This is a genomic window from Microcoleus sp. CZ3-B2 (genome assembly GCF_036705055.1).
Lineage (GTDB): Bacteria > Cyanobacteriota > Cyanobacteriia > Cyanobacteriales > Microcoleaceae > Microcoleus.
Genome location: NZ_JAUBTN010000003.1, coordinates 1 through 57,671 on the forward strand (window position 1 = coordinate 1; position 57,671 = coordinate 57,671).

Sequence of the window (57,671 nt, forward strand, 5' to 3'; positions counted from 1 at the left end):
AATCCCTCCGCTTCGCTCCGCCCAATCCCTCCGCTTCGCTCCGCCCAATCCCTCCGCTTCGCTCCGCCCAATGCCCTATCCCGGATAGTACCTCCTATGAGAGCTTGAAAAGCTATATATGTTAATCATCAACTATCCGAAATTAGCCGTAATTCCCGCAACATTTTTTCTCGCTCGCTCGCAATTTTCATAGCAGTTTCCCAAGTAAAAGTAAAAGACTGAAAAGAATCAGAATCAATCCGATCTTCATCCAAATCCAAAATCACCTGCTTAAAAATATCAAATAACTGCTCTTGCAATAAATCAATTTCATTCACTGTTTGCGCTAGACGAATTTGTTGGATCAAACTTAAAATATCCAGATTAAATTTATCAGCCCGATTTTTTTGTTTCTGCAAAAAGCGCGATCGCAACTGCCAAATCCAAGAAGCCAAAAGAGTGCCGAGCGACAAAAACAAACCGATAGCATCAGAATTAGCAGCAACAAAATCTGGTTTTTCGCGATCGTAATAAGCCTGAGCGCCCTCATGCACGGGCCAAGCCAAACTCCCGTTTTCTCCCGGCTGATTAATCATTGCCGCCAGGGAATCAGCCGCCACCAAATTGCGGCGGTACTCAAACAAAATGCGCGTAATTTCCCGCACGACTTCCGGATCGACATCCTCCCGGGCCAACAGAGTAGCGTGTACTCCTACAGTCCCCAAATCTGCATCGGGAACAGCCGGAGCGGCTTTGTAAGTACCCTTCGGAATAATATCGGCTTCCAAATAAGGCAACTTAATTTTCATGGCAGCTCCTTGGTCGATCTGCACCAACTTACCCTGCGTATTTTTTAGCAAATCGCTAACCAAATCGCTCCCAGGAGGCAGTACCCGAAAAATAGCATCAACCTCCCCCTTACTAAATAATTTAGTAGCCTCCGTCCAATTAGTTGCAGTATAAATAAAATCTGTTTCTGGCAAGCCATAATGTTCGCTCATCAAGAAAAAAGAACTGTAAGAACCACTTTTTTTGTCCATCAGGGCAATATGTTTTCCTTTCAGATCGCCAACAGTCTGAATGCCAGATTTTTCAGAAACAATTAAGTGAAAAACTTCCTTAAATAGTGAAGCAATTACTCTCGCCGAAGGCACAGCCTCTGTATTGTTCTGTACGATCGCTAACTGAGCCTCATTCGCCTCAAGTTTGTTCATGTTTTCTTGGGCACCTTGAGTTTCAATAACTTGAATGTGGATGCGCGGATTTTGTTGACTAACTAACTCAGCAATTGCCTGCCCAAAAGGGTAATAATTACCTGCTTTTATACCAGTCGCTAACGTTAATTCATAGATTTGGTCTTTGTCTCGGTGAAGCTTCCAGCCGAAGGACCCAATCAGGACAAAGCTTAGTAGAGCCAAGGTCAGCACAAATTTATTTTGCATTGATGTTGAGACTCGATCGATAATGGCAAAATTAAAAGTATTGTAGTTTAAAATATAATCCCAATTTCCCATCATCAATTCTAAATTCCCCATGTTACTATCCCTCAGAATAGAAAACTTTGCCCTAATTGACCGCCTGGATCTAGACTTTGGCCCGAGTTTGAACGTATTTACAGGGGAAACCGGCGCAGGAAAATCGATTATCCTAGATGCGATCGATGCAGTTTTGGGCGGGAAAGTCGATCGCCGATCGATTCGCACCGGAGCAACACGGGCAATATTGGAGGCTACCTTTGAATTGGACTCATCCTCCGCAAAATGGCTGGGCGAACAAGAAATCGAACCGATAGACGGAAATTTAGCCGTTTGCAGCCGGGAAATTAACGCATCTAGCGGTGCTCTGCGTAGCCGATCGCGTTTGAACGGAATTCTCGTCAACCGCCAGTTAATGGAGCAACTGCGCGATCGACTCGTCGAAATTACCGCCCAAGGCCAAACCGTCCACCTCGGACAAGAAACCCTCCAGCGAGAATGGCTAGACTTGTACGGCGGCAAAAAACTCACTGAAGCTCGATCGACAATTACCAAAGCCTGGATTGAAGCCAGCACCGCCAAAACAGCCCTCAAGCACAGGCGTCAGTCAGAACAGCAGCGCCTGCAAAGACTCGATTTATTGCAATACCAAGTCCGAGAACTCAGCGAAGCCAACATCGAAGACAGCGAGGAACTCGCACACCTAGAACAAGAATCAATCCGCCTCGGCCACATCGTCGAATTGCAGCAGCAAAGTTACAAAGTTCACCAAGCCCTTTACCAAAACGACGGCGACACCGCCTCAGCCGCCGACTTGTTGAGCAAAGCCGAAGTAATTTTAAGCGACATGGCCGTTTACGATGTGCAGTTGCAACCAATCCTAGAAATGGTCAGCGATGCTTTAGCTCAAGCCACAGAAGCCAGCAGGCAAATTAGCAGCTACGGCGAACAATTAGAAGCCGATCCCGAAAGACTCGAAGAAGTAGAAGACAGAATTCGCGAACTCAAACAAATTTGCCGCAAATACGGGCCGCTCAAAGAAGCGATCGCCTACTACCAAGGCATCCAAAACGAACTAAACGAACTTTTAGAAGGAGGCGAGTCAATGGAAGCCTTAGAACTCGCATATCAGACCGCTTTAGACCAATTAAAAGAGGCTTGCAGCCACCTGACAATCCTGCGGTGCGAAGCAGCTCTCAAACTTGAAACGCACCTTGTCGGGGAACTCAAGCCCTTAGCAATGGAAAAAGTACAATTTCAAGTCGCAATCTCGCCTTGTAGCCCAACCGCCAGCGGTGCAGACCAAATCGCCTTTTGTTTCAGCCCCAATCCGGGGGAACCGCTACAACCGTTAGGGGCGATCGCCTCCGGCGGAGAAATGAGCCGCTTTCTACTCGCCATCAAAGCCTGTTTTTCCCAAATCGAAAGCGCTGGAACCCTAATTTTTGACGAAATCGACGCCGGAGTTTCCGGGAGAGTCGCCGGCGCGATCGCCAAAAAACTCCACCAACTCTCCGACAAACACCAAGTTTTGTGCGTCACCCACCAGCCGCTGATCGCCGCGATGGCCGATTGTCATTTTCGCGTCAACAAAATGACGATCGCAGCAGAACAAAATATCGACGAAGCAGCCAACTCCAACTCCCAACTGGGCGAACGTACTGTAGTCAGAGTTGTGGGCCTCAACAGTCAGCAGCGCCGCGAAGAACTCGCCCAACTCGCCAGCGGTCGATCGGCCACAGAGGCGATCGCCTTCGCCGAATCCCTACTTGTCGAAGCCGCCGGATTGCGCCAAATTCAGTCCGCCAAACCCTGAAAGCACACTTGAGCCGATCGAGGGGTCAAAATGCGGAGTTTTTTTCATACCGGAGGTTACACTAAAAATGGCAACCGCAAATTTTACAAGAAAAAGCTGAAAGCCGCGCGACTTTGTTCCCGGCTCCAAGCTTCTAGCAGCAAAATTGACAGAAATTTTAGGTAAAAACCACAATTGTGTAGAGAAGGGCACACATCACTAGCAACTGCTGGTGTCACAATTGCGGCTATTCCCGCAATGTCCTCCCTCTTTCAGCAATCCCTCGCGCGGAGGGCCTTGATGTTGCAGCAGGCGATCGGATTGGCGATCGGCTGACACAACCTACTTAAACCAGGCACGCACAGTGTCAAAATCACTTAATAAATCATTTAAACAAATTTCGCGTTCTCTCAAACAAAGTAAAGTAATGCCACAGTCTCTTTACCGTCCTACCCGCAGTCCACCAGGAAAGCTCACTCAACTTCTCTTGCTCTGTGCTCGCACTTCTGTAAACTGGGAAATAGTTTTACGCATACTTGAGTATTGCGCCACCCGTGACCAAATCCAGAAACGGATACCCAGCCCCCGCCCCGCCCTCGTGGAGAGTTCGCAATTTTAGACTTTTGTTAAACCTCTGATGATTCATCTGCTGCAAGTAAATCTAAAATCTAAAACTTGTACACTCGCGAAGCCGAAGTACCTAAAACTTGTACGATCGCGAAGTCGAAAAATCTAAAATCTACCCGTGACTCAATCCATAACCAGATACCCTGCCCCCGCAAGGCATTCGTGGAGAGATCGCAATTTTAGAATTTTGTTCGAGTTCTAGTGATTCACCTGCTGCAAGTAAATCTAAAATCTAAAATCTAAAATCTAAAATCGACTTACCCACTAATAAAGTTGCCCGCTATTCTAGCTTAAAGACTAACCCTTACACTTAAGCTTCTCTGTAAAGGTCTATGAATCCTTCTGCATCTTCCACCAATTATTCTTCTGGCGACGTGATAGATGTCGCTGTTATCGGCGGTGACAATCACCATCAGGAATGCTATTCTCCCCCTCCCTCTTCTCCTCCCTCTTCTCCTCCCTCTTCTCCTCCCTCTTCCCCTCCCTCTTCCCCTCCTGCGGCATCTCCCTCTAGCAGTGCATTGATCGCGACCCAGGCAAATTTTTCCGACATTCTCGCCCTCCTAAACAAGCAAAGTTTCACAGTAGTAGTTAAGGAAGTAGAAGACAAACTTAAAATTGTCAATCAAACCTTGGGGATGCTCGACAATATCCTTGAGAGCGAGGGATTTGATGCCATACTCAACGAGATGTTGCAGTCGATTACCCGCAAAACAGGAGAATTGCTCAATGCCGATCGCAGCACGATATTTTTATTAGATGATGAAAAAAATGAACTCTGGGCGATCGTCGCTAAAGACGAAAATGGTAAAAACCTAGAAATCAGAGTTCCCGCCCACGTAGGTATTGCCGGAGAAGTAGCCACAGACAGAAAAGTGGTTAACATTCCTTACGATTTTTATAACGACGAACGATCGGCTAACGCCAAAAAAACTGATGAAAAAACGGGCTACCGCACTTATACAATGCTGGCAATGCCCCTCATCAATGAAGTAACAAATGAGTTAGTAGCAGTCGTTCAACTGATTAATAAACTCAAACCGAACCACGAAAATTACCATACTTTTGACGAACAAATCGACAGGACAGGATTTACAGAAGAAGACGAACAAGTTTTTAAAGAATTTGCTCCCTCAATTCGCCTAATCCTAGAATCTTCTAAATCTTTCTACGCAGCCACTCAGAGACAGCGGGCGGCCACGGCGCTGATGAAAGCCGTAAACGCTCTTTCTAAGAGCAGTCTAGACTTAGAAGATACCCTAAAAAGGGTGATGGATCAGGCTCAAGAACTCATGAATGCCGATCGCAGCACCCTCTGGCTGATCGACGAAGACAAAGACGAACTGTGGACAAAAATCCCGATCGCCGGCAACCTGAAAGAAATTCGCATACCCAGAACCGCCGGTTTTGCAGGCCAAGTCGCCCAATCCAGCCAACCCCTGCTGATTCCCTTTGACGTGTACGACGATCCCCGCGCCGCCACCTCCAAAGAAGTCGATCAAAAATCCGGCTACCGCACTTGCAGTATGCTGTGTATGCCAGTATTTAACTCCGACAAAAAATTGATTGGAGTTACGCAGTTAGTCAACAAAAAACGACAAGGAGAATTCCCTCCCTACAACCCGACAGATTGGCCGCACGCCCCCGAACAGTGGAAAGCGAGTTTCAATCGCAACGACATGGAATTTATGGAGGCGTTTAACATCCAAGCCGGAGTCGCCCTGCAAAACGCCAAACTGTTTGCCGAAGTCAAACAGCAAGAACAAAGACAAAAAGATATGCTAAACGCCCTGACTAACGGCGTGATATCTACAGATAAAAAAGGCAATATAGTAGCGACAAATCCTAGTGCCAAAAAATTACTCGGCGTCAGCGATGCCGCGTTAGCCGAAGGCAAATCTTTGCGCGAGTTAATTAAGTTAGAAAAAGGCGATTTTCCCAAGTGGTTCGATGCATCTTTGAAGCCAGAAGACGATAACGATCGCCAGCAGTATTACCCGGATCAAATTTTGCTCTCCTTTGAAGGAGAAGCGCAGAGTATCAATCTCTCGATTAATTCAATGACCGACGCTACCGACCCCAACAAGGTCAACGGCGCGTTAGTCGTCATGGAAGATATTAGCAGCGCCAAACAAGTCAAAAACTTGATGTACCGTTACATGACTCCAGAAGTAGCCGAAGCGCTGTTAGCTTCAGGGGATACAGGATTGGGCGGCAAGCGCAAAAAGGTTTCGGTGCTGTTCTCAGACATTCGCAGCTATACCACACTTACGGAAAAATTGCAAGCCGAAGAAGTGGTAGTCATGCTCAACAAATATTTTGAAGTGATGGTAGATGTCGTATTCGAGTACGGAGGCACTCTCGACAAATACATCGGCGACGCTCTGATGGCAGTTTTTGGCTCTCCAGCGCCCCTGGAGGATCATGCTTGGTGCGCGATGCAAACCGCCGTGAAAATGCGGGCAAAACTCGACGAGTTCAATGCCGATCGCACGGCACACGGTGAATTGCCCATCAGTATCGGTATGGGCGTGCATTCCGACGAAGTTGTCAGCGGCAACATTGGCAGTAGCAAACGCATGGAATTGACTTCGATCGGAGACGGCGTAAACCTCGCCTCTCGATTAGAAGGTGCAAGCAAGCAGTACGGCACCGACTTGATTATCAGCGACAATACTTACAAAGATTATAAAGATCGGCTCTACGTGCGAGAACTCGACTTTATTACAGTCAAAGGTAAAAGCGAACCCGTCATCGTTTACGAACTTGTCGGCATCCGCGAAGGATGCTCCCCCGTTGGCAAACCCCTGACAGAAAAACAGGAAAAAATTGTAGAACACTACAACAATGCCCGCGAATATTACAAGATACCAGTCACTCAAATACTCTCCGAGAATGAAGTTAAAAACATCTTAGATAATGTGGGGGAAATGCCGGAAGCAGAGATTAAAAAACTGTCCTACAATGTCGAGCAACAGTTGGAACAGGAACTAAAACAACTGTTATATCAAGTCAAAAAACTGTCAGATTACAATCCCAAAAATCTGTCGCAAGCCGACAAACTTATCGTGCTGTTGCAGCCAGAAATTGAACTGCTGAAATTGGAGGGACTCAAAAATCTGTCGGAAGACGAAGCAAGAATGCTGATCCAAGCAAAAATCAAGCCGCTTTCAGTCGAGGAGATTCAATCCTTGCAAGAGGGTGAAGTCAAAAAAGTGTTGGAAGCAGACATCTTAGAACCGTCAAATCCCCAAATTAAGAGGCTCAAACCCGCACAAATCAGGCAACTATTGCAGGCGAAAATTAAAAGTCGAGCCTCTGCAACAGTTGCAGAAATGTTAGATGAGGAATTTCCAAATCTCGGACTCGATCAAGTGAAAAAAGTGTTGAGCGAGTTTAAGAAAGCCTTGGAACCAAAAGCCAAGCAAGCTTTTAGAGACGCGGAACGCGAATTTAACCTCGTTCTGGAAGTTGACCCCAAAAACAAGGCAGCTAAATTGCACGTCGATCGCTGTAAATTATTTCAGCACAGGTTTTCGGACGTACTAAACTGGGACGGGGTGTGGAATCTCACAGAAAAATAGCAGCGGCGCTTGGGCTGGGATAGGGGGCGATCGCGATCGGGAGTACGCCCGCCCTTCCATCCCACCAGTTAACCTGAATATCGTGTTAGAGCAATTTTAAATAAGCTCCAACGGGTATTATTGTTAAATAAGCCGACTTCAACTCGCTTGCCTCGATGCAGCCCGATGCCCGCGTTTGGCGCTACCTGCTGCAACAAACAAAGCTGTTCTACCGTAGGAAGAGCTTAAAAAATAGTTAGGACTTGCGCCAGCATTGCCCAGTTTCTGAGAAAAATTTGGGCCAAAGGCGACAAAATATCCGCTCAGCAACCGGGTTTTTGACTGGGTGCCCGAAAGTCTTAATAGCGTTGGCAGATCCTAAAATCAACTTGCTTTCATCAATAAATCAACGTTCTAGTCTTAGATATAGAAAACTACTAGCATTAGTTATGGATAATTGGAATTCGCAATCGGGAGATATTGAGTCGGTAGAGCAGATTTACCAACTATTGCTAGAGATTGCTCGCAGCTCACTGTCAGATATCCCCAGAATCCCCGAAAACATTACTCTAAAGTCTCTTCCCCTGCTCCAACAATTACAAAGCATTCAGCAAAGGCCCCAGGAACAAGCATTTAAATCTGATTATTTTTCAGTAAACGACCTCGAATGGGTGGCTCAAGTCCGCCAACTGCTCGAAGAACTGATCGGCGAGTCTTTGTCGGAACGACCCAAAATGCCGGAAAACATGGCGGGTAGAGCTTTGAGTCTGGCAGATAAGGCACAAAGTATCAAAGAAACAATTGAAGAAAAGGCAGCCTGCGGCCCCACAGAGGAAGATGAGAGTTCCTTGGAGCCTCCAGACGTGCTGCTGAATCTCTTGCACCAGAGTTTAAAAACTCAGCGCGCCAAAAGCTACAAACCCGATGCTCCCGAATGGCAGCAAGTCTTGAGCCTGCTAGATGTAGTGAAGTCAATTTACAAGCAAATTCAAAGTTAAATTCAAGCTTAACTCAGGCCGGTCTTTATGGTGCGCGATCGCTAGCTATTAAAGGCGGTTGCTCTTTGAGAGAATTTTTTTTGCTGTAGCCCGAACATTTCAGATTATTGCCTTTTTGTCAACTAAACTAGGTTTAATCGGTTCTAGGGCAAGCAGAGCATGAGCGGACAAAACATCGGGGATTTGTCAGGAGAAATATTAGCCGATCGCTATCAGTGCGATCGGCGACTCGGCAAGCAAGCAGGAAGGCAAACCTTACTCGCCCGCGACTTAAAAACCCAACAGCAAGTAGTAGTCAAACTGCTCTCATTCAGCAGCGATTTTAACTGGGAAGACTTAAAACTGTTCCAGCGAGAAGTCGAAACCTTAAAATCCCTATCCCATGTCGCAATTCCCCAATATCTAGACTCCTTTGAAATCGACACCCCCAACCGCAAAGGATTCGCCCTAGTTCAGACTTACATCGAAGCCAAATCCCTACAAGAATATCTTTCAGACGGGCGCACCTTCAGCGAAACTGAAGTCAAACAATTAGCTACAGCATTACTAGACATCCTCGCCTACCTGCACCAGCGACAGCCTCCGGTGATTCACCGGGACATTAAACCCAGCAATATTTTGCTCAAAAATCGATCGGGAAACAGCGTCGGCGAAGTTTACCTAGTCGATTTTGGTGCAGTTCAAACCCTAGCCACACAACAGGGAAAAACAGTCACCGTTGTCGGAACCTACGGCTATATGCCGCCAGAGCAATTTGGCGGGAGAGCAGTTCCCGCTTCCGACTTGTACAGCTTGGGAGCAACATTAATCGCCTTAATTACCAAGCAGCATCCAGCCGATTTGCCGCAAAAAGATTTGCAGCTCGAATTTGAGCAAATTACCCAACTGAGTCCCAGTTTTACCAATTGGCTGAAGTGGATGACAAATCCGAGTTTAGAGCGCCGTCCCGCCTCAGTTCAGATCGCAAAAGAAGTTCTAGAAAAACCACAGCAAATCAATAAATATTCCCTGCCATTGAGACAGGGAAAAACTGTGAGTACCGGCAAATTGTTCTGGAATGCGATTTGGCGCAGCACTTTGACAGGAACTCTAGCTGTAGGATCTTATCTAGCAGCTAGTGTGATATTTATGTCTATTTTTAGTTCGATTAATCAGAATTCATTCGATGAGATAATTATGTTTTTTCCAAGTCTGGTTTTTTTTATCGGCTTGCTTCCGGGATTAGGGAACGGCATCATTGTAGGAATCGTGACGCGCTTGTGGTTTTTCCCCCTAACTAATCCCAAACTTCACCGACAAGTTTTAAATGCAATTAGTATCGTCTGTATTTCGACATACTTCGTCTTGGCGCAGATGAGACGAACTTCGAGTTGGGGGGATACTATTTTATGGGCGCTTGTAACCTGTATAATGCCAATATTGTTAATGCAGGCAAGTAACAAGTATTTTTCCCAGTGGTATAAACAAGAAAGTCAACTGTAATTTAAAATTTATATAAAGTAGGTTGGGTAGACCTTCGACGGAGTTTATCCTGAGCGTAGCCGAAGAGTTCAGAAACCGGGATAGCGAACCCTACGCTTCGCTCCGCCCAACACTCTATTTTAAATAAAAAGTTGGGTTTCGCAACCTCAACCCAACCTACATATTTTGGCTTTAACTAAAGTTAACATTAAGGTGAAAAATATGACGGCAAAAGTATTAGCAGAACGCTACGAAGTGCAGCGGCAACTTGGCAAACAAACAGGCCGCCAAACTTTGCTGGCTCGCGATCTTCAAACTCAAGAATTAGTTGTCATCAAACAGCTATTCCTCGGCAGCGATTTTGAATGGCAAGACCTCAAGCTATTTGAACGGGAAGCGGAAACTTTAAAAGCACTTTCTCACTCAGCAATTCCTCGCTACCTCGACTACCTGGAAATTGACGAACCAGACAACAAAGGATTTGCCCTGGTACAGACTTATGTAGAGGGGAAAAATTTGGAAGACCATTTGCGTTCCGGGCGTACTTTTAGCGAAAGCGAGGTGAAACAATTAGCTAAATCGCTGTTAGAAATTTTGATTTATTTGCACGAGCAAAATCTGCCTGTTATTCACCGCGATCTTAAACCCAGCAATATTTTACTGCACAGCAGATCCGGTCACTCGGTGGGACAAGTTTATTTAATTGATTTCGGTTCGGTGCAGAACCAAGCTGCAAAATTTGGCGGCACAATTACAGTCGTGGGAACTTACGGATATATGGCACCAGAACAATTTGGCGGGCGATCGGTTCCGGCTTCTGACCTCTACGGTTTAGGCGCAACTTTAATTTATTTGGTAACGGGTTTGCATCCTACGGAACTGCCGCAGCAGGATTTGAGAATTCAATTTGCCGATCGCGCAGCGCATCTCAACCCAGATGTAATAGATTGGCTGGAGTGGATGACAGAACCTAGTTTGGACAAACGGTTATCTTCGGCTGAGGAAGCATTGCGATCGCTCAAAAATCCCCGCCCGACCGACAAAATTATGGCATTGCAGCCGCAATGCAGCGATATTAAACTGACACAAACTTCGGAGTTGATAAAAATTATAATTCCACCGCAGGGAGTCGGTTTTGGTTTAATTGCCATCTTTGCGGGTTGGATTCCTGCGAATCTCAAATTATTGCTAGAGTTTGTTGATGGGCGGACATATCCGGTACTTAATCTAATATCAATAATTTGGTTGGTTACGGTACTAGCAATGTTTATATGTGCGCTATTTAGGGAATCGTGTCTGAGAATCGATCGCCAGAAAATCTCCTATACCAGCCATCTGCTAGGGTTGAAATGGAATAATTCCATGCCAATCCCCAGACAGGACATTTGTCAATTGGAAATTGAAGAAATTGGAGACAAAGCTTCTCAGATGATTGTTCGAGCCGGCAACCAAAAATATCGACTGGGAGTGAAGCAGGGACTAAGTAAATCAGAAATCGAGTGGTTAGCAACAGAAGTAAGCCAGTGGTTGGGATTGAAAATTATAAGAACTTTGACAGACGGTAAAAAAAAGATATCGATGTGAAAATATCTCCTTCGCCCAAACAAACCATTCCCCTCTTAAACTGTGGGATGAGCGTCCCGCCCGTCCACTCTATTTTTTGTGGAATGGGCGTCCCGCCCGTCCGCTGTATCTTCTCGCCCTCCGGCCACATTCTCTCAATCTGGTGCAGCATCGCTCCCGATCGCCCGTAAAATGCTATCAAAGGGATTTGGCAAATAGCCCTCATCCCCGATCGTCTGTTAACTTGGAGGATATTATTGTGGACTTATCGCTAATTCCGGCACAGCCAAAACCAGGACTGCTCAACGTCCTGATCGAAATCACAGCCGGTAGCAAAAACAAGTACGAATTTGATAAAGAGATGCAAGCCTTTGCTCTCGATCGAGTGCTCTCTTCCTCAGTCCAGTATCCCTGCGACTACGGCTTCATACCCAACACCTTAGCCGACGATGGCGACCCCCTCGACGGCATGGTAATGATGGACGAGCCTACATTTCCAGGCTGCATTATCGCAGCTCGTCCGATCGGAATGCTAGAAATGATCGACGGCGGCGACAGGGACGAAAAACTGCTTTGCGTTCCCGACAAAGACCCCCGCTACGCTCACTATAAGTCCCTCAAAGACGTAGCCCCCCACCGCTTGGACGAAATAGCCGAATTTTTTAAGACCTACAAAAATTTGGAGAAAAAAGTCACAGAAATTCTGGGTTGGCAAGATGTCGATCAAGTCATGCCCTTAGTCGAAAAGTGCATCGCAGCCTATCGTAAATAAGCAGCATCCGCAGCGCAAGTAAAAAGCATTTTTTTGTTTGAGTGCTCTCTCGGCTCGCCTATTCTACAAGCAAGCGACCGGGGAAAGCACGCATTAAAGCTTTCGCCTTCGGTACTCCGGGCAAATAAACCCCTAGCCCCCACTCCTCCACTGCAAGCAGACTCAAAATTCAGCAAGCCGAACTTAAGGCGACGGCTGCACGTCTAAAAATGTAGTAGAGGAATGGTTGGCTAGAATATCAAACAGTTGCGAATGCCGAGCAGGCAGGGGATTCCCCAAAAACCCCCGCCTGCTAAAATGTTGAAAAAAATACTACTCGTAGAGTAAGATCGATAGCAAATTCTAAGCAAACGGGCGAGCGCATTCTACGTTTGAGAAAATTTTACTCGGTTGGTTTCGGGATCGAGCGTTTTATATCTCAGCAGATAGGTAAAAACTAAACACTAAACACTAAAAATAAAAATCTCAATTGCCAAGTTCCTGCGCTCAAACCTAAAAAAAAATGTCAGATTCTTCCCCCTCTCAAGCAAATTCACAGCCTTCCGATAACAAAGCCACTAGCTCAAACAGTCCTTTGACTGAGTTTTTAGTTCAGTTTTGGGGCGTGCGGGGCAGCATCGCCACCCCCGGCACCAAAACAATTCGCTACGGAGGTAACACCTCTTGCGTAGAAATGCGCTTGGGTAAAAAACGCCTGATTTTTGACGGCGGCACCGGTTTGCGAGTTCTGGGGCTAAACCTGCTGCGACAAATGCCGGTGGAAGCTTATATGTTTTTCAGTCACACTCACTGGGATCACATTCAAGGCTTCCCGTTTTTTACTCCGGCTTTTATTCCGGGGAACTGCTTTCACATTTACGGAGCGATCGCCCCCAACGGCACTACAATCAAACAGCGTCTTGCCGATCAAATGCACCACCCCAATTTTCCAGTTCCCATTCAGGTGATGCAGTCAGAACTCAAATTTAACGATTTGACGCCAGGGGATATTCTCGAACTCGACGATGTGAAAATAGAAACAGCACTGCTCAATCACCCCAATACTGCGATCGGATATCGAGTTACTTGGCAAGGACACACGGCTGTCTACTGCACCGATACAGAGCATTTTCCCGATCGCCTCGACGAGAATGTCGTACACCTAGCCCGCGACGCCGACGTGCTAATTTATGATGCTAACTACACCAACGAAGAGTATTACGACTTCAAAAACCCGAAAGTCGGCTGGGGACACTCGACTTGGCAAGCAGGAGTAGAAATAGCAAAAGCTGCGGGAGTCAAAAAAATCGTGATGTTTCACCACGATCCTAGTCATGACGACAATTTTCTCGATCGTGTCGAAGCAGACGTGCAATCAGTTTTTGCCGATAGCTGCTTGGCCCGCGAAGGCATGACCATACCAGTGATTTAGGCAACAAATCGAGTCCGTGCGGGCTGCGAAAAAAACCGCCTCCAGACCGCAAAAAATAGCAGCCTGAAGGCATAAAACACCATGAACCACAAAATTCACCTCAAGCGTCGCTTTCGTGGCTGGGTGAGGCTTTACTCAACGTTGCTAGTGTTGATAATTGTCTGTTGTACCGGAGGTGGATGGATGGCAGCACAGACTGCCGGCTCCCACACTCCCGCGCTCCTGGCTCAAATTTCTACAGTGGAAGATATCGGCACTGTCGATCGCATTCCCGAAGCCTACCAACTCGGACAGCAACTGTACCTCGAAAACTGCGCCACCTGTCACATAGGTTTACCGCCCCAAGTATTGCCAACAGAAACCTGGCGCAGGTTGTTGCAAGACCCCGAACACTACGGACAAACCATCAAACTGCTAGTAGACCCGCCCCGCCTCCTAGTGTGGAACTACCTGCAAACTTTTTCGCGTCCCCAAGCCAAAGACGAAGAACTCGCCTACCGAGTCGCCAGTTCTCGCTATTTCAAAGCTCTGCACCCCAAAGTCAAAATGTCACAACCAGCAAATCTCAGCAGTTGCGTTACTTGTCACCCCGGTGCATCTCAATACAATTTCCGCAAGCTTACCCCGGAGTGGGAAAACTCCCCGTAGTAAAAATTAAGTTCGATCGTGGGAAAGAGGCGGACAGTCGTCCTCACATACAAACCTGTCAATATTAGTTTGTAGTGAGGACTTTATTCCTCTAAAAAGCCGGAATAAAGTCCGCACTACAAACCTGTCAATATTAGTTTGTAGTGAGGACTGTATTCCTCGGAAAAAGCCGGACTAAAGTCCGCACTACAAAACTATTTCCCTAGCCAGTATTCCGCATCCCCGCAGCAATACCATTAATCGTCAACAGCGCACCCCGCAACAATTCACCCTTGCTGTAACGCGAGTGAATCACCCCCGGAACTCCGCCATTACCGTGCTGCCGCAAGCGTTTCAGCAGCGAAACCTGCAACAAACCCAAAGGCACAATCGTGGCATTTCGCAACTGTACAGATCGCTGCAAAGACGGATCTCCGTCTAACAAATGCTCGTGTCCGGTAATAGTTAAAACTAAATCCCGAATCAAGTAAAATTCCGCCGCAATTTGCTCGTATAAAGCCTTGAAACGCTCCCTGTCCGCCGGCAAACCTAACTCTCGCACGTAGTGATCGGCAATCTGTAAATCCACCTTAGATAAAGTCATTTCGACCTTAGAAATTACCATTCTAAAAAATGGCCACTTCAAGTAGAAATATTGCAAAAGTTTTAAATGTTCTTCCGGTTCTTCCAGCAAAAACTCTTGCAAAGCTGTGCCGACACCGTACCAAGAAGGCACTAAAAATCGGCTTTGAGTCCAGCTAAACACCCACGGAATTGCTCGCAAACCGCTGATGTCTTTCTTTCCGCCGCGACGGGCCGGACGAGAACTAATTTGCAACTGACTGATTTCTTGTATCGGGGTAACGTGATGGAAGAAATCAACTAAATCCGGCTGTTCGTAAATTAAATGACGGTAGTGCGATCGCGATTTGACCGACAATTCCTCCATAATCTGATTCCAAGGGTCGATCCCGTCAAAACCAGCGTGCAGCAAGCTAGCTTGAATTACCGCCGCCGCCACAGTTTCCAAATTGTAAAGCGCCAACTCCGGTAAAGAATATTTAGAAGCCAAAACTTCCCCTTGTTCGGTAATCTTGATTCGCCCGCTAATACTCTTTCCTGGTTGAGCCAAAATCGCCTTGTAAGCAGGCCCGCCGCCACGCCCTACAGAGCCGCCCCGGCCGTGAAAAATCCGCAATTCCACACCGTGTTTTTCGGCCACCGCTTGCAAAGCTTTTTGAGCTTTCTGAATTTCCCAATTGCTGCTGAGGAAACCAGAATCTTTATTGCTGTCGGAATAGCCCAGCATCACCTCTTGCAATTTGATTGGGTGGATTTGGTTTGGTGGATTTTGTTCGCTCTTTTCCGCTACTTCCTGGGCGTATCCTCCCGCTAGCAAAGCCCGATAAAGCGGCAGATCGAATAGCTTCTGCATTACTTCTGGAGCTTTTTTCAAATCTTCGACGGTTTCAAACAGGGGCACTACTTGAATGGTGCTAATTCCTGTCGCGGGATCGTACATTCCCGATTCTTTTGCTAACAGCAAAACTGCCAGCAAATCGCTGACATCGTGGTTCATGCTGATGACGTAAGTTTGACAAATTTCTGGGCCAAACTCCTGCTGCATTTGTCGCAAAACTCGGAAGGTATTAATTGTCTCGCAAGTTTTGGCAGAAAATGGCAGTTCTGTGGGAATTAAAGGGCGACGAGTTTGCAGTTCGGTGGCGAGCCAAATAGTTCGCTCGCATTCCGACATTTGATTGTAAGATTTGGGCAAAATTTGCAAGTATTCCGCAATTTCGCTCAAAGTGTCGGAGTGTACTGTGGACTCTTGGCGGATGTCTAGGTAAGCCAAGTTAAATCCGTAAATTTCTACTTGACAAAGCAGATTTTCTAAGTCCCGACAGCTCAAACCTGTTTCGACTAAATTGCGTTCGATTAACTGCAACTCTGCTAAAAACTCAGCGCCCGATCGATAAATGCCGGTCAAGACTGGTTGTTCCGACAAAGCTTCGCGCTCGCGCTGCGACTCGTCTCCTTTGTACAGCCGCCAATTGCGATCGCGCGTATTTTCCAGTCGCTGCAGCACGTAGGCCAGCTTCAAGCGGTAAGGTTCTTGACGGTAGCGGATCGCCCACTGTTCGTAAACATCGGGAAATTCCGATTTGTCGCGATCGAGAGAGTCGAGCAATTCCGGCAATACGTCGCTCCAGTGCAGCGACAAACTCAATAATTCGTTGAGCCGCTTCACCGCATTGATATACTTGCACATCACTAAATGGCGCTGATAGCAAGCAGTTTGCCAAGTAACTTTCGGGGTAACAGAAGGATTACCATCTCTGTCGGAACCCACCCAAGAACCGAACTTGCAAAAATTGTAACTAGGCGGTTTCAGGTAAGGGTAAGAAGCGTGCAGCGCTTGCTTTAAGCGGTGGTAGAGTTCGGGAATAGCATCAAACAGCACTTCGTCGAAGTAGTGGAGAGTGTACTCCACCTCGTCAAGCACAGTTGGTTTGAATTGGTGCAGCTCGTCAGTACGCCACCAGAGGCGAATTTCTTCCATCAGTTGCTCTTGGAGATTCGCCGCTTCCCAGCAAGACACCGGATAGGGGCTTTCAGAGTTCGCGCCCATTCCCTGAAATTTCTCGTCAACTTGGTCTAGTTTTTGGAGAATCTTCGCCATTCGCCGCTGCTTGGTGCGGATCGTGTTGCGGACAATTTCCGTCGGGTGAGCGGTAAATACTAGGCGGATGTCCAACTGATCGATCAAGCGCTGGATTTGCTGGCTAGGTACGTTCAAGCGCAGCAGCATGGGGAACAATTCGTGAAATGTTCCGGCGTCTTTAGTAATCGCCTCGCTGCTGTCTGCACCGCGAGGAGCCGTTTGGGCTGGGCCTTCCCTGTGCCGCGGGCGATCGGGCGCATCTTTTGCTTGTCCCGGCAGCTTAGCAAACATTCGCCCGCCAGCGTCGTTGCTGCCAGTGTAAGCTAGCTGTTGGTCTCGCTGTTCGTAGTGCTGTTCGACAATGTTGATCAACTGAAAATACAGCGCAAAAGCCCGCGCGGCCCGGATGGCGGCGTTGAGATCGAGCTTTTCGATTAGCTGTACCACATTCGATTCGCGAAAGTTAGTGGCTTGTCCCTCGGAGGAATTGAACGATCGCATTTGTTGGAGCAAATCTACCAATTCCTGCCCGCACTCCTGTCGGATCACCGATTTCCACAAGTCCTCTACTACTTTGAGGCGATTGCGTAGAAACAAATCTGATTTTGAGTAAGCGGCAGAATGGGGAATAGATGTTGCATCAATAGCCTGTTCTGAAGATTGGAGGACTGAACTCATCGGGCTGTTCCTCAATTGCTGCGGGTGTCTAGAAAATTGTATGGTTTAGTTTCGCCTAAAATTCTTTTCTTTGCCGTCAAATTTGAGACAACTTATACAATTTACGATTTACGATTTACGATTTGCGATTGCTGATAACTTTTGACTGTCAGGCTTTGGATCGGCGACAAGATGCCTTTCCTTCTGTTTTGAAACTAATCATCTGGTGCGAAGGTACGCTATGCAGAAGCCACCTATGTATAGAGCCTTTCTGTGCTCTCATAGGAGGTACCCGACGGGCATAGGGCATTGAGCATTGGGCATTGGGCATCTTGTCCGAAGAGCGAAGTCGAAGGGTGGGCAGTGGCCAAACAGGGCATACCTCACCACGCTGGAGAACCGCTATAAAATAGGAGCAAAGACCAATTTCAATATCACAAACTTTACCGATTGTCAAGCTTTCTGGTAAAAAAATTAACTGCGAGCTTCTGTCGGGCTGTCTACTGCTGCGATCGAGGAAATTGGAGCACCGGGAGGCGCGATCCCCGAAATACTTCTTCGCTTTCAATGCCGATGGACCGCACAAACTCAGCAGCAGCACTGGCCGCCAGCAAGCCGCCCAGCATCGGTAAGGCGAGCGAACTCAATAAAATATCTGAGGGAATTGGTAACTTTGGACTGTTGGGTGTTTGATTTTTGGGCAAGTCTTGGTTTTCCGACGGCATAAATTCTCCTGTATTATTTATTAATTATCCCCAGTTTACAGCAGAAGGAAGGAGGCTTGACTCGTCACCGGCCAGGTGAGCAAGAGCCGACTTTTTTCGCAGCCTGCAAGCCAACAAGAGTCTGCACCAAGTCCAGCCGACGAATTAATCTCGCGAAACGGTTTACACTCGGCAAAGAAAATACTTGTATGTAAAACTTGTAAACTGTGCTATCTGTAGAAAACAAAACCAGCCTTGACGAAATTTAAAGTCCCATGTTGAATGCGAACGGGAGTATATTGGCAGACAATCGATCGGCCGCGTCGCAGTGGGCGCAAGAAGCTTTAGGGCTTCCTGAAGTGCAGGTACAAGCTCGTTTGCGCGGAAATCATCTGCATATTCTGTGCGAAGCAGCGCAGTGTCCGTCTCAGGAATTGGTGACGGCGAGATTTACGCGCGCGATCGAACAAACTGATTTAACGCGACTGTTGCCAGAGCAAGCTAAAATTTACCAGTTGTTTCTGTGCGGACGCAAACTCGGTTCCAGACAAAATGATTGGACAGTCCGGCTTGATTGCAGCAGTATCAAAGAGCAACAGCGACAGCAGCAACAGCAACAGCAACAGCAACAGCAACAGCGACAGCAACCAAAAGTTTCCCCAGTGGCGCAAGCAAGTCCCCCCGACGGCGAACCGCCAACAAGTCCTAAAAAGGGCGGATTCTTTGGCAAATTCAAAAATGACAACGGCAAACTAAAACAGAAACCTGAACCGGTAGAAACCCCGGCCCAACCGCCACAGGTGCGGGAAGAACTCGATTTTGACGTAGAAAGTCTCCCCATCGCCTCCCGCATTGAATATCCAGAGGTTTTTGAAACTGCTCCGGTGACGATCGACACTTCGGCCGCAAAAGAAGCTTTCAGTACCCCAAAAGCCCCGCACAAGCCGGAAAAATCATCGACAGTGCAAGGAAACCGAGGCGCGGTGGCTTTAATTCAATCCCCCGAAACAGACTTTGGCGACAGCGATAGCGGTGGCACGTTGACGGTTTCGCCGGAAAGTTTGGCGCGCTTGGGCTATCCAGATGCGATCGCCAGCTATCTCAGCGAAATCCTCGGGCCGATGGGAGTTTCGGTGAAAGTCAGCATTCGCGAAAAAGAACTCAAAACCAGCCGGGAAACGCTGCAATCGAATCCAGAGGAAAATCTCAAGCCCAAGAAACGGCGGCTGCTGGTGCTGTGCGAGTCAGCCTACAGCCCAGACCCCTCCTTGCTAGCAGAACCGATCGCCGGCAGGCTGCGGAAACTCAAACTAGAAGGTTTCGTAGAAGCAGCCATCGGCAGCCAAGTTGCAGGCGAAGCAAAGCCGGACTGGGTGCTGCGGGTGGATTTGACCCCACCGGACACAATTCTCAAAGAATGGGCTCGCTGGGGAGACGTACAGTCGATCGCCAAACTGCTCAACCAACACTTGGCGACATCGAGAGTCGAAGTGCGCGCCACCCTCAAAGAAGCAACCCTGCATTTGTTTTGCAGCAAAACTGCCAAAAAAGGACAAAAACTTAAAAGGCAAGAGTACCCAGACAAGCAGCCAACCACCGAGGCGATCGCCCCAATGCTTGCCTCCTTCGCGCCCCAAGGCATCCGCGCCGCTGCGATTTACGGCGTCGAACCAGTAACCGACAGCAAGACGGAACCAGAGTCGCCGGTGTGGATCGAATGGGTGGACTTGCCTGCGGCCCACCACCCAGACTTAGCTGCTAGCCCCAGAGCATTGGCGGCCGAAGGCGACCAATTAGCCTTGACTTTTTTGCTCAACAGGTTTCTCAATCCCAATCTGAAGCGCAAGCTCGAAACTGGAGGGATTCGGGCTGTGGCCATGCACAAAGCCAACGTGCTGCACGTCATGACTGAAGCTCTGACTTGCCCTTCTCAATCGAAGGTAGGGCCGCCGGTGGTTAAATTTTTGCGGCAGCTACAAATTCCGGGAGTGGCTGCAGTACGAGTCTACGGACGCCGTGCCGGGCAGAAACTGCCTTTGTGGCGCTACGGAATCGACCTCCGGGCGGCAGTTGACGAGCCATCAATGCAGGCTCCGGCGATCGCACCGGCTCCCTCGCAACTGGCGGTTATGGAAAAGGAAGCGGTGCCGGAATTTGCGGTGGCGGAAGATGGGAGTTTTTCCGATTTGGCCGACAATTTGGTGTTTGATGCTCCGGCTGCTGACTCCTGGCGCAGCGGCTTCAAAATCGCGCTCCCAGGATATAAGCTGGGCGAGCATTTGGTTCAAGCTGCAGTGCAACCGCTTGTGGCTTCGGGTTTGTTTGTTCTGGGCGGCGGTTTGTCCACTGTGCCGGTGCGGGATGGTGCGAAAGCCGATCGCGCGGCTCGAAAGGCTTTGACTTGGGCGATCGCCGGTTGTCTGCTGACTTTCAGTACCGATTGGTTACTCGGTCAGTTCCTGCCATCTGCGACGGTTAGTCAAGCTCCTAGCGCCTCGGAAGTTTGCAGCGACCCGAATTGTCAAAATTCATCTCCCAAGCCTTTTAGCGACGCTCAAACCTCGCTCTCTAGCGCCGAATCTCCTAGCTCAGATACCTCTGCTGGAGAGGTAAATTTGCCTCAAATCCCGTTGGAGCCATCGCCCTTACCGAATCAGGAAGAGGCTTTCAACGGTTCTGGGTTTACAAAACCGGGGAATAATAGCGTTCCTGTAGCGGATGTTTCTACACTTCCGGTGTTCCCGACTTTGAGAAGCGAGCAGCTAGACAAACAAATAGCGCGCTATCAAGAGTACATCCGCGAACACCAAAAACCGCCGGATATCTTGATTGTAGGCAGTTCGAGGGCTCTGCGGGGTATCGATCCGGCGGTTTTGGAAACTGCTTTGGCATCTGGGGGTTATCCGGGGCTGAAGGCTTACAATTTTGGGGTGAATGGGGCTACTCTGCAGGTTGTAGATTCGATCGTCCGTCGGATTTTGCCGCCGCAACAATTGCCGAAATTGATTGTGTTGGCGGATGGGGCGAGGGCTCTCAACAGCGGGCGGCCGGATTTGACTTTTAGTGCGATCGCTTCTTCGGAAGGTTACAGACAATTGTCTCGGGGCAGTTTTCTTGTCCGCACCACTCAATTAGAATCTCCAACATCAAAAGAAACCGCCAGCAATCCGGTGGCGACTGCGGGTGAATTGGTGCAGAATTTGGAACAAAGTCAAGTTAAGGTTCAGCAAATGTTGAGTCAAAAGTTGATCGAGAGTTCTGCAACTTACAAAAAGCGCGATCGGCTGAAGGAGTTTTTGCGATCGATCGCGAATCCCTCCGCCCCTATTGCGATCGCCACCCCCCAAACCGCTGGAGAGAAACAAACAACTGAAAAACCCCAGCCTGTTGTTGCGGGTAAAAAACCAAGCGATTTTCAACCAAACGGCTTTTTGCCGATCGACATACGCTTCAATCCCGATACTTACTTTCAAAAACATCCGAAAGTATCTGGCTATTACGACTCCGACTATCAGGATTTTCAATTGTCAGGGGAACAAACTGTAGCACTCAAAAATCTGATCGAATTTAGTAAAGTTCGCAACATCAATCTCGTGTTTGTGAATATGCCCCTAACTGTCGATTATTTAGACCCAGTGCGGGCTGCTTACGAACAAGAATTCCGGGAATATATGCAACAATTAGCAGCTCAAACCGGACTAATTTTTCGAGATGATAGTTTATTGTGGCCCCAGGCGCGGGAATCTTTTTCCGACCCCAGCCACCTCAACCGTTACGGTGCGGTTGCAGTTTCTAAGCGGTTAGCTCAAGATCCGATGATTCCCTGGCCGGCGAAGAGGTAATGAAAGAGTTTTGAGTTATTTTAGAAGTTAGCTCGTCTCCGCTGTCGCTACCGCACTAAACTTCGTTCGATCGACAGCAACGTGAGTTTTCCTCAAAACCAGAGGACTTGCACTCCTCTCGATGGAACCTCTGAATTGCGGGTAATTTAGGAGCGAAAACTTAATAACTTGGCGTTGCTGAATACAAATATGAATTCAAGATTTCCCAATTGCTATAAGCCAAGTATGGTGAGCTTTGTAACATCAAGCAAAAAGTTGATTCATTTAGAATCAGCAACGCCTTTTTTTACCGCAGAGGGCGCAGAGAGCGCAGAGAGAAGAGGGAAGAGAGGTATTATGGTAATGTCAAATCCAGTACAATCAGCACGATCGAATTTCTCTCCCCTTTCTCTGATTCCTCTGCGTTCTCTGCGGTTATATCTTTTAGATATTAAATCTGGCGTTGCTGAATACAAATATGAATTCAAGATTTCCCAATTGCTATAAGCCAAGTATGGTGAGCTTTGTAACTTCAAGCAAAAAGTTGATTCATACGCCAGAATCAACAATCAACAGTCAACAATCAACAATCAACAGTCAACAATCAACAATCAACAGTCAACAATCAACAATCAACAGTCAACAATCAACAGCCAACAGTCAACAGTCAACACTCAACAGTCAACATTCAACAGTCAACATTCAACAGTCAACATTCAACAATCATGTCGATTGTACAACTGGAATCAATATAACTCCTGCGATACGACAATCTCAAAACCATCATTTCCCGCAGCGGAATACTAAACATGAAAAGATTGACATTTCCTAAAATTAGCAAAAATATACAGATAAAAAGTCCCCGAAAAAATCTGCCTTTAATATTTTTTATATTATCTCTAGCATTTTTCCTGTTTAGTTTGTATAAAGGTTTATTTTTACATTGGGCTTTATCAGCGCCGCCCCCCGGCAAAGAACAAACTAGCCAACAGCAAGATCTACAACCTTTCGATCAAGTTGTCAAAGATGCCCAAAAGTTAGAGGGATTGTTTACCCTTTACCGCAATCAAGCAACTAATAAAGTTTATCTCGAAATTACACCGCAACAACTAGACAAAAAGTTCCTGTGTTTCGTGACATTGGCCTCTGGTTTGGGGGAAGGTGGCATTTTTAGCGGATTGCCGATCGGCGATTTCTTGTTTCAACTGCGGCGAGTCCAAAATAACGTGCAGTTTGTCATACCCAATATTAATTTTCGCACCAGTCCGGGCGATCCGCAAGCGGGTTCGGTGGAAAGGGCATTTAGCGAGTCTATCCTCTATTCTTTGCCGCTCAAAAGCATTCATCCCCAAAGGCAAACTCTGCTGATCGACTTAGGCGATTTGCTGATGAGCGACAAGCGCGATTTACCTGGGATAAAAGCAATTTTACCGATGATTTTGGGCGCTTCTTACTCGATCGATGAAGACAAATCTTATTTTAAAGATGTGAAAGCGTTTCCGCTGAATGTAGAAATTGCTTCTATGTACGGTTTTTCCAGCGATAATGACAGTGCGGTTAACTATTTACCTTCGATTCCCGACAGTCGGGCTTTTAACCTCCGCATTCACTACAGTTTCTCGGAAGTGCCGATTAATAATGGCTACCGCCCCAGACTTGCAGACGAGCGAGTTGGCTATTTTCTGACAACATATAAAAACTTTTCTGACAAGAGCGGCCGCGATCCTTTTGTGCGCTATATTAATCGCTGGCATTTGCAAAAGCAAATCCCATCCGCGCCGATGTCGCCTCCGGTGCAGCCAATCGTGTTTTGGATTGAAAATAATGTGCCTGTAGAGTACCGAAATGCTATTCGCGAGGGCATTTTGGAGTGGAATAAAGCTTTTGAAAAAGCAGGTTTTATTGAGGCAATTCAGGTCAAACAAATGCCGGACAATGCTAAATGGGACCCGACAGATGTCCGTTACAATACTATTAGGTGGTCTAGTTCTTTTGAGTCGGATTTTGCAGGCATTGGGCCGTCTCGCACTAACCCGCTGACGGGGGAAATTTTGGATGCTGACATTCTATTGGATGCTGATATCGTCCGGCAAATTAAACAGGGCTACGGCTTTTTGGTGGAACAAAATCGATCGCTAGCGAAGAGTTTTCAAGGGAAAAATGGCTCTAATACGAGTCCTTGTCAGTTCGGAATATATTCGCGTTATTTGAATGTTCTAGAAAATGGGGATTTGGGAAAAAGCAGCGGAGAAAATTCTCAAGGTGGAATTGCTGATGATTTGCCGACTTTGGTGGAAAGATATCAAGAGCAAAAACGAGATCCCTTGTCGCGCTTGATGTCGAGTTCGGATATGTGTTTTGGGTTGGAATCGAGCAGGCAATTTGCGATCGGGGCAATGTCGGTGAATCTGTTGGACAATGCACCACCTAGCAGTACGGCGACGGACAATTATGTGAATCAATATATCCGATTTTTGACATCCCACGAAGTCGGTCACACTCTCGGTTTGAGGCACAATTTTCACGGCAGTACGATGCTGCAACCGGATGAGTTGAACAATACTCAGATAACTCGCACTAAGGGTTTAACTGCGTCGGTGATGGATTATCTGCCGATTAATTTGGCACCTCCGGGAACTGTGCAGGGCGACTATTATCCAACGATTGTAGGGCCTTATGACGATTGGGCGATCGAGTACGGTTACAAAGTTCTTGGGGGCACAAACCCCAACAGCGATTTAAGGGCGCTGCAACAAATTGCCAGCCGCGCGGGGGAACCGCAATTAGCTTACGCGCCGGATGAGGATACTGTTGACAATCTCGATCCGGCTGCTAATACTTTCGATCTCAGCGGTAATATGCTGACGTATTCGCAATGGCAAATGGATAATGCTAGGGCGATGTGGAAGCGTTTAGAAAAGCGAATTCCGGTTGGGGAAGAGGGTTATAACGAACTGCGGGTGATGTTTGATTCGCTGTTTGGGTATTATGTCAATCAGGTGATGAATGCTACTTTGTATGTCGGCGGACAGTCGTTTAATCGGATTCGTCCGGGAGATAGTAATGGGAAATTGCCGTTTGTGCCGATCGCACTTTCTCAGCAGCGAGAAGCTTTGGCTACATTGGACAAGTACGTATTTGCCCAGGATGCTTTTAGTTTTGCGCCGGATTTGCTGAATAAATTAGCACCTTCGCGTTGGGATCACTGGGGAAGTCCGGCTTTGGTGTTTCCTCTAGATTACCCGATCGGCGATCGAATTACTTTTTTGCAGCGGTTTGTACTGCGGGTTTTGCTATCTCCCACGCGACTGGCGCGACTGCGGGATGTCGAGTTAAAATCAGCACCGGAAACTGCTTTGAGGTTGCCGGAATTGTTCGATACTTTGCTTCATGATATTTGGAAAGAGGTTTTGCAGCCGGAAAAGAAGATGCAAATTTCAACTTTTCGGCGTTCTTTGCAGCGGGAACATTTGGCAATTTTGATGGGAATGGTGCTGCGAAAAACCAGTGCTCCTGAAGATGCGCGGACTCTGGCGTGGTACGAGTTGCGGCAGTTGCGGGAGGGTTTGAGCAAAAGTATTCGGAATTTGGATCGGAATGCGGATGCTTATACGCGGGCTCATTTGGAGGAAACGCGCGATCGAATTTCTAAGGTTTTGAATTCGCAGATTCAGTCGAATTAATTTGGGGGTTCAGAAACGGGGTTTTTACGATAATATTTCGTTAGAGCATTGAAGATTTGCTCAAAAACCCGGTTTCTGAGAATCTCAGTCAAGTTAAAATAATAGCGATCGCCCATCAATATAATAATAGTGTAATGACTGTCTTCATGTAGGTTAGGCATAGGCAGGAAGTGGCTCATAAACGAGTTGCATGAGTTTTTCTGAGGGAACAGTTTCCATTGCATAGGTATTGCCTTGAGCATCGGCAAAATCTACTAGATAAGCGCGATCGTCAAAGCTCATCAGAATCGTGCCAACTTGTCCGGGGCGGAGCAAAATTGGCTCAGAGGTTTCTTTATGGATTGCCTGAATTCCTTCGGTCAAGGCAACAACATCGTAGTCGTGTAACGTCATCATAGTATCATCACTTATTGACAGGATAGGTATTAGTTAACCTGGGAAAGTCTTCATCGGTGCGAATCATCCAACATGACAGCAACCAAGAGCTTCCCGTTTCTGTGGTCATGAAAAATTTGACATCATACTGGGTTCCATAGTTGTCTATTTTATAAATTTCTGCCTCTTTATTGACCGCAGATTCTAGTAGAGCGACTTCTAAAATAACTTTGTTTTCTAGTGTAATTCCCAATCGATTTCTAAACAAGATGGCTTTGTCTTTTCCTTTGGGATGTTGCATATTTAGTGAGTATCGCTCAAGCTTGTCGCCAAGCAGCGCCTTTTCTCCGTTGGGTAGTTTCATCTGTCGAAATGGTATAAGTCACTTGGCTGGACATGAATCAAGCTTGCGTCTCCTCCATTTTTAATTTTTCATTCTCAATTTTTAATTGTAACGCCTCACACTCTGCCGCCAACGGAATGCCCAACTCCGTCGCCAGCGCTAACGCTTGCTGACAATACTGCTGCGCCACCTCCACCTCACCCAGGGCTTGATGAAGTTCTGCAAAATTTTTGAGGGCTGTGGCTTCATTAGCTCGATCACCAATTTCTTGAAAGAGCTCCAGCGCTAACTGGATGTTAGTTAAGGAGTCTGAACACTGCTCCAGTTTGAGTTGAGTTACCCCTAGATTAACAAGTGCAATCCCTTCACCCTGTCGATTTCCAATCTCTTGTGCAATTTTCAAGTATTGCTGATGGAAATCAAGCGCTCGATCATATTGTTTTAGTGCGTAGAACACACGACCTAAGTCACCTAAAACATTACCTTCACCTGGACGATCACCGATTTCCTGGGTAATCTTCAGATGTTGTTCATGAAAATCAATAGCGCGCTGATGCAATCCTAAGTTTCTGTATGCAAGCCCTAGATTACCAAGAGCATTACCTTCACCTATTCGATCACCAATTTCCCGAGTAATTTTCAAGTATTGCTCATTGAAATTAATAGTTCTTTCGTATTGACCCAGATGAAAGTAGGCATTCCCCAATCCACACAGCGTATTTCCTTCTCCATAACGAGAACAAAGTTCTTTAGCAATCGTTAGTCCTTGCTGATACGAATTAATTGCCTGTTCATACAGACCCAAATTATTGTACGCAAGTCCGAGGTTTCCTAACGAAACCCTTTCACCATGACGATCGTCAATTTCTCTAGCAATTTCTAGACTTTTTTCCTGATACTCAATAGCTCGTTTATATTGTCCCATACTGTTGTATACAAGCCCAATATTTGTAAAAGCAGTTCCTTCGGCTAAACGATTTTTAACTATTTGCGATAATCTAAGACTACGTTCTTGAAAATTAATTGCCTGAACGTATTTACCCAAAAAATAGCATGAGTTACCCAGCCTTCTCATGCAAATTATTTCATCTTCTATACTTAATTGATTGCTTATTCGCTGGTATTCAAAAATCACTTCTCGATAGTTTCCCCAAGTCTGTAACTGTACTCCCACTTCTTTGTCGAGTAAAATTGTTTTGGCGGCAGTCCAATCTTCGATCTCACAGTAATGGTGAAAGGCTTCTAGATCGCCACGTAGGGTTTCCAGGTTAGGTGCATCAAAGGGCGGTTCGTAGTCTGTAAGCCAGCAATGGGCGGCTTGGCGTTCAGCAGTTTTCCAAGTCTCCACATACTGTCTTAGTGAATCATAAGCAACATAACAAATGAGATTATGCTGACGAATCAAATTATGATTTTGTGCTTTCTCCCTTTCAACCAAAGCTCGATCGCACAGTACCCGATAAGCCTCTTTCTGCCGACTGACCGAGCGATCGCCAATCATCGCCAACCAAAACTTTTTGGGAACCGGGCGGCGAAACACCGCACTGCGACAGAGTAAATCCAGAGCATCCGCAGAAAGTTTTTCTAAGGATTTCTTGATGCGTTCTCGAACTTTGCGATCGAGGGCTTCGTTGTATTCCGTTTCATCCAAGCGAGTGGTTTGTAGTTCCCTCGCAACTTGCTCAAATTCTGGTTGATAAACTTGCCAATAGCCGGAAACATCGCCTGCAAATTCCTGCAAAATATCTTCAGCAATCACCTTCAAAACCAGTGGATGACCTTCATATATCTTGGCGATGCGGGTGAGGATGTCTTGGTTAGAAGGTTCGACAACTACATTACGTTTGGCAAAGAATTCCAGTTGTTCTAACTGCAACAGCCCATTCAGTCGGTATTCTGCCCAAGTATTCGGGTAGCGATCGCTAAATTCAGCCAGTTCCGTGGGAATCGCTTGCGCCGTCAATACCAAACGGCTGACTACATTGGAATGGGTGAGGAAACGCTGAAGAAAATTTGCCCAATAAGCATCAACAAATTCAGTCGGCTGTTCGGGATTTAGCAAGCGTTCCAACGAATCCATTTGAATCCAATAGGAATGAGATTGCAGCTTTTGCAAGAGTCGTTTCGCTAACCGATCGGGATTATTCCGTTCCTGGGGATCGAGTTCGCGATCGCCCAATTTAGCTAACAATTCAGCAGCAACAGAGGCAAAATCTGGGCTTTGTCCCTCCAGAATTTCCAGATAAATCCATTCAAACGATCGCTCTTTCTCCCAGGCTTTACTCGCCAGACATTCTCCCAACGTCGTTTTGCCAATCCCAGAAATACCCTTAATCCACAACAACCGAGTCTGTCCTTGTAATTTTGGCAGAAGTTCTTCAACGATCGATTCACGCCCCACCCAAGTTTGAGGATTGTAGGTCGAAAAATTAGGGAAGAGGAGAGATTGAGAATGAGAATGAGAAACAAGATTAGCACTACTGGCATCATTGAGAATAACACTCGTAGGAGTGAGTTCTGTCTGCGATCGCCCCGAATTGCTTGGTAGCGAAGGGGCTATTACTTTTTTGCTAGTACCCTAGACCATCCTCTGAAGGTGGGGAAATATGTTTGCAGAAAATTTTCCGTATCAATTTCGGCCTCGTAGGATAGGTTCACAAATGGTGGCATCAATGAGAGCATCCCTTTGAGTTTGGCAGCCGCAGGTGTTCCGGGTTTACTGACTTCAGCATAAATCTTTTGTAACAAATCCAGAATTTCAGGTGAGTATTGTGGATTATGTTGTAGAGGTTCGACCCGCTCCACAATCTCTACGATCACCTTCTCTGCTTCTGAATCCGCAATCTCAAACATTGCCGATCGCTCCACCAAAATCTGCCAATATTCAATTTCAAACGGGCGCATCTTGTCCTTCAAGTCGTCAATTTGCAGTTCGAGGGTCGCCCAGTCCTCTGACCGAGCTGATGTCAACGCATTTTCCTTCCCGTCTAATTGTTTACGAAAACGGGTTAAACTCTTTTCAACTTGAGGCAGGCGATCCATTGACATATGTAAACTCCAAGGACTTTAGAACCACTGTTTTTGTTTTACTATATCACCTGCGTAATGTCCGCAAAGTTTTACAGAACTTCTGAAAATTACATTTTTACAACTTCTCTATCCCCAAACTCACACCGCGATATAATTCTGCGATCGCCACAACTGCAACAGCAATCGCTATTTCAAAAACTACGGTAGCGGGCGTTGACGAATTTGATCGCGATCCACCACCGTAAACCGTTCCTCAAATTGTAATCCTTCGATTTGTAATAAATTCAACAATATTGATGCTGGTTCTTCCGGTGTGTGAGGACGAAACCGCAAATAAATGACACCTCTTGGCGATCGCAACCGCAAGCGATAAATGAGTTCGCCGTAATCGCGATCGAAGGTCAAAATCACCCGTTGTTCATCTGCTGCACGAGCCAAAACCTCGTAATCCTCAATTCCTGGAGAATCCTCGGTAACAGAAGCGACTTCAAGATCCGCTTGTCGTAGAATTCGTACACTCAGAAGTGGAAAGTTTTCATTTGCCAGAAACCGCATTAACTTGCCTCAGCAAACAGTAAAGGCGTGTAAAATACATCTTCTTTGAGGCACTCCGCCGCGAAAGCAAACACTGCTTGGATAGATTCAGGATTAAGCGTTGGGTAGTTTTCTAGAACTTGTTGCTGCGTCCAACCTTCTGAAAACACCCCTAGAACAAACTCTACTGATATTCGTGTTCCCTTAATTACAGGCTTACCAAGCAGAATTTTAGGATCTGAGTGAATGTGTGCTTTCCAGTTCATAACCAGTTCACCTCTATGGGGTTTTCATCTACTATGAGTATAGTTAAGATTTTAAAATTAACTGTCACTGTCTTTAAAGGTTCATCAAGGATGGTGTAAGTCATGCCGATTTATTTGCCCGCCCGGCCATGTATCGATCGAAAGTTGTGTAGTCTCCCGCTTTGTAATCAGCACGGGCAGCTTCAATTTCGGCAATGTCTTCTGGAGAATCTTCCTCATTCGGGAATAGTTCAGCTTCCAAAAATTCCCAAATCTTGTATCTTTCAGCAATTCCCAGCGACGAAATAGCTTCCAGCAATGATTGGAATGAGATGTCTATTTTCACGGTATTCTCAGCCATCAGAACTTTATTCCACTTTTTCTTTTACACTTTTACTCACTCTTTTTTTAACCGCAGATTCATGCAGATTAACGCAGATTAACGCAGATGGGATAATGACTATTGCCACTATTTTACCATAAACAAAACCCGCAAGGTGCGGGCTTTATTTTAAGAACTTCAATTTAACAGAAGACTACATCACAACTGTACTAATCAAAGTTTGCACATTTTGCACAACAGCAGCAGTAAAATTGTGAGTCGCGGGCAAACTATCAACCACGATTCCGGCACACAATAGCATCAGGTACAGAATAGAGTATTTAAAGAGCGATCGCGCAACGTTCTTATCCTCTGGAGTCTGCAACAGCAACCAAGCCTTTTGAGCAAAAATAGCACCGAGGAAAATCGCAGTACCCGCATACACCGGGCCCGCTAAATTCAGCGGATAGACTAGCAGCAAAGTTGTAGGAAGCATCAATAAAGTGTAAATCCAAATTTGGCGGGCTGTCTCTTCGTCGCCTTCAATTACTGGCAACATCGGTACGCCTACTCCCTCGTATTCATCGCGAATCATCATTGCTAGCGCCCAAAAATGCGGCGGTGTCCACAGGAATATAATCCCAAATAGCAGCCACGCACCCCAACTCAAATCTCCTGTCACCGCAGCCCACCCAACTAAGGGAGGAATCGCCCCTGCAGCACCGCCAATGACGATGTTTTGCACGCTGTGGCGCTTCAGCCAGTGGGTGTAAATTAAGACGTAGAAAACTATGCCGGACATTGCTAACAAAGCTGCTAATAAGTTGGCGACAACTGTTAGCAATGTAAAGGATATTGTCGCTAGGACGATCGCAAATATCAAAGCATCCCGCTTCTTGACACGCCCCGAAGGAATCGGCCGCCACCGGGTGCGCTCCATGATATAGTCGATGTCGCTGTCGTAGATGCAATTAATCGTATTCGCCGACGCGGAAGCCAAAGCGCCTCCGGTAATAGTTGATACCAGCAATAGCGGATCTACTTCTCCCTTCGCAGCCATCCACATTCCTGCTGATGTGGTAATTAACAGCAGCAATATAATTCTCGGTTTTGTTAGTTGGTAGTAACTTTTCGCGACTTGCCCAAGGTTTTCGTGGAGGCGGGGGCTATTGTTTGTAAGAACTTCTTGCATTGGTGATTAATTGTTAGTTGTTAGTTGTCAGTTGTCATTGGTTCCTAGGGGCGGGTTTTACGCGAGATATTTGCTGTAGGTAAAAGCATTAATAAACCCACCCATCTTAGTCTGTGCAGGCGGACTTTGTTTGACAAGGAGCGGTTTCAACCGCCGATTAATCAACCCGCCCATTTCAAGCTGATAAAACCCGATCGCGCCACGCTAAAATGCTAAAAGCTACCAAGGTTCCCAGCAAGGCTGCGCCGACTGCTTGGTGGGCGACTGTCAGCGGTTCTACTTGAAGGTGCAGCCGGAAAGTTGCCAATCCCAAAACTAATTGAGCAATCAGACAAACACTCGCCCAATTTCCTAATTTTCGCAAGTTTGAATTCAGTGCTGGTTGTCGCCAAGCCATGACTGTTACTGCTAAAGTTGCTGCAGTAGCGGGTACGATGCCGGCGATGTGGCTGTTCATTACCGAACACAATTCTGACGAACCCAAACATTGATGTAGCGCCCATCTGGAGCCGACTAACGCTCCTAGCAGGCTTTGCAGGTAAACTAACAGTGCCGCGATCGAACTTACCCATGCTAATTTGCCTGTATTGCCTGTAGCTTCGTAGGGTGTCAGCATAAAACCGATCGCCAGCAGGCTGCAAAAAAACAGTAAAGCGGTTCCCAAATGAGCGGTAACGATGTCAAATCTGAGCAGTTGTGTTACAGTCAAGCCGCCCAATACGCCTTGAAAAACTATTAAAAATACTGCCCCAGCACTGGCAAACGGCACCCATGAAGGCAGGTGGCTGCGGTAGAACACGGAGAGTCCTAAAAGGGCGATCGCGCTTAAGCCAATTGCCGCTGCGTCCAATCGGTGAAACCACTCTAGAAATACCTGCAAATTCATCTGTGCTGCGGGTATTAATTGACCGTAGCACAGCGGCCAGTCCGGGCAAGCGAGCCCCGCATTCATCACCCGCGTAGCGCTGCCTACAGCCATCAACAGCCAGGTTGCGATCGCAATTTTCCACACTAGGCCGCGGATAATATCTTTTGGCTGCCACTGCACTCCTACTGCTGCGTTTGGCTCCTTTAAAATTGAATTTGCCATGAAATTTACCTTAGCCTTTGTTATCGATCGAGCTTAATTAAATATTGAGGTTTTGCTTGGGCCCAGCTTAGCCGAGCTTAACACTCTTTTTCTCTGACCAACCGTCATTTTTACTACCTTAGCGACTCTTTTATCCAATTAGTTTGTCTTTAGATATTTTTCAACTTTCCTGTTTATATTACAAAAGATTGCAGGATTTTTGCTAAACTTCAAAAAACTTTAATCTTTTACCTCCCTCCTCGATCGCTGACAACTCTCCCGCTGCCTGAGTTTCGCCGAAAAATAAAGATATAATTAAGAAAAACACAAGATGAAATAATTGTGATAGAACCAGTTGAAAAGTGTTTGCCAAAGACTAAACAGCATAAAAAAATTATAAAATATCAGTTGTATCCCGCTTTCTGCCTTCTTGCCGAGCGTTTGAATCTCAAGCCTAAAATATAACACTGTGCAGCCATGTCCCAAAAAAACGAAACCGCTGTTTTAGCATTATCGCTCCTAATTACGATCGGGCTAGCCGGCACAGGTATTTGGTGGCTGACAAGCCGCGGCGGCATCAATCTCGGAGGTTCATCATCCCAAAATCCGACAGTTTCTAAGTCCCAGACGGGCAATTCCCCGCAGTCAGAGCAAGCAATTGGGCAGCGTCTGAGTGCCGGACAAAAACTGTTGATTTCCGATCGAGCAACCACAACCAAACAAGCAGCAATACAGGCTTACGCATCTGGAAACTATAACGCAGCTATTTCCGATTTACAAGCTTCGCTCAAAACCAATCGCAACGATCCCGAAGCACTAATTTACCTCAACAACGCCCGCATCGGCGATCGAAAATCCTACACAATTGCCGCAGCGGTTCCCATTGGTACGGATATCAATGCCGCTTTAGAAATTCTGCGGGGTGTCGCTCAAGCTCAAAATGAAATCAACCAAAGCGGTGGCATTAACGGTACTCCATTAAAAGTGCTAATTGCTAACGACGACAACAACCCAGAAATTGGCTCGCAAATTGCCAGCGCTTTGGCAAATAACTCGGAAATTTTAGGAGTAATCGGACATTTTGGTTCCGACACCACCCTAGCAGCCAGCAAGATTTACCAGCAAAATCAATTAGTAGCAATTTCTCCGACAAGTACGTCAGTCCAGCTTTCAGGAATTGGTAGCGATATATTTCGGACAGTACCGAGCGATAGGTTTGCAGCTAATGCTCTTTCCCGCTATATGCTGACCAAATTGCCAAAGCAAAAAGCGGTGATATTTTTTAATTCTGCCAGCAGTTACAGCAAATCTTTAAAAGATGAATTCACGACGGCAGTTTACGGAGATGGCGGACAAATAGTATCGGAATTTGACTTTGCTAAGGGCAATTTTAATGCTGCCGAGAGTGTTAAAAGCGCGATCGCCCAAGGAGCAGAAGCGATCGTATTAGCAGCCGATACAGCCACGCTAGACAAAGCTTTGCAAGTAGTGCAAGTAAACGCCCAACGCCTGCCATTACTAGCAGGAGACAGCGTTTATACTGCTAAAACACTGCAAGTCGGCGGCGCGGCAGCCACAGGTATGGTGCTGGCTGTTCCTTGGCATATTCTCGCAGATCCGCAGTCAAATTTTCCCGAAACATCCAAACAACTTTGGAATGCAGAAGTGAGTTGGCGCACGGCTTTAGCCTACGATGGGACAAAAGCATTAATTGTCGGTTTAGAGCGCGATCCGACTCGTACCGGGATTCAAAAAGCTTTATCAGCATCAGATTTTTCGGCAACAGGAGCATCGGGCCAGATTCGATTTTTACCTTCGGGCGATCGCAATCGAGCCGTTCAGTTAGTAATTGTTAAACCCGGAAATCGCAGCAGTTACGGTTACGATTTTGTGCCGCTACCCGCTTTGTAAACTATTTGCGATCGCGAAAGGTAGATTATAATATTCATTGGTAAGTTCTAGGGCTGGTCAAGCAGAAATGCTTACAAGAGTTATATCAATTCCGGCTGCACCGGAATGATATAGAGGACACGGCAGTGCCGTGTCCCTACCACGATCGATTGTAGGGACACGGCACTGCCGTATCCTCCGTTTCTTTATATCATTCCGATGCTAACGGAATTGATATTATCCGCAACTAGAAAACTTGTATGGTAAAAGATCGGTTTCATGGTGTTGTTAAGACTGGTTTACAAAAGGAAGGTTGGCAGATTACGGCTGACCCCTATCAAATTAATGTTAGAGAAACCATTTGACATCTTTGAGTTTTTGGGTTGGGTGACGAGAAATATAAAGATCAACTGGTTTCTGAGATTTACGCGGGCGAAAAACCTGGTATTCTTGGAGTTTTTGGTTGGGTGACGAGAAATATAAAGATCAACTGGTTTATGAGATTTACGCTGTCTGAGACAAACCGGGTTTTTGACCTAATTTTAAAGAGAATTTACCACAATAATACCTTTACCGGGGCCTTCCTTAATTTCAACCCTAGATACTTGTCCACTACCGGCATAAAATGTTATTTCTGCTTTTGATCGAGATGGCATTGATTCCCAAACACCATCGTTTGAAAACTCCAGATTAGTTATGAACCCATCATCCCAGCGAATTGTAATTTTGTTGGAATTCTGCTTAATCGAACAGCCTATTGTTTCTGCTTGTGGTTGATTCTGTCCGTAAAAACTGCATTTAGAGCGATAATTCTCAGGATAGCTTTTGGTTTCGGCTTGAACACCGACACTCAAACCAGTGAAAGATGCTAGGAGCAAATTTCCCACCAAAACTGCTTTATAAAACAAAGATGAATTGAGTTTCATGGATTGGGTAATTTTGCTAAAAATAACTAACTTTATGTTACTACAATAATCAGACTGTGAGATGTAAATCACGATCTAACACTGAGATGTGGTTAAACTTGCGAAACCCCGATCGCCCTAACCGATCTGTTTCTCTCAAAAACAGCCCTCGGTTTCAAAGCAATTCTCAACAACAGCCACAGCGATCGCCATTCTCCCGGAGTTTCTTGCCGCTTCCACTGGCCGGGGCGACAGTACAGCATTTCGATCAAACAGCGGCGCTGACTAACACTCAGGCGATCGAAGGCAATTCGCACAGTCGGAAATTCCGCAAAAGTGCACCCAGCAGCATCCCGAAAACTCGACTCCAACTGAGATTTATCGCCAACCAACTCAATCTTAGCCACAGGAATAAAACATTTCTCTTCCATAATTTCCAGAGTCGCCGACTCGCAATCAATCAAAAATGCTCTCAAACTAGCCTCAGTGTCCAACTTTAAAACAGGCGGTGCCAGCCAATTTCTCGCTTTAACTGCTGTGGGAGCGATCGCTCTTATTTTACCCTGCGATAAACTTGTTTGAACGGCATAGTTGGGGAGCATTTCTGCTGCGGCAAAACTCTCATTACCTTCTTTACCTTTCACCGCAAAACTCGGTCGCTTTGTCAGAGCAACTTCAGCGCCACTTTCCGAAATTACAGTAGTTATTCCCCACAAAGTTTCACCGCCCACATTCAATTGTACAACCCTCCGTAAATTGAACCATTCATAAATATCCGGCTTAGGAATATCCACCAAAATCAGCAGCGCTATCCCCAGCATCAACAGGTTATAAACGCTCCAAATCCAGCCCAAACTCACACCTTTTAACAAATCAGCAGTCTCGGATACTGTCTGTACGCTGCTCCAGTTTCTAACTAAATTAATGTTTAAATTGTGCCACAAACTGAATGCTGTTGCGGCGAACAAAACAATCAAAGGCCATCCCAAATTCCAGTTAAAATTAAAGCGATCGCTCGCTATTCCCTTCGGTGTCACCTTAAACCCTTTATCAAAGGGCTTGACCATGGCACTGACCACCGTTACTGCTAAAGGAATACACTGAACAAACGAGTATACATCCGAAAGCAAAGCCGATCGCGATCTGCGGTTCAGCCAAGAAAAAACCGTAACTTGCACCAAATAGTAAGGTAGGAAAAAGTACAGCAATTCCCGCGCATTTGTCCGCAAAGGAATTATACCCAAAAACGAATAGGCTAAAGGCATCAACAGAAACAAAACCCTGGTTAAACTGGTAAACCAGTGCAGCAATCCTTCCAAATGAGACAGCCTTTGTACGAATCTGAGTCCGCGAATTGTTAAAGGATTGGAATTAATAAAAAATGCCTGAAGCGTACCTCGCGCCCAGCGCACCCTTTGGGTTAGATGAGCCTCTATATTTTCGGCCGCCAAACCAGCGCTTAATTTTTCATCTAAATAAACTAAGCGATAGCCGGTTGCTGAGAGCCGAATTCCGGTAAAGTAATCTTCGCAGACTGAATCGGTGACAAAGCCTCCCACCGCTTGTAGGGCGCTGCGCCTCACCACAAAAGATGTACCGCAACAAATCACGCTGTCGGCGCTGTCTTTGATTATTTCAATTTGTCTGTAAAATACTTCTTCTTCCGGGGCCAGCACATTTTCTAAACCTAAGTTGCGGGCGATGGGATCGTGGTTGTAAAAGCTTTGCGGTGTTTGAACGAGGGCGATTTCGGGATTCTGAAAAAAGCCTACTGTTCTGGTTAAAAAGTTTTTAGTGGGAATAAAGTCGGCATCGAAAACAACAATTAATTCTCCATCTGTTAGGGATGTGGCGTGATTGATGTTTCCCGCTTTGGCGTGCAGATTATCGGGTCTGGTTATATACTCGCATCCCATTTTTTTTGCCAGCAATTTGATTTCGGGGCGCTTGGTATCGTCGAGTAAATATACTTTTTTGTTGGGATAATCTAAAGCTTGACAGCCGATGACTGTGCGCCGCAAAATAAAAATTGGTTCGTTGTAAGTTGGAATCAAAATATCGACTGTTGGGGCAAATTTTCCCTCTGTAACTGCAACGGCCATGCGATCGGCTTCTCGGCACCTATCTTTGACTCCGAGCATTAAATACAGTTGAATGCTGCTGGTGAAAACCATTAACATTTCTAGGAAAAACAGCCCTAAACTAAATATACCGTTGAGGGGATCGCTTAAATTTAGGGTGGCTAGCGATCGCCACAAAACGTAGCGAATTGTTAAAGCCAAAACTATTGCAACTACCACAGCCCGCGATCGTTTCTGCGGTTGAGGCGAAATTTTCATTGCAGCTAAAGCGGCCGAGACGAGCACGACAGTAGGCACTAACAAATACATCTTGCTCGCAGCGGGTACTTGCAGCCACACAGGCGGGTTTTGCTGCCAAGTATCCATTGTGGCAAAAATGCCGCTGACCGTGCCTTCACGGGCAAACCAGGCTCCGGCGATCGCGCCTGCGAAAGCAACCGCCCCCAAAACGACTAGGGTTGCCGCTGGCATTCGCGAAATCCCCCAAAAGCGGTGTTTCAAGTCTTGAAGGTCAAATCTTGAAGTTGTCATAAAATGTGAAATTCCCGATCGTGCCTGCAAAAGTCAGGGTTTTCTGCTGTCCACTTCCTAATCCCGTGGAAAATACTGACACCCCACTTAACTATAATTTACATTTTTTAACATTTTGACAAAAAAAATGGTAATTCACTGGCCCGCTGGTGGCAAACTGCTCGGCAAGCCCAATCCTGGCCCAGTATAGCAACAGATCCTTTAGATTGTGGGCGATCGAATAACTAGAATAAAATTCCTTTGTAAACGAGGAATTGGATAAAATCCGAATCCAAAGCAAGCTCAAAGGCAAAGGTAGCAGATTTATTGTTCTGAGGAATGGTGTAGATTTAAAAGAAGAGGAGCGGATTAAATCGGCTACAGTTTTAAGTCAATTTAAGCGGATTAAGCTTGTCTAGAAATTGAAAGAAGCATTAAGAGATATTTTTGAAAGTCATCATAGTGTGGAAAAAGGGGGGAAATCACTGCTTGAATGGATTAAGAAAGCACAACCGATTTACAGTGATACCCTAACCATGCTTCGCAATCATCTCGATGGAATTTGTAACTATTTCTTGAGCCGAACAACGAGTGGTGTTAGGTCAGAAATCAACAATCATCTCAAAGTGATTAAGCGTCAAGCCTATGGATTTGTTAATTTTGAAAATTTTCTATCTCGACTGTTAGCTGGCTTTTCTAATTGATTTTTCCGATCGCCGCAAACCAGAATAACCTGAATCTTTACAAGTTAGCTATGGCAGAAATTGAAACCTGGAGCGATCGCCTCCCCAATCTTCCAAAAGGGTTTGTAGAAATTTTCTCTAAACCCCCATAGCTGTTGGGTAATTTTTGAAGATTGGGGAGGTTTCTTAACTCTCAATTGTATTGAACTTTGTACATTTGAAATAAGTCGCCGCTTTGCTTTTTTACGACTTTAGCGCCCGCAGCTTTTATCAGTTTTTCCCAGTCTTCTATTGTCTCTAAAAATACTTCCCCTGCTCGATAAGTTTCCAAAATTGCCCAGTCTTCTGCTAGAGGTGCATTGGGGTTGAGAACATCAAATACAAAGTGACCGCCCGGTTTTAAAACTCGCTTGACTTCTCCCATGACAATATTCCAATAGTCTATGGGATAGTAACAGCTAAAGCCTGTAGCAAGGCATAAATCGAACTGATTCTCTTCGTAATTCAACTTGTGGGCGGGGGCCCATTCTACGCCTTTGAACAGCTTAGAATTGAGCTGGGGGCCGCGAGCGTTTAATGCGTCTCGCGCGGCGCTGCTGATTTCTTGACCGTAAAAATATGCTTCCCACTCCCGCCAAGGGTAGATGAGAAAGCTGACTCCGCAGCCAATGTCTAGACAGCGCTGGTTTTTTTGAGGTTTGGCAATTTTCCAGAAGGGAGATACTGTTTTTGCTTGGAGGGTTCCGGCGACTGATTCTAGGAAAATTGGCATTGCTTCGACTTCTTCGGGTAGGGCGAATGCTTCTCCTTGATATTCGCGATCGAACCGAGTGGCTACTTGCGACAGTAAAACTTGCCAGCTATCTGATTTTCCTTTGGCAAACCAAGTCTGCTCTTGACCTGCAACTGGGTGCTCCGACTTTTTAGACATTCTTGGATTACCTTCTAGAGCCTTTGAGTGCTTTTGTAAAGTTTTGACGGTAAGGCTTATTAAAAATTAACGCGGGCCACAGCAGGGACAGTTTCATGCGGTTTGCAAAATTTCTGTCGAAGTTAGTGCGATCGAAACCGCTCCAAAATTTCCAAATACCGCCGCCGTAAGCGACTAGCAACACCAATCCAATTAACGGTTCCATGAAATAACCCCCTAAGCGACTGATTGGATTTTGAGTTAGCGAGGCAAGGCTCTACTCTTAATCTATCATTTATCGGACGGCTTGGCGCAGGGATACCCGTAGCAATTCCACCTTCAGCTAGATACTTCAAAATCGCTGATGGTGGGAAGCTTAAAAATGTAGCAGAAGTCATTAGTCATTAGTCATCAGTCAGCAGTCATCAGTCATCAGTCAGCAGTGCTGTATCCTCGATCGAGCGCTGCGATCGATCATCAGTCATCAGGAAGAAGGAAGAAGCAATATTCAGTAAGGGTTTGAGCAATTGAGAACGTCCTAAAGGTCGGGCACGGTTGCTATAACAGCCAGGAAAGAGCTTTCAGGGTGCAAGCAAGAAGCGACTTTTGCTAAAAGTCGAGGTGGCAAATCCTGATTCGGTTGAAATTCGGTTGCTGTTGGGGGACGACTTCGCTTTTTGGGACTTCGCAGGCGTGCAACTACTTAAAGATAATTAACTAAGAATTGATAGCGGTGCCCCACAGGTTACAGCAGGCAAACTTTTTCTAGCGGACAATGACGGTAGATAGCTTTCAAAGCAAGGAGGATTTTATGCGTGCAGTGCTGATGGCTGGGGGGTCGGGAACGAGGCTCAGACCCCTGACGTGCGATTTGCCTAAACCGATGGTGCCGATTCTGAATCGCCCGATCGCAGAACACATTATCAATTTGCTAAAAAGGCATAAGATTACGGAAGTTATTGCTACCCTGCACTACCTTCCTGATGTGATGCGCGAATATTTTACTGATGGGGCAGAGTTTGGCGTTCAAATGACTTACGCTGTGGAGGAAGACCAACCGCTGGGTACGGCTGGTTGCGTCAAAAATATTGCTGAATTGCTCGATCGCACTTTTCTGGTGATTAGCGGCGACAGCATCACAGACTTCGACTTGACAGAAGCGATCGAATTTCACCACCGCAAGCAATCCAAAGCCACGTTAATTTTAACTCGCGTTCCCAACCCGATGGAATTCGGGGTGGTGATTACGGAGGAAAATTACCGCATCAGCCGCTTTCTGGAAAAGCCCTCTAGCAGCGAAATTTTCTCCGATACCGTCAATACGGGTATCTACATTTTAGAGCCCGAAGTCTTGGACTACCTACCGGCAAATCAGGAGTGCGACTTCTCGAAAGACTTGTTTCCGCTGCTGCTGGAAAAAAACGAGCCGATGTACGGTTACGTGGCCGAGGGTTACTGGTGCGATGTCGGACAGCTTGATGTTTACCGCGAAGCTCAATACGACGCGCTGCGAGGAAAAGTCAAGCTGGATTTGAGTTACTACAACGAAGTTCGACCGGGGCTTTGGGTAGGTCAAAATACTTTTATTGACGATAGCGCGATCGTCGAAGTACCGGCGATGATCGGTAATAATTGCCGGATTGCAGCCCGAGTTAAAATCGATGCGGGTACAGTAATCGGAGATAACGTGACAGTAGGGGCCGACGCTAACCTCAAACGTCCGATCGTCTGGAACGGAGCAATTATCGGCGAAGACGCTCACATCACGGCCTGCGTGATTTGCCGCAGTACCCGGATAGACAGGCGCGCCCACATCCTCGAAGGTGCTGTGGTCGGTTCAATGTCGATCGTGGGAGAAGAAGCACAAATCGGCCCTTCCGTGCGCGTCTGGCCGAGCAAAAATATTGAATCCGGCGCTTTGTTAAATCAAAATTTAATTTGGGGAGAACAAGCTAAGCGAAATTTATTCGGTCAGCGCGGCGTTCAAGGACTGGCCAATGTGGATATTACCCCGGAATTTGCGGTGAAATTGGGTGCGGCTTACGGCTCGACTTTGAAACCGGGGACTTCGGTATCGGTTTCTCGCGATCAGCGCAGTATTTCGCGGATGGTTTCGAGGTCTTTGATTGCGGGTTTGATGTCGGTGGGAATTAATGTGGTCAATTTGGAATCGACGGCTATTCCGATCGCCCGCACGGTTACATCTACGATCTCAATTGCCGGTGGGATTCATGTTCGCATTTCGCCCGATCGCTCCGACCACATTTTAATTGAATTCTTTGATATCAAAGGCATCAATATTACTAAAGGAGCTGAGAAAAAAATTGAGGGTGCTTATTTTAAGGAAGATTTACGCAGAGCTCTAATTCCCGAAATTGGAGAGATGTCGTACTTTAACCAAGCTCTCGAAATTTACAACCGAATGTTTGAGCGGCAGATGAATGTTGAAGCAATACGCTACAGCAATTCTAAGGTGGTAATCGATTATGTTTACGCGGTTTCGGGAGCAGTTCTACCGCAAATGCTCGCCAAGTTCGGCTGCGATGCGGTGGTGCTCAATGCGAGTCTCAAGCAGACTTCTCTGAGCAATGGCGAACGGGAATATTTGCTCGACCAACTCGGCCGAGTGGTGAAAGCACTCAGCGCTAATTTTGGGGTACAGGTGTCGGCCAATGGCGAACAGCTTATTTTGGTAGATGAGTCTGGGATAGCGATTCGCGGGGAAATGCTGACGGCGCTGATGGTAAATTTGATGCTGACTGCTAATCCGAAAGGTACAGTAGTAGTGCCGGTGAATGCGTCTTCGGCGGTGGAGGCGATCGCCCGCCGCTATCAAAGCAAGGTAATCCGCACTAAGGCGAACCCAACTGCTTTGATGGAAGCCGCTAACAGGAACCCGAATGTAGTTTTGGGCGGCAGCGGCAGTATGGGTTTTATTTTCCCGCAGTTGCATCCGGGGTTTGACGGAATGTTCTGCATTGCTAAAGTGATAGAAATGATGACGATTCAGGAGCGATCGCTCGGACAGATCAAAGCCGAACTTCCCCGCGTCACCCACCGCAGTTACAGCGTCCGCTGTCCTTGGACTGTCAAAGGTTCCCTGATGCGGCATTTAGTAGAAACTCATGCGCCCGATCGTTTAGAATTAGTAGATGGAGTGAAGATTTTTAACTACAGCGACGACAATTGGGTATTAGTTTTGCCCGATGCTAGCGAACCCACAGTCCATATCTTCGCGAACAGCGAAGACCGAGATTGGGTATCGGAAACTTTAAAGGAGTACCGCGCCTTCGTTCACGATTTTGTCACTCAAACCGAGGCTGCGGTTCTCCAAGATACCTTTGGTACTAATGAATAATTGGGAATTGGGCGGAGCGAAGCGGAGGGATTGGGCGGAGCGAAGCGGAGGGATTGGGAATTGGCCCGCGCAGGGCATTGGGCGGAGCGAAGCGGAGGGATTGGGCGGAGCGAAGCGGAGGGATTGGGAGTTGGGCGGAGCGAAGCGGAGGGATTGGGAATTGGGAATAGCTAATAGCTAATAGCTAATAGCGCAGAAAAATTAATAGACAAGATTGTCGCACTCACAAACTATTCAGAAATGTCTCTGGGTTTATCTGCGTTAAAAAGTTGTTTTCCTCTCTCATCAAAGATGTATGCAATTGTTAGTCTAACCATCCTGAATTCGCAAGTGCGATCGCCAATTTCTAATCAACAAATGCCAACGATATTTTGTCCGCTCGATTGAGCGCAATAATATTCGTCGTCGTCGTTCGTAGTGCGAACCGTTTTTGTTATAATAATGTACAGTACGCGATCCGATCCAATTTCCAATTTCCAATTTCCAATTTCCAATTCTCAATTCCCAATTACGCAAAGATAACAGATGAATAGCTGCATTTTAATGGCGGAAATAATTCAACAACCGCAACTCCGTTATACTCCAGACAATCAACTTCAAATCGCTGAAATGTTGATTCAGTTTCCCGGCCCAAAACCTGAAGATCCGCCTGAGCATTTGAAGGTGATAGGATGGGGAAGTTTGGCTCAAGAAATTCACGAAAAATATCGCGAGGGCGATCGCGTGATTATTGAAGGCCGGCTGGGTATGAATACGATCGAAAGAGATGGTATTAAAGAAAAGCGCGCTGAACTAACCGCCCAAAGAATTTACACTCTCGGCGCCGATGCGATGAGCGCTGCACCAGCAGCTAGAACTGCCCCGGAACCGACTCAAATTCGCGACACACCCCCGGCTAATGTGCCGAGCAATGTGGTTCCCATGAGTTCCCGAGGTCGCAGTTCTAGCAGCCCTCAAAGCCCTGCTAACCGCCCGTCTAGCTCGGACTGGAACTCGCATCAGTCTTCTTCTGAGTCCGATCGCCAGTCGGGTTCGTCTAATGAAGCTGACAATCCCGATTACGATCCGATTCCTTTTTAATCACAGCCGTAGGGTGCGTCACTTTCGGGTTGTTCGAGACTCCGCCAGAATGTTGAGAGTGACGCACCATCTATCTATGACTCCGACGATCGCACAATTTCCATTCCAAAAACGCGAGCAAACTGTGTCATAACGATCGATCGCACTCGATCGACCTCAATTCCCGGTATAAATTGATCTAAACTGCCAACCGGTCGATCGGGAATCCCGCAAGGTACGATTTGTCCAAAACCTGTTAAATCCGGGCAAACATTTAAAGCAAAACCGTGCATCGTAATCCAGCGGCTGACTTTAATCCCGATCGCCCCCACCTTGGTACCATCCACCCAAACGCCAGTCATACCCCCAACCCGCGAACCCTTCAGCCCGCAAACTGCCAACACTCCCAGCAGCACTTCCTCCAACTGGCGCAAATACCAGTGCAAATCCTGCTGGTGACGGCGCAAATTTAAAATTGGATAGCCCACCAACTGGCCCGGACAATGGTAAGTCACCTCACCGCCCCGCTCAACTCGGTGCAATTCCGGCTGACTGCGATCGGGGTCAAATTTCAGAAATTCCAACTTCGATCCCAGCCCCAAAGTGTAAACCGGGGGATGTTCCAGCAAAATCAGCACATCAGGCAAATCAGGATTTTCCCGGCGCTCTTGCACCAGTTTTTGCTGGATTTCCCAAGCTTGAGAGTAAGGTACTTGTCCCCAATCGAAGAGCAAGCAGGGTTGTACATTTAGGTTTTGAGGGATAATAGGGGAAAGCATGAAAAAAATCAATAGTGTTTTTACGGAATATTGGTTCAGTTTAAATCAAGAATTGTCAACATATAAAAAAGATTTGAAAGAAAAGTGTTTTGTTTAATACATAATGCTATTGTATAAACTATACCCAAGTTACAGAAGGGAGGGAGCTCTATGAAGCTTGTTATCCAGGGTAAAAACATAGAAATCACCGATGCGATTCGCGAGTACGTCAACCAAAAGATTGAAAAGGCAGTTAGCCATTTTCAAACTTTGACTACAGAAGTCGATATTCATCTATCGGTGGCTCGTAACCCCAGGATCAATCCTAAGCAGACTGCTGAGGTGACAATTTATGCTAACGGTAGCGTGATTCGGGCTGAAGAAAGCACGGAAAGCCTTTATGCCAGCATCGATTTGGTTGCCGACAAGATCGCTCGTCAACTGCGGAAATTTAAGGAAAAACGCCACGACAACAAAATCCAGAGTAGTCCCAAAACAATTGCGGTAGTTGATGAACATCCTGTAGCAGCGGATTTGATTGGCGATCGAACTCCCGAACTTCCTGCCGAGGTAGTGCGGACTAAGTATTTTGCCATGCCTCCAATGACTGTGCAAGATGCTTTGGAACAATTGCAGGTTATAGATCACGATTTCTATATGTTCCGCAATGCGGAAACAGACGAAATTAACGTGCTCTACGAACGCAAGACTCACGGTGGCTATGGAGTTATCCAACCGCGCAACGGCAACGGTAATAGCAAAAATAGCAAAACAGCCGAAAGCGCTGCACATTAAAAATCTAGTGTTGAGAAAAGCTAGATAATTTCTAATTGTTAATGGCTGCAAGTCGTTAGCAAAAAAGGACTAAAGTCCTCACTACGAACGAAAGGTTTGTAGTAAGGACTTTAGTTTTTTCTTGGTTTGGATTTTTAGGGAGCATCTCAGTTTGGCAAAAAGCCTTTTTTTATTATAAGTAATCGCACAGAATTAATTACATACAGCTTCTTTACGGAGGAAGGCTTGTAGCCAAATTTTTGTGTAATTCATTGTGTTCCACTATTTAGTGCGAGCGTCCTCGCTCGCGTATTGTACAAACTCGCTATTCGGGGACGCTCGCACGCTCAAATGGCACACTGAGATGCTCCCGATTTTTAGACAGTAAGGAAAAAGTGAAATCCTCACTACAAACAATAGGATGAACAATTATGCTATTGGAATTAAGACAACTGAAGATTCAACCGGGTCAGCAATTACTGGTAGAGGATGTGAACTGGCAACAATTGGAAAGTATTTTAGCGGAATTGGGAGAAAGTCGTGCTTCCCGAATTTCCTATAGTAACGGACTATTAGAAATTATGGTTCCCCTACCCGAACATGAAAAAGCCAAGGAAATAATTGGCGACATGGTAAAACTTTTATTGGAAGCACGACAAATAGCATTTGAGTCCTTGGGTTCGACAACGTTGAAAAACGAACGCATGAGTCAGGCTGTAGAACCGGATACCTATTTTTACATTCAAAATCAAGCAGCAGTTATCGGTAAAAATCGCCTGGATTTGACACTCTCAGCGGCTTCAGCCCGCTTGAGTGTCAAAGGATTAGCTGTAAGGAATGAAATATCTCAAATGGGTTCTATATTATTTATCAAGCAATGTGATTTAAATCACAAACTAACTTTACAAAATCTTTAAAAATAAAAGTACAGAGTTATGTTACCTATTTTCAGGGTATGAAGACCATGACAGTAAGTTCTGCTAGCCTCCCCAAAATCTCTGTGGAGGCGATCGCCCAGCGCGTCTTTGCCTTCCGCCAAATTACTCCCCTCGACAGACAACTGCTTCACTCAGCAGTCCTCAACGGGCTAGACAAAAAGGATCAATTTTACATTAACCGATTGTGTGAGGGCATCCAAAACGGATTGATTCTGGTTGTGGAATAACTGGGCTGCACTATCTCTGACTAGATTGAGAAGTTATTCTAAAATTTATGTTCGAGTCTGTATCTGCTGGAACTCAGTTCGGACAGTATTTTTTCTTTTGCGATCGATCGACATCAGAAATAATCATATTTAAATATTATCGATCGAACTTTAACAACCAAAAACCTGTATAAGTCATACCGCTGTCATCAGGCTGCACTAACAAAAAATGCAATCCTTTACTTAATTGCTGGCGCTGTTGGTAAATTTCTGCAGCCGCCTTCACTTCCCTATCTTCAAAAGTAGCCACAACCCACCTATCTGCCAATCCAGCTTCCAAAATCAATCCATCTGGAGCACCAGCAATATAATTCAAAGCAAAAGGTTTAACATCCTGAAGCCATTTAGCCAACCGCATCGACTGTCGCCCGCCGTCAATCACAACACCGGGCACCGGTACTGTGGAAGCTAAGCCCAAAGTCAGCGGTAGCAGCAATTCAGGCATTTCCAGTATTGGTATGGGACGTTCTTGAAAAGCTTCTACAATATCGCCTGCGGCTAGGGAAGCAAAACGCCAGCCATCACCCCAAAGGTTTTCGGGTAAAGGAACCGGCGGGGGAGTCTCAAGGGCGATCGGGCTGTAATTTTCGGCTGTATAATTAGGCATACTCGAATATTCTTCTGCCCGTTTTTGCAGCAGCAATTTCAAAGCTGCAGTGCGGCGAGTCGCTTCTACTTTGATACCCAAAACCTTGCCCGCAGCTTCGAGCAAACTGAGAGATTGAGGCCTAAATACTTGAATCAAATCCGGCAAATTCTGAATTTGAGCTTGCTGGTGCAACTGCGCCGCCAGCCAATTAGAATTAGCTTCCGACTGGCTGCAAAAAGCGCTAAATTGAAAAGTTTGTGCCCCGTCGCAAATTAATAATTCCCACAATGGTTTACCTGTTTCGTCTTGCAGGGGGCGGCGGTAAAAATCGGCTTGCCAAATACGCATGGGAGTTAAAAAATAAAATCTACAACTCAATAATTTTAATATAACCAGGGAACACTGCGTTTTTTTTAATAAAATCCTACAGGGTAATCTGCAGTAAGGGTAAAAAACTGGCTTCTTTGTCGGGAGTGCATCCGAGACTGTATAAAAAACCCGGTTTCTTCGATATTGATGCGATCGCGCAATGTATTATTTAAGATGGTTAACCAAATACATATCCATTTCGCCCTTATTTTTAGCAAGGATTTTCCCTCGATATTCACATTCACAAAAATCCTTAACTAATTCAAACGTTGCACTAGAAATATTGATTTTTCCAGGCACACCCGAAGATTCCATCCGAGATGCAGTATTAACTGTATCTCCCCAGACATCATAGGCAAACTTCTTATTCCCAATTACCCCAGCAAGTATTGGGCCTGAATGAATACCGATCCTGATATCCCAATAAGGAATGTTTTGTTGAGCTTTATGCACTTTTCGCAACTCCATAAATTGTTGAATTTCTAGAGCTCCGAGTACAGCATCAAAGGCGTGTGTTGCCCTTGGGACAGGAATTCCCGCCGCACACATATAGCTGTCGCCAATAGTTTTTAATTTTTCCAAACAATATTTATCCATCACGCGATCGAAATAAGAAAAACAATAGTCTAGTTCGTCAACTAAATCTCGCGGAGTCATCTTTTCGGCTAACTTAGTAAAGTCTTGAAAATCCGTAAATAAAACCGATACGCAATCATAATGAACGGGTTCCACTTTGCCGTTATTTTTGAGTTCCTCGGCAATTTCAACCGGGAGTACGTTCAACAGTAGCTGGTCGGATTTGTGCTTTTCGGCATCGAGTTCCAAATACAGATTATTCATCTCTTTAAAGCGTTCGGCATTGCGGATTGCTGAGGATAGTTGCAAAGCCAAAAGATAGCCAATTCGCAGGTCTTCTTGAGTGTAAGATCGCGGCTTGGTTGTGGCAAAATTAATTGTTCCTAAAACCTTACCTTCACTTTCCAAAGGAAGAATAATTTGTGAAGAGTAGGGCGACAAAATAGCAGTAGCACCCGCTTCTTGAATTAATTGAGGTTGACGTGTTTTGAAGGCTTTGTTAATTGGGCTGCTGTCTGGTAGGGCAGCAATCTCTATAGGGATATGCTTGCCAAATAAAGTCGTGCAACTGCTAGAGCTGTGCAGGCAAACGCTACAGTGTTCAAAGTCTAGCAGCCATTTGGCTTGCTTGCCTACTACCCGCAAAATCTGATTGAGATCGAGGGTGCGGTTAATGGCAGTGGCAATTTCGTTGACGGCTGCAATGCGGATAGAAAGCGCCTGAGTTTCTGCTAACAAACGGCGGGCAGTTAACAAAAGTTCTTCTCGGTCTTGCTCTTCTAGCCGTTCGCCCATAATAGGGGTATGAGATTATAGATCAATACGGTTTACTTAAGACGATCCAGGCGGTAAAAGATTATGAAAAATTAATCAATACTGCGATTGCTTCGGTCTTCGTTCCGGGAGCATCTGAAGTTTTGCAAAAAGCATTTTTTTTATTGAGCGTGCGAGCACCTCAAATGCAAAACTGAGATGCTCCCCCTTCGTTCCTCTTTTGGGAAAATCTTCAGTAAACCGTAGTGGATTATAGATTACAAAGCATCAATTTCTAGGGCAATTGCATCGGTATATCGATTGACAAAGCTAAACAAATCTGCTGTGGCAATAATCTCAAAGATTTCCGCATCATCTAGCCCTAAATCCCGCAGATTTTGGTAATGAGCTTCTGTCATTTCCAGGGGTTTTGTAGCCGCCAGCAAGCCAAAGCTAATGACAGCTTTATCCCGTTTTGGCAGAGGGCAGTTGGCAAAGTCAGAAACTAGGGTTCGCAGGACTTCTTCGCTCATCCCCAAGGCAGACAATCCGTGCAGGTGAACTTGGAGAGCGTACTGGCTGTTATTGAATTGGGAAATAGCGACACCGACCATTTCTTTAAGAGTTCTGGGTAAGTCTCCTTGCAGGATTGTTCCCCGGAATTTTTTCCAATTTGCTTCTAATAAGTCTGGGTTGATTGCCATTGACTTGAACAGGTTGGGGACGATACCAAACCCCAATTCTGTCAATATTTCGTCGTAGACTTCTTTGGCTTTAGGATCTGTAATTTCCTCGTATTCGATAAGTGGAAAGTGTGTCATGGTTTTATGGAAGTTTACGACTGTTAGGTGTGGTTGGGATTGCCGCAGTTGTTATGTAACGCCACCGCAAGGGTTACGTTACCAAATCTTTTGGCTTTAGTAGGATTGATGATAAAATGCACCGCTGTCAACAAACCGCGAATTTTGAAAATGAGCTAGCAACAAATCTAATTTTTGAGGCTCAATTAAATTTACTATTATAGCAATCATTGGAGCAAATAAAAATCTGTGGCGATCGCGCCTGAGACTAATATTAAACTGTCTCAAGAGCTAACGTCAAGCACCGGCAGTCGATCGCGCGTGTGGGGCGAAATTTCAGCAAAACTCTTGAATTGGATAGTACGGCCAGGTTCGCGAATTTTCCGGCAAAAAACACTAGGTTCGATCGCCCGATAAAACTCCACAAATTCGGGCTCATCTGATGCAGCAGGGCGCAGAAGGGAAAAAACAAAATGCTGTGCGATTTCGTTTATTTAATTGGCAGTTTGGGCGATCGACAACCCATAGCCCAGACAAGCTACGCTAATGCCTGCAACAAGAGTTATTATAATAAACTGTAAACTTTTATCTTTGTCGCTGCATTTATGAACCCTGCCCTTACTCAGTTTGGCGCTCAGATGTCCCACCTCACCGGCGTGCGGGCGATCATGAAAGATATTATTGAAACTCTCAGAGCCGGCAGCGGGCAGGAGTTTATCAATTTGAGCGCGGGAAATCCGGTGATTTTGCCCGAAGTCGAGAAATTGTGGCGCGATTGCACGGCCGAACTTCTGGCGAGCCCGGAATACGGCGAAGTGGTTTGCCGCTACGGTTCCAGTCAAGGCTATCAGCCGTTGATCGATGCTGTAGTGACGGATTTTAACCAGCGTTACGGACTGAATTTGACCGATCGCAATGTGCTCATTACTCCCGGAAGTCAATCAATTTACTTTTACGCAGCCAACGCTTTCGGCGGCTACACTGCACCGCGAACACAGATTGCCGATCCTAATTCGGAAATCCCAAATTTCAAATCGATCGTCCTACCGCTGAGCCCAGACTACACCGGTTACGGCGGCGTGAGCTTAATTCCCGAAGCGGTAATCGCTTGCAAACCCACCCTCGATATTGATGCAGCGGCGCACAGATTCAAATACCGGCCGGATTTCAGCCAACTGTCGATCGACCAAACCACCGGTTGCGTCATCTTTTCCCGTCCCTGCAACCCCACCGGCAACGTTCTCACCAACGACGAAGTTCAAAAAATAGCAGATTTAGCCGCTGTTTTCGACGTGCCGGTGTTCGTCGATTCCGCCTACGCCCCTCCTTTCCCCTCCTTGAATTTTACCGAAATGACACCGATTTTCGGCGGCAACATCGTGCATTGCATGAGTTTGTCAAAAGCGGGATTGCCGGGAGAAAGAATCGGAATTGCGATCGGCGATCGAAACATTATTCAAATATTAGAATCTTTTCAGACCAATATGTGCATTCATTCGCCGAGATACGGACAGGCGATCGCCACACGCGCCATTAATTCCGGCGCTCTTGCCGACATTTCCTTCAAGGTAATTCGCCCGTACTATCAAAGCAAATTTGCGATCGTAGAAACCACCTTAGAACAATCGATGCCGAAGGATTTGCCGTGGTTCTTGCACCGAGGCGAAGGAGCAATTTTTGCGTGGTTGTGGCTAAAAGATTTGCCAATGACGGATTGGGAACTATACCAAAAATTGAAAGAAGTCGGCGTAATAGTGGTGCCAGGAAGTTCTTTCTTCCCCGGTTTGCGGGAAGATTGGCAGCACAAACACGAATGTTTGCGAATTAGTTTGACTGCGACAAATGATGAAATTGAGACTGCGATGAAACGATTGGCTCAACTCGTGGAAAAAGTTTATCGCGGCAAATAGGAATACGCTCGAACATACCATTTCCCAGTTAGCGGAAACAAGCATATGAATATCGATGTTTTACTCCGGTAGATTTCGATTATAGGTTATATCGTGTCCGGTCGATCGACCGCACAGATCCGTTTTGATTATAGTAATCGACCCGACATGATATTAGACCTCTGGCACTAAATCGCCTTCAATTCCTTCAATTGTCTGCGTTATATCGTTTCCGGTAGCATCGTCAGGTGATTTAACCGGCGCTAGGGCGCAGAGAACACAGAGGAAGACAAGAGAGAGATGAATACAGAACTATGAAGCGCGGATTTGATCTGACTCGATTTTATAATTGGGATGCTACCGGATTTGATATTAATCGGCGTCGCTCTGCCTGATATCTGCGGTTTCCGTATCTAGTTGTGATATCAAATCCGGTAGCACTCCTCATGATGTTAACTGTTAACAGTCAACAGTCAACAGTCAACAGTCAACAGTTAATTTACTATTCCGATGCTACCGGATTGGATAGGCTTTAAGAAGCTAATCTGTTGTAGAAAACGGGAGCATCTCCTGCATATTGAAAAGCACTAAGTAGAAAGGCGTAAATATTTGTAGTTGGGATGAGGCAGGAGTCAGGAGACAGAATGCAGGAGGGATTGGGGTTTTAGCCTCATTTATCTTTCTTAACACAGTTGTGTTTTTCCCCACCGACTTACTTATTATAGAACCCATTTGACATCTTTGAGTTTTTGGGTTGGGTGACGAGAAATATAGAGATCAACTGGTTTCTGAGATTTACGCAAGGGCGAGAAACCGGGTTTCTACGAGTTTTTGGGTGACGAGAAATATAGAGATCGAACCGGTTTCTGAGATTTACGCAGAATAGATATCAAAGGGGTTCTATCAAGCTCCTGCACAGATGTTCCCGTAAAAAACCTTCGCAATTTTACAATTAAATTACCCGATAAACAAAACTCAAACTTGCCCAAACATTCACATCCAAAGCCAAATCATCAGTGGAAATCCCCAACTTCTCCACACCCGGAATACTAGCATTGTGCAAATCTTCCAAGACGGCCTGCGCGACAATTAAAGGATTCAACAATTCTCGGATTGGTGAAGCATTCCTCACTTGCTGCATTCCTTCCTCGATCGCCGCCTGAGTTCGAGTGAAGGGTTTTTCACTAAATATAATTAGAGTTTCCCCTAGTCCGCTCGGGCCCGATACCACCCAGCCGAAAGTCCCAGCGCCCGGTACAGTCAAATTCTCTCCGGGGGCGATCGCCACCGACATCGCTCCGGGATCATTTTCGATCTGAGAATTCATTACCAACAGGTGTCCGGCATTATCCGACGAAAACACCGCAGCATACACCGGGCGATCGCTTTCGTTAAACAGTCTGTACTGAATTCGATCGCCCTTGTTGACGCTGAGCATATCGATATTTGCCAATTTCTCGCTGTCTGCGCTCATGGGCTCCAAGCGATAAGTGCGATCGGCTCGCACCGGCTCCCGCTGCACCATCACCTTGGCTTGTGGGGCCATAGTTGACAGCACCGCCCGCACCTTCAGTCGCGAAGACCCCTCATTGACAGTCAGCCGCAGCAACTTCGTCGCCAGCAACGCTTTCAACTGCGGAGCCAACCGCTGCACGGCCACCTTCACCGCTTCTCCCCCGTCGCCCTCGGTGTCGGGAACCGGCCTTTGAGCCAGAGAAAACAAGCCGTAGCGCCGTTGATACAAAACAGGCCGATCCGACGAAGTTTCAGCTAAAATCGTTTCCGGGACTGTGCCAAACCGATAGTCAGCGGGTTGATCGCTCCCTACCACCGAAACTTGCGGCACAGTCGCAAAGCCACTCGTAGCGTCTACCCGCTCGATCCGTTCCAAACCAGAGTCCAAAGCTACTGTCAAACCGATTTTTCGCGGAAATACCCGAATTTCTTCCCTCACGAGTTCGCCGGCGGTTAATTGTCTGTTTGGGCGATCGCCCCCGTCTAAAATTTGAGCCTTAGCAGTCAAGCCCGTGCGAGCCTGCACCAAAAGTAGTGAAGTGTACCCATCGCCTAGGGAATCGCCCTGGATCGATGCAGCAGGCGAACCCACAGCAAACACCGAGTTCCCCGCCCATTCCAAAACCCCCGCCGACAAACCGCCGAGCCACAACTGCACAGTTTTGCCGCCATCTTCCACCGCCGTTACAGCGCCATCAGCCGCCACAGAATTCAACATTAAATTTGAAAAATTAACTGCAGGCGGTGCCGTTAAATTGTCATGGCGAATTTGCGGTTGTTGCAATAACCCCGCCATTTCCTCGACAGTACCCGCGGCGCGACTGAAACTGACGCTGAAACTACTAGCGGGAGTTGCTAACCACAGAGTTTGGGTGAGGGCGTAGGTAAACAAACCGGCGGTAAATCCGTTCCACTGTTGTTCGGCGGCGAGTTGGGAATTCGCAGCAGCAGCAAGTACCGCGGCCGCCGGACGGAGATTCGATCTCGATCTGAGGCCTTGGGCAAACGTTAATTCTCCGATGCTTTGCTGGCCGATGGTGGAGCGCGGACGGGAGCGAATGCGAAAGTTGCCGTTTTTGGGCAATTTTTGATAGGTGTAGCTGGTGTCGAGGATGGCGATCGCATTTTCTGTCGGGAGCGATCGCATCAACAGCAGCAGCGTTTCCTCTGAAATATCGTTCACCACTCGGTTTGCTAACAGCGGTACAACGTCATCCGCCGGCACCAAACTATTGTGCAATTTGCCTGGAGTGTCGATCGAACCGACTCGACTACCGCAGCCGCTAAAGTGAAAAATCACCGCATCGCCTGGTTTTGCTTGTTCGGTTAAATGAGTGACAAAAGCCGTCTCGATATTTTCCCTCGTAGCTCGATCGTCAGTCAAAGTCAGAATGTCCGACGGCGCAAATCCAAACCGATCGATCAGCAATTCCCGCTGTAATTCCACATCCGTCACGCAGCCATACAGAGGCGAGTCTGGATATTTATTGATCCCCACCAACAAAGCCAATTTACGCGCAGTCGGCTGGGCTAAGGCTTGGAGGTAGCGATCGCCCAACCGCAACCACAAAGTTTCGCCGATCCCGATCGCTGCCAGCATCCGGCCAGCTTGCTGTAAAAATTCCCGCCGCTTCAGTCCCATTTTTAAATAGCTGTGAATTTTCTGTTGTGAATTTTAACTTAAATACCCCTCAATATTTTTTGGGGATTTAATTATATCCGGGCTGATGCAGAACCTTTATATTGCAGGTTTGCACCGCACGCCGAGAACCCTAGAATTAGCAGGTACAACCACCGTTTGGCTAATGAGTGTCCGGTGCGGCACGCCTCGCCGGCGGTGAACACCGCACCTTACTACTATAACTAGCCTATCAAACCACTTTTCGCCTAATTTTTGTAGATGGTGACTGTTAATTATTCAGATATTTTTTAACTTTTAAGTTAAAATTTTTGAGTTTCAAGGTGAAATTTTCAATTTTCCCACTCAAAACTCAAAAATTTTAACTTTTCAGAATGCCACCAATACCAAAGTTCAAGACTTAAATCTCGTAACTAAAAATATTCATAGCCTTAGCTAATTCGGCTGCAACTTCCGGTCGAGAAAACTGTGGCGGCGGCAATTTTCCAGCCCGCAGCATTTCCCGCACCTTGGTTCCAGACAAATGCACCCGTTGTTCGGGACTGCTGGGGCTTGTTTTAGTTGTAGCCATTTGTTCCGTCAGCTTGCAATAGAAAGCGTGCTCGAATTTCATCGGCACAATTCCCAATTCTCCCGGCTCAAATTCGTCAAAAATGTGTTGGGCATCGTAAGTGCCGTAATAATCGCCAACTCCAGCGTGATCGCGCCCTACAATAAAGTGAGTACACCCGTAGTTTTTGCGGATTAAAGCATGAAAAATGGCTTCTCTGGGCCCGGCGTAGCGCATCGCCGCCGGATTAATTGCCAAAATTACGCGGTCTTTTGGATAGTATTTTTCTAGCAAAATTTCGTAACAGCGCATCCGCACGTCAGCCGGGATGTCGTCATCTTTAGTCGTCCCTACTAGCGGGTGCAGAAACAAGCCATCTACTGTTTCTAAGGCGCATTTTTGGATATATTCGTGGGCCCGGTGGATGGGATTTCGGGTTTGGAAACCGACTATAGTTTTCCATCCTTTTTCTTTGAACATCTGTCTCGATTTCGCCGGGTCAATCTGATATTGAGGAAACCGGGTGTCTAGTTCGCGTTCTAACAGCCAAACGTCGCCTGCGAGGTTAACCGGCCCGGCTCGGTCTACTACTTGCACGCCCGGGTGTTTGAGGTCGTCGGTACGGTAGACGTTGACGGCTTCTTCTTCTTTGCTGTAGCGGTATTTTTCTGCGAGTTCCAAGATGCCGACAAATTCGCCAGCCGGGGAGTCGAGGCGCACTAACGCGCCTTCTTTGAGGTTGTCGGCGACTGCTTCGCTGACTGAGAGGGTGATGGGAACCGACCAAGGGATGCCGTTGGACAGGCGCATTTCTTTGACGACCGATCGATAATCAGCTTCGTTCATGAACCCTTTGAGGGGGCTCAGGGCTCCGATGGCGATCATTTGCAGGTCAGAGATCGATCGATCCGAAAGCTGAACTCGCGGCAATACTTCTGCTTTGTCAAAAAATTCTTGTCTTTGGTCTAGTGTGGCAATGCGGTTGACCAGGATGCCGCCGTGAGGGGCAATGCGGTCTAAATTCTGGCTCATGTCGATTTGAGGTTTTAGATTTAAGATGTTGGACTTTAGCTACCTATATCCTACCAAGGTGTTGTTACACTTAATCAGTTTTTCTAGTAAACTCCAGCACAGAATATACATTATATTTACAAAATATAATTTATTAGCTAGGTTATAATATTTTATAATTTTCTAACAAAATTTATCGACTTCTGACAAAAACATTCAGGATTGACAAATCTTAAAGCTCATATTATTCATGCCAAATTAATAAACTTTTAGTCTTTAAGTATCACTTCATGGGCGAACTTCTATCGATTCAGCGAATAGATAAATCGTGAATTTAATTGTCATATTTACTCATAAAAGCCTTTCCTGCTGTACATTTTTAAATCATACAAACAACTAATTTTTAAAAGTTAACTGTGTTTTTTCAGATCAAAATTAGCCTCTAAATTTATATTTCTCACAATATTAGAAATGCCCTATTGTTAGCGACTAAGCAGTTAGCGATCTTCATCAAATTATATCATGTCCGGTTGATTTCGACAACAAAAACCAAATATTACGATTATAATTTACTAGACTGGACATGATATTATATCAGTCGAGGTAATCACACTCGACACTTTTTTAAATAACCATAAAGTTGAATTAATTGATGTCTTGAAAGTAGATTTTAAGGTACCAAACAAGCCCTTTTCAACTCGATCAGCGATGCCACGCTCCGCAATATTAAGCAAATAACTATCGAGTTTCACAATTTTATGCCAGGTTCTATGAACGCTGAGAAAGTTCACACAATTGTAAACACATTAAAAAGATTGGGTTTTGTCTGCCTCCCATTTTCATATTTGTTCCCTGACATGGATATCTGTAATTTTTTGTTTATTAATACGAATCTGTGTAAAGACCCGTATAAACACTGGCTTAGTTTTCAAATTAT

General features: G+C 46.2%; 44 protein-coding genes. 22 read left to right on the plus strand and 22 right to left on the minus strand.

Going from position 1 to position 57,671, the window contains the following annotated elements; translation table 11 throughout:
* Window positions 1–128: 128 nt before the first annotated feature.
* A complete protein-coding gene (locus tag QUA97_RS01845) occupies window positions 129–1,514 on the minus strand; it encodes a TAXI family TRAP transporter solute-binding subunit (RefSeq protein ID WP_333192543.1) in 1,386 nt (461 codons plus the stop codon).
* Between QUA97_RS01845 and recN the strand changes: the two genes are divergently transcribed.
* The 9 genes from recN (at window position 1,513) to QUA97_RS01890 (ending at window position 14,292) form a co-directional block, all read left to right on the plus strand.
* Window positions 1,513–3,270, plus strand: a complete 1,758-nt coding sequence (gene recN, locus QUA97_RS01850; protein ID WP_333192546.1) for a DNA repair protein RecN — start codon at window positions 1,513–1,515, stop codon at window positions 3,268–3,270. The two genes, QUA97_RS01845 and recN, sit on opposite strands and share 2 nt — an antisense overlap.
* A gap of 174 nt (window positions 3,271–3,444) precedes the next feature.
* Entirely contained in the window at window positions 3,445–3,585 is a 141-nt protein-coding gene (locus QUA97_RS01855; RefSeq protein ID WP_194070686.1) for a hypothetical protein, read from the plus strand.
* A gap of 623 nt (window positions 3,586–4,208) precedes the next feature.
* The gene (locus tag QUA97_RS01860) at window positions 4,209–7,460 is read left to right on the plus strand and encodes a GAF domain-containing protein (RefSeq protein ID WP_194070313.1); all 3,252 of its coding nucleotides are present in this window, start codon (window positions 4,209–4,211) and stop codon (window positions 7,458–7,460) included.
* Window positions 7,461–7,888: 428 nt separating this feature from the next.
* Window positions 7,889–8,437, plus strand: coding sequence for an inorganic pyrophosphatase (locus QUA97_RS01865; protein ID WP_194070314.1), 549 nt, complete (start codon window positions 7,889–7,891; stop codon window positions 8,435–8,437).
* Window positions 8,438–8,596: 159 nt separating this feature from the next.
* Window positions 8,597–9,919: a serine/threonine protein kinase gene (locus QUA97_RS01870; protein WP_194070315.1), complete on the plus strand. Its 1,323-nt coding sequence runs from the start codon at window positions 8,597–8,599 to the stop codon at window positions 9,917–9,919.
* Window positions 9,920–10,120: 201 nt separating this feature from the next.
* Entirely contained in the window at window positions 10,121–11,482 is a 1,362-nt protein-coding gene (locus QUA97_RS01875; protein WP_194010967.1) for a serine/threonine protein kinase, read from the plus strand.
* A 238-nt stretch (window positions 11,483–11,720) separates the two neighbouring features.
* Window positions 11,721–12,233 (plus strand): inorganic diphosphatase, encoded by a 513-nt coding sequence (locus tag QUA97_RS01880; protein WP_333192752.1) that lies wholly within the window; start codon window positions 11,721–11,723, stop codon window positions 12,231–12,233.
* A gap of 502 nt (window positions 12,234–12,735) precedes the next feature.
* Entirely contained in the window at window positions 12,736–13,644 is a 909-nt protein-coding gene (locus QUA97_RS01885) for an MBL fold metallo-hydrolase (protein WP_194010966.1), read from the plus strand.
* An 81-nt stretch (window positions 13,645–13,725) separates the two neighbouring features.
* Window positions 13,726–14,292, plus strand: coding sequence for a diheme cytochrome C (locus QUA97_RS01890; RefSeq protein WP_333192556.1), 567 nt, complete (start codon window positions 13,726–13,728; stop codon window positions 14,290–14,292).
* Window positions 14,293–14,494: 202 nt separating this feature from the next.
* Here the strand turns inward: QUA97_RS01890 and ppc are convergent, their stop codons facing one another.
* Both ppc and QUA97_RS01900 read right to left on the minus strand, forming a co-directional pair.
* A complete protein-coding gene (ppc, locus tag QUA97_RS01895) occupies window positions 14,495–17,614 on the minus strand; it encodes a phosphoenolpyruvate carboxylase (protein WP_194070317.1) in 3,120 nt (1,039 codons plus the stop codon).
* 479 nt (window positions 17,615–18,093) lie between these two features.
* Complete coding sequence (locus QUA97_RS01900) at window positions 18,094–18,318, minus strand: hypothetical protein (protein WP_194070318.1); 225 nt, start codon at window positions 18,316–18,318, stop codon at window positions 18,094–18,096.
* 254 nt (window positions 18,319–18,572) lie between these two features.
* On the opposite strand from QUA97_RS01900, the gene QUA97_RS01905 reads away from it, so the two are divergent.
* From QUA97_RS01905 to QUA97_RS01915, 3 genes are all read left to right on the plus strand, one after another.
* On the plus strand, window positions 18,573–22,139 hold the full coding sequence (locus tag QUA97_RS01905; protein ID WP_333192559.1) for a hypothetical protein: 3,567 nt from the start codon (window positions 18,573–18,575) through the stop codon (window positions 22,137–22,139).
* 342 nt (window positions 22,140–22,481) lie between these two features.
* Window positions 22,482–22,625: a hypothetical protein gene (locus QUA97_RS01910; RefSeq protein WP_194070321.1), complete on the plus strand. Its 144-nt coding sequence runs from the start codon at window positions 22,482–22,484 to the stop codon at window positions 22,623–22,625.
* A 302-nt stretch (window positions 22,626–22,927) separates the two neighbouring features.
* Window positions 22,928–25,801 (plus strand): zinc-dependent metalloprotease, encoded by a 2,874-nt coding sequence (locus tag QUA97_RS01915; RefSeq protein ID WP_194070323.1) that lies wholly within the window; start codon window positions 22,928–22,930, stop codon window positions 25,799–25,801.
* Window positions 25,802–25,954: 153 nt separating this feature from the next.
* Here QUA97_RS01915 and QUA97_RS01920 read toward each other — a convergent pair whose 3' ends face one another.
* The 9 genes from QUA97_RS01920 to QUA97_RS01960 all read right to left on the minus strand — a co-directional run bounded on the left by QUA97_RS01920 (window position 25,955) and on the right by QUA97_RS01960 (window position 32,932).
* Window positions 25,955–26,197: a DUF4926 domain-containing protein gene (locus tag QUA97_RS01920; protein WP_333192563.1), complete on the minus strand. Its 243-nt coding sequence runs from the start codon at window positions 26,195–26,197 to the stop codon at window positions 25,955–25,957.
* A gap of 7 nt (window positions 26,198–26,204) precedes the next feature.
* Entirely contained in the window at window positions 26,205–26,540 is a 336-nt protein-coding gene (locus QUA97_RS01925; protein ID WP_333192566.1) for a DUF6883 domain-containing protein, read from the minus strand.
* A gap of 37 nt (window positions 26,541–26,577) precedes the next feature.
* Complete coding sequence (locus tag QUA97_RS01930) at window positions 26,578–28,920, minus strand: tetratricopeptide repeat protein (RefSeq protein ID WP_333192570.1); 2,343 nt, start codon at window positions 28,918–28,920, stop codon at window positions 26,578–26,580.
* Window positions 28,921–29,078: 158 nt separating this feature from the next.
* On the minus strand, window positions 29,079–29,561 hold the full coding sequence (locus QUA97_RS01935; protein ID WP_333192572.1) for a hypothetical protein: 483 nt from the start codon (window positions 29,559–29,561) through the stop codon (window positions 29,079–29,081).
* 186 nt (window positions 29,562–29,747) lie between these two features.
* Window positions 29,748–30,104 carry a DUF5615 family PIN-like protein gene (locus QUA97_RS01940; RefSeq protein WP_333192575.1) on the minus strand — a complete coding sequence of 119 codons (357 nt, stop codon included), beginning with the start codon at window positions 30,102–30,104 and terminating at the stop codon, window positions 29,748–29,750.
* On the minus strand, window positions 30,104–30,349 hold the full coding sequence (locus QUA97_RS01945; RefSeq protein WP_333192577.1) for a DUF433 domain-containing protein: 246 nt from the start codon (window positions 30,347–30,349) through the stop codon (window positions 30,104–30,106). Before QUA97_RS01945 ends, QUA97_RS01940 begins: the two co-directional genes overlap by 1 nt.
* Window positions 30,350–30,449: 100 nt before the next feature.
* Entirely contained in the window at window positions 30,450–30,689 is a 240-nt protein-coding gene (locus tag QUA97_RS01950) for a hypothetical protein (RefSeq protein ID WP_333192579.1), read from the minus strand.
* A 175-nt stretch (window positions 30,690–30,864) separates the two neighbouring features.
* A complete protein-coding gene (locus QUA97_RS01955) occupies window positions 30,865–31,842 on the minus strand; it encodes a heme o synthase (protein WP_194070150.1) in 978 nt (325 codons plus the stop codon).
* A 175-nt stretch (window positions 31,843–32,017) separates the two neighbouring features.
* Window positions 32,018–32,932, minus strand: coding sequence for a COX15/CtaA family protein (locus QUA97_RS01960; RefSeq protein ID WP_333192583.1), 915 nt, complete (start codon window positions 32,930–32,932; stop codon window positions 32,018–32,020).
* Between the two features lie 456 nt (window positions 32,933–33,388).
* Between QUA97_RS01960 and QUA97_RS01965 the strand changes: the two genes are divergently transcribed.
* Both QUA97_RS01965 and QUA97_RS01970 read left to right on the plus strand, forming a co-directional pair.
* Window positions 33,389–34,822, plus strand: coding sequence for an ABC transporter substrate-binding protein (locus tag QUA97_RS01965; protein ID WP_333192586.1), 1,434 nt, complete (start codon window positions 33,389–33,391; stop codon window positions 34,820–34,822).
* Window positions 34,823–35,061: 239 nt separating this feature from the next.
* The gene (locus QUA97_RS01970; RefSeq protein ID WP_194070144.1) at window positions 35,062–35,166 is read left to right on the plus strand and encodes an element excision factor XisH family protein; all 105 of its coding nucleotides are present in this window, start codon (window positions 35,062–35,064) and stop codon (window positions 35,164–35,166) included.
* A gap of 177 nt (window positions 35,167–35,343) precedes the next feature.
* On the opposite strand, the gene QUA97_RS01975 is transcribed toward QUA97_RS01970, so the two are convergent.
* Together QUA97_RS01975 and QUA97_RS01980 are read right to left on the minus strand one after the other, a co-directional pair.
* Window positions 35,344–35,727 (minus strand): hypothetical protein, encoded by a 384-nt coding sequence (locus QUA97_RS01975; protein ID WP_194070142.1) that lies wholly within the window; start codon window positions 35,725–35,727, stop codon window positions 35,344–35,346.
* Between the two features lie 92 nt (window positions 35,728–35,819).
* Window positions 35,820–38,318, minus strand: coding sequence for a glycosyltransferase family 2 protein (locus tag QUA97_RS01980; RefSeq protein ID WP_194070140.1), 2,499 nt, complete (start codon window positions 38,316–38,318; stop codon window positions 35,820–35,822).
* A gap of 401 nt (window positions 38,319–38,719) precedes the next feature.
* On the opposite strand from QUA97_RS01980, the gene QUA97_RS01985 reads away from it, so the two are divergent.
* A complete protein-coding gene (locus QUA97_RS01985; RefSeq protein ID WP_333192593.1) occupies window positions 38,720–39,001 on the plus strand; it encodes a transposase in 282 nt (93 codons plus the stop codon).
* A 172-nt stretch (window positions 39,002–39,173) separates the two neighbouring features.
* Here QUA97_RS01985 and QUA97_RS01990 read toward each other — a convergent pair whose 3' ends face one another.
* Both QUA97_RS01990 and QUA97_RS01995 read right to left on the minus strand, forming a co-directional pair.
* Window positions 39,174–39,911: a class I SAM-dependent methyltransferase gene (locus QUA97_RS01990; RefSeq protein WP_333192595.1), complete on the minus strand. Its 738-nt coding sequence runs from the start codon at window positions 39,909–39,911 to the stop codon at window positions 39,174–39,176.
* A 7-nt stretch (window positions 39,912–39,918) separates the two neighbouring features.
* Window positions 39,919–40,116: a hypothetical protein gene (locus tag QUA97_RS01995; RefSeq protein WP_194070129.1), complete on the minus strand. Its 198-nt coding sequence runs from the start codon at window positions 40,114–40,116 to the stop codon at window positions 39,919–39,921.
* 585 nt (window positions 40,117–40,701) lie between these two features.
* On the opposite strand from QUA97_RS01995, the gene QUA97_RS02000 reads away from it, so the two are divergent.
* The 3 genes from QUA97_RS02000 (at window position 40,702) to QUA97_RS02010 (ending at window position 44,328) form a co-directional block, all read left to right on the plus strand.
* Window positions 40,702–43,248 carry a mannose-1-phosphate guanyltransferase gene (locus tag QUA97_RS02000; protein WP_333192599.1) on the plus strand — a complete coding sequence of 849 codons (2,547 nt, stop codon included), beginning with the start codon at window positions 40,702–40,704 and terminating at the stop codon, window positions 43,246–43,248.
* Window positions 43,241–43,429: a hypothetical protein gene (locus tag QUA97_RS02005; RefSeq protein ID WP_333192602.1), complete on the plus strand. Its 189-nt coding sequence runs from the start codon at window positions 43,241–43,243 to the stop codon at window positions 43,427–43,429. The genes QUA97_RS02000 and QUA97_RS02005 overlap by 8 nt, the downstream gene beginning before the upstream one ends.
* A 344-nt stretch (window positions 43,430–43,773) precedes the next feature.
* Entirely contained in the window at window positions 43,774–44,328 is a 555-nt protein-coding gene (locus QUA97_RS02010; protein WP_333192604.1) for a single-stranded DNA-binding protein, read from the plus strand.
* Window positions 44,329–44,402: 74 nt separating this feature from the next.
* On the opposite strand, the gene lipB is transcribed toward QUA97_RS02010, so the two are convergent.
* The gene (gene lipB, locus QUA97_RS02015; RefSeq protein WP_333192605.1) at window positions 44,403–45,086 is read right to left on the minus strand and encodes a lipoyl(octanoyl) transferase LipB; all 684 of its coding nucleotides are present in this window, start codon (window positions 45,084–45,086) and stop codon (window positions 44,403–44,405) included.
* A 150-nt stretch (window positions 45,087–45,236) separates the two neighbouring features.
* Here lipB and hpf point away from each other — a divergent pair, with 150 nt between their 5' ends.
* The 3 genes from hpf (at window position 45,237) to QUA97_RS02030 (ending at window position 47,004) form a co-directional block, all read left to right on the plus strand.
* Window positions 45,237–45,860 carry a ribosome hibernation-promoting factor, HPF/YfiA family gene (gene hpf / locus QUA97_RS02020; protein ID WP_194010503.1) on the plus strand — a complete coding sequence of 208 codons (624 nt, stop codon included), beginning with the start codon at window positions 45,237–45,239 and terminating at the stop codon, window positions 45,858–45,860.
* Between the two features lie 410 nt (window positions 45,861–46,270).
* Window positions 46,271–46,756, plus strand: coding sequence for a Uma2 family endonuclease (locus tag QUA97_RS02025; RefSeq protein ID WP_194070117.1), 486 nt, complete (start codon window positions 46,271–46,273; stop codon window positions 46,754–46,756).
* A gap of 47 nt (window positions 46,757–46,803) precedes the next feature.
* Window positions 46,804–47,004, plus strand: coding sequence for a hypothetical protein (locus QUA97_RS02030; RefSeq protein ID WP_194070115.1), 201 nt, complete (start codon window positions 46,804–46,806; stop codon window positions 47,002–47,004).
* 136 nt (window positions 47,005–47,140) lie between these two features.
* Here QUA97_RS02030 and QUA97_RS02035 read toward each other — a convergent pair whose 3' ends face one another.
* The 3 genes from QUA97_RS02035 to QUA97_RS02045 form a co-directional block, all read right to left on the minus strand.
* Complete coding sequence (locus tag QUA97_RS02035) at window positions 47,141–47,980, minus strand: Tab2/Atab2 family RNA-binding protein (RefSeq protein WP_333192610.1); 840 nt, start codon at window positions 47,978–47,980, stop codon at window positions 47,141–47,143.
* A 186-nt stretch (window positions 47,981–48,166) separates the two neighbouring features.
* Window positions 48,167–49,372, minus strand: coding sequence for an adenylate/guanylate cyclase domain-containing protein (locus tag QUA97_RS02040; protein ID WP_194070111.1), 1,206 nt, complete (start codon window positions 49,370–49,372; stop codon window positions 48,167–48,169).
* Between the two features lie 236 nt (window positions 49,373–49,608).
* Window positions 49,609–50,151, minus strand: a complete 543-nt coding sequence (locus QUA97_RS02045; RefSeq protein ID WP_194070109.1) for a carboxymuconolactone decarboxylase family protein — start codon at window positions 50,149–50,151, stop codon at window positions 49,609–49,611.
* Between the two features lie 584 nt (window positions 50,152–50,735).
* Here QUA97_RS02045 and QUA97_RS02050 point away from each other — a divergent pair.
* A complete protein-coding gene (locus tag QUA97_RS02050; protein ID WP_333192615.1) occupies window positions 50,736–52,040 on the plus strand; it encodes a valine--pyruvate transaminase in 1,305 nt (434 codons plus the stop codon).
* Window positions 52,041–52,971: 931 nt separating this feature from the next.
* Here the strand turns inward: QUA97_RS02050 and QUA97_RS02055 are convergent.
* Window positions 52,972–55,176 carry a caspase family protein gene (locus tag QUA97_RS02055; RefSeq protein WP_194070646.1) on the minus strand — a complete coding sequence of 735 codons (2,205 nt, stop codon included), beginning with the start codon at window positions 55,174–55,176 and terminating at the stop codon, window positions 52,972–52,974.
* A 397-nt stretch (window positions 55,177–55,573) separates the two neighbouring features.
* Complete coding sequence (gene sat, locus QUA97_RS02060) at window positions 55,574–56,755, minus strand: sulfate adenylyltransferase (protein ID WP_194070645.1); 1,182 nt, start codon at window positions 56,753–56,755, stop codon at window positions 55,574–55,576.
* Window positions 56,756–57,671 lie beyond the last annotated feature (916 nt).

What these genes read in the sequence shown, in the direction of transcription:
- QUA97_RS01965 (WP_333192586.1), top strand. Translation starts at nt 33,389, where the DNA reads ATGTCCCAAAAAAACGAAACCGCTGTTTTAGCATTATCGCTCCTAATT.
- QUA97_RS02055 (WP_194070646.1), bottom strand. Translation starts at nt 55,176, where the DNA reads ATGGGACTGAAGCGGCGGGAATTTTTACAGCAAGCTGGCCGGATGCTG.
- QUA97_RS02040 (WP_194070111.1), bottom strand. Translation starts at nt 49,372, where the DNA reads ATGGGCGAACGGCTAGAAGAGCAAGACCGAGAAGAACTTTTGTTAACT.
- QUA97_RS01885 (WP_194010966.1), top strand. Translation starts at nt 12,736, where the DNA reads ATGTCAGATTCTTCCCCCTCTCAAGCAAATTCACAGCCTTCCGATAAC.
- QUA97_RS02045 (WP_194070109.1), bottom strand. Translation starts at nt 50,151, where the DNA reads ATGACACACTTTCCACTTATCGAATACGAGGAAATTACAGATCCTAAA.
- QUA97_RS02030 (WP_194070115.1), top strand. Translation starts at nt 46,804, where the DNA reads ATGACAGTAAGTTCTGCTAGCCTCCCCAAAATCTCTGTGGAGGCGATC.
- QUA97_RS01975 (WP_194070142.1), bottom strand. Translation starts at nt 35,727, where the DNA reads ATGAAACTCAATTCATCTTTGTTTTATAAAGCAGTTTTGGTGGGAAAT.
- QUA97_RS01865 (WP_194070314.1), top strand. Translation starts at nt 7,889, where the DNA reads ATGGATAATTGGAATTCGCAATCGGGAGATATTGAGTCGGTAGAGCAG.
- QUA97_RS01945 (WP_333192577.1), bottom strand. Translation starts at nt 30,349, where the DNA reads ATGAACTGGAAAGCACACATTCACTCAGATCCTAAAATTCTGCTTGGT.
- QUA97_RS01940 (WP_333192575.1), bottom strand. Translation starts at nt 30,104, where the DNA reads ATGCGGTTTCTGGCAAATGAAAACTTTCCACTTCTGAGTGTACGAATT.
- QUA97_RS01950 (WP_333192579.1), bottom strand. Translation starts at nt 30,689, where the DNA reads ATGGCTGAGAATACCGTGAAAATAGACATCTCATTCCAATCATTGCTG.
- QUA97_RS01900 (WP_194070318.1), bottom strand. Translation starts at nt 18,318, where the DNA reads ATGCCGTCGGAAAACCAAGACTTGCCCAAAAATCAAACACCCAACAGT.
- QUA97_RS01915 (WP_194070323.1), top strand. Translation starts at nt 22,928, where the DNA reads ATGAAAAGATTGACATTTCCTAAAATTAGCAAAAATATACAGATAAAA.
- QUA97_RS01875 (WP_194010967.1), top strand. Translation starts at nt 10,121, where the DNA reads ATGACGGCAAAAGTATTAGCAGAACGCTACGAAGTGCAGCGGCAACTT.
- QUA97_RS01920 (WP_333192563.1), bottom strand. Translation starts at nt 26,197, where the DNA reads ATGATGACGTTACACGACTACGATGTTGTTGCCTTGACCGAAGGAATT.
- QUA97_RS01955 (WP_194070150.1), bottom strand. Translation starts at nt 31,842, where the DNA reads ATGCAAGAAGTTCTTACAAACAATAGCCCCCGCCTCCACGAAAACCTT.
- QUA97_RS01905 (WP_333192559.1), top strand. Translation starts at nt 18,573, where the DNA reads ATGTTGAATGCGAACGGGAGTATATTGGCAGACAATCGATCGGCCGCG.
- lipB (WP_333192605.1), bottom strand. Translation starts at nt 45,086, where the DNA reads ATGCTTTCCCCTATTATCCCTCAAAACCTAAATGTACAACCCTGCTTG.
- QUA97_RS01910 (WP_194070321.1), top strand. Translation starts at nt 22,482, where the DNA reads ATGTCAAATCCAGTACAATCAGCACGATCGAATTTCTCTCCCCTTTCT.
- hpf (WP_194010503.1), top strand. Translation starts at nt 45,237, where the DNA reads ATGAAGCTTGTTATCCAGGGTAAAAACATAGAAATCACCGATGCGATT.
- QUA97_RS01990 (WP_333192595.1), bottom strand. Translation starts at nt 39,911, where the DNA reads ATGTCTAAAAAGTCGGAGCACCCAGTTGCAGGTCAAGAGCAGACTTGG.
- QUA97_RS01960 (WP_333192583.1), bottom strand. Translation starts at nt 32,932, where the DNA reads ATGGCAAATTCAATTTTAAAGGAGCCAAACGCAGCAGTAGGAGTGCAG.
- QUA97_RS01925 (WP_333192566.1), bottom strand. Translation starts at nt 26,540, where the DNA reads ATGAAACTACCCAACGGAGAAAAGGCGCTGCTTGGCGACAAGCTTGAG.
- QUA97_RS02005 (WP_333192602.1), top strand. Translation starts at nt 43,241, where the DNA reads ATGAATAATTGGGAATTGGGCGGAGCGAAGCGGAGGGATTGGGCGGAG.
- QUA97_RS01860 (WP_194070313.1), top strand. Translation starts at nt 4,209, where the DNA reads ATGAATCCTTCTGCATCTTCCACCAATTATTCTTCTGGCGACGTGATA.
- QUA97_RS02050 (WP_333192615.1), top strand. Translation starts at nt 50,736, where the DNA reads ATGAACCCTGCCCTTACTCAGTTTGGCGCTCAGATGTCCCACCTCACC.
- QUA97_RS01870 (WP_194070315.1), top strand. Translation starts at nt 8,597, where the DNA reads ATGAGCGGACAAAACATCGGGGATTTGTCAGGAGAAATATTAGCCGAT.
- sat (WP_194070645.1), bottom strand. Translation starts at nt 56,755, where the DNA reads ATGAGCCAGAATTTAGACCGCATTGCCCCTCACGGCGGCATCCTGGTC.
- recN (WP_333192546.1), top strand. Translation starts at nt 1,513, where the DNA reads ATGTTACTATCCCTCAGAATAGAAAACTTTGCCCTAATTGACCGCCTG.
- QUA97_RS01980 (WP_194070140.1), bottom strand. Translation starts at nt 38,318, where the DNA reads ATGACAACTTCAAGATTTGACCTTCAAGACTTGAAACACCGCTTTTGG.
- QUA97_RS02010 (WP_333192604.1), top strand. Translation starts at nt 43,774, where the DNA reads ATGAATAGCTGCATTTTAATGGCGGAAATAATTCAACAACCGCAACTC.
- QUA97_RS01935 (WP_333192572.1), bottom strand. Translation starts at nt 29,561, where the DNA reads ATGGATCGCCTGCCTCAAGTTGAAAAGAGTTTAACCCGTTTTCGTAAA.
- QUA97_RS02025 (WP_194070117.1), top strand. Translation starts at nt 46,271, where the DNA reads ATGCTATTGGAATTAAGACAACTGAAGATTCAACCGGGTCAGCAATTA.
- QUA97_RS02000 (WP_333192599.1), top strand. Translation starts at nt 40,702, where the DNA reads ATGCGTGCAGTGCTGATGGCTGGGGGGTCGGGAACGAGGCTCAGACCC.
- QUA97_RS01890 (WP_333192556.1), top strand. Translation starts at nt 13,726, where the DNA reads ATGAACCACAAAATTCACCTCAAGCGTCGCTTTCGTGGCTGGGTGAGG.
- QUA97_RS01970 (WP_194070144.1), top strand. Translation starts at nt 35,062, where the DNA reads ATGGTAAAAGATCGGTTTCATGGTGTTGTTAAGACTGGTTTACAAAAG.
- QUA97_RS01995 (WP_194070129.1), bottom strand. Translation starts at nt 40,116, where the DNA reads ATGGAACCGTTAATTGGATTGGTGTTGCTAGTCGCTTACGGCGGCGGT.
- QUA97_RS01845 (WP_333192543.1), bottom strand. Translation starts at nt 1,514, where the DNA reads ATGGGGAATTTAGAATTGATGATGGGAAATTGGGATTATATTTTAAAC.
- QUA97_RS02035 (WP_333192610.1), bottom strand. Translation starts at nt 47,980, where the DNA reads ATGCGTATTTGGCAAGCCGATTTTTACCGCCGCCCCCTGCAAGACGAA.
- ppc (WP_194070317.1), bottom strand. Translation starts at nt 17,614, where the DNA reads ATGAGTTCAGTCCTCCAATCTTCAGAACAGGCTATTGATGCAACATCT.